Annotated in this window: 54 protein-coding genes (2 of these 54 cut by a window edge); 30 read left to right on the top strand and 24 right to left on the bottom strand. The window is 59.3% G+C overall.

The genetic code is table 11. From position 1 onward, the window contains the following. Positions 1-483 carry the 3' end of a ribosome biogenesis GTPase Der gene (gene der / locus ACFVTJ_RS01410; protein ID WP_386903986.1) on the top strand. 948 nt of this gene lie to the left of the window's left edge, so only the last 483 of its 1431 coding nucleotides appear in the window; its start codon lies beyond the left edge, outside the window; its stop codon occupies positions 481-483. Between the two features lie 214 nt (positions 484-697). Beyond that, complete coding sequence (locus ACFVTJ_RS01415; RefSeq protein WP_386903988.1) at positions 698-1306, top strand: DUF2026 family protein; 609 nt, start codon at positions 698-700, stop codon at positions 1304-1306. Between the two features lie 173 nt (positions 1307-1479). On the opposite strand, the gene ACFVTJ_RS01420 is transcribed toward ACFVTJ_RS01415, so the two are convergent. Both ACFVTJ_RS01420 and ACFVTJ_RS01425 read right to left on the bottom strand, forming a co-directional pair. Next, on the bottom strand, positions 1480-2529 hold the full coding sequence (locus tag ACFVTJ_RS01420; protein ID WP_386903990.1) for a bifunctional monoglucosyl/glucuronosyl diacylglycerol synthase: 1050 nt from the start codon (positions 2527-2529) through the stop codon (positions 1480-1482). 139 nt (positions 2530-2668) lie between these two features. After that, entirely contained in the window at positions 2669-3589 is a 921-nt protein-coding gene (locus ACFVTJ_RS01425) for a sugar kinase (RefSeq protein ID WP_386903992.1), read from the bottom strand. Between the two features lie 155 nt (positions 3590-3744). Between ACFVTJ_RS01425 and ACFVTJ_RS01430 the strand changes: the two genes are divergently transcribed. The 3 genes from ACFVTJ_RS01430 to ACFVTJ_RS01440 all read left to right on the top strand — a co-directional run bounded on the left by ACFVTJ_RS01430 (position 3745) and on the right by ACFVTJ_RS01440 (position 6649). Then, entirely contained in the window at positions 3745-5409 is a 1665-nt protein-coding gene (locus tag ACFVTJ_RS01430; protein WP_386903994.1) for an alpha-glucosidase family protein, read from the top strand. Further along, positions 5406-5858, top strand: coding sequence for an aminoglycoside 6'-N-acetyltransferase (gene aac(6'), locus ACFVTJ_RS01435; RefSeq protein WP_386903996.1), 453 nt, complete (start codon positions 5406-5408; stop codon positions 5856-5858). Before ACFVTJ_RS01430 ends, aac(6') begins: the two co-directional genes overlap by 4 nt. Positions 5859-6037: 179 nt before the next feature. Then, positions 6038-6649 carry a hypothetical protein gene (locus tag ACFVTJ_RS01440; RefSeq protein ID WP_386903998.1) on the top strand — a complete coding sequence of 204 codons (612 nt, stop codon included), beginning with the start codon at positions 6038-6040 and terminating at the stop codon, positions 6647-6649. A gap of 53 nt (positions 6650-6702) precedes the next feature. Here ACFVTJ_RS01440 and ade read toward each other — a convergent pair whose 3' ends face one another. Next, positions 6703-8397 carry an adenine deaminase gene (gene ade, locus ACFVTJ_RS01445; protein ID WP_386904000.1) on the bottom strand — a complete coding sequence of 565 codons (1695 nt, stop codon included), beginning with the start codon at positions 8395-8397 and terminating at the stop codon, positions 6703-6705. A gap of 276 nt (positions 8398-8673) precedes the next feature. Here ade and ACFVTJ_RS01450 point away from each other — a divergent pair, with 276 nt between their 5' ends. Further along, a complete protein-coding gene (locus ACFVTJ_RS01450) occupies positions 8674-9612 on the top strand; it encodes an HD-GYP domain-containing protein (protein WP_386904001.1) in 939 nt (312 codons plus the stop codon). Here the strand turns inward: ACFVTJ_RS01450 and ACFVTJ_RS01455 are convergent, their stop codons facing one another. Further along, on the bottom strand, positions 9613-10122 hold the full coding sequence (locus ACFVTJ_RS01455; RefSeq protein ID WP_386904003.1) for a GNAT family N-acetyltransferase: 510 nt from the start codon (positions 10120-10122) through the stop codon (positions 9613-9615). It abuts the gene before it with no gap. Beyond that, positions 10119-12308 (bottom strand): anthranilate synthase, encoded by a 2190-nt coding sequence (locus ACFVTJ_RS01460; protein WP_386904005.1) that lies wholly within the window; start codon positions 12306-12308, stop codon positions 10119-10121. The genes ACFVTJ_RS01455 and ACFVTJ_RS01460 overlap by 4 nt, the downstream gene beginning before the upstream one ends. A 282-nt stretch (positions 12309-12590) precedes the next feature. On the opposite strand from ACFVTJ_RS01460, the gene ACFVTJ_RS01465 reads away from it, so the two are divergent. After that, complete coding sequence (locus tag ACFVTJ_RS01465) at positions 12591-13529, top strand: extensin family protein (protein WP_386904007.1); 939 nt, start codon at positions 12591-12593, stop codon at positions 13527-13529. Between the two features lie 55 nt (positions 13530-13584). On the opposite strand, the gene ACFVTJ_RS01470 is transcribed toward ACFVTJ_RS01465, so the two are convergent. Continuing rightward, positions 13585-15825, bottom strand: coding sequence for a TonB-dependent hemoglobin/transferrin/lactoferrin family receptor (locus ACFVTJ_RS01470; protein ID WP_386904009.1), 2241 nt, complete (start codon positions 15823-15825; stop codon positions 13585-13587). A gap of 355 nt (positions 15826-16180) precedes the next feature. Here ACFVTJ_RS01470 and ACFVTJ_RS01475 point away from each other — a divergent pair, with 355 nt between their 5' ends. Together ACFVTJ_RS01475 and ACFVTJ_RS01480 are read left to right on the top strand one after the other, a co-directional pair. After that, positions 16181-16702, top strand: a complete 522-nt coding sequence (locus ACFVTJ_RS01475; RefSeq protein ID WP_386904011.1) for a TIGR00645 family protein — start codon at positions 16181-16183, stop codon at positions 16700-16702. 93 nt (positions 16703-16795) lie between these two features. After that, complete coding sequence (locus ACFVTJ_RS01480) at positions 16796-17512, top strand: helix-turn-helix transcriptional regulator (protein ID WP_386904013.1); 717 nt, start codon at positions 16796-16798, stop codon at positions 17510-17512. Positions 17513-17538: 26 nt separating this feature from the next. On the opposite strand, the gene ACFVTJ_RS01485 is transcribed toward ACFVTJ_RS01480, so the two are convergent. The 3 genes from ACFVTJ_RS01485 to ACFVTJ_RS01495 form a co-directional block, all read right to left on the bottom strand. Further along, on the bottom strand, positions 17539-18696 hold the full coding sequence (locus ACFVTJ_RS01485; protein ID WP_386904015.1) for a DUF2333 family protein: 1158 nt from the start codon (positions 18694-18696) through the stop codon (positions 17539-17541). 237 nt (positions 18697-18933) lie between these two features. Beyond that, positions 18934-19386: a pseudoazurin gene (locus ACFVTJ_RS01490; RefSeq protein ID WP_386904017.1), complete on the bottom strand. Its 453-nt coding sequence runs from the start codon at positions 19384-19386 to the stop codon at positions 18934-18936. 112 nt (positions 19387-19498) lie between these two features. Next, positions 19499-20080, bottom strand: a complete 582-nt coding sequence (locus tag ACFVTJ_RS01495) for a thymidine kinase (protein WP_386904018.1) — start codon at positions 20078-20080, stop codon at positions 19499-19501. 377 nt (positions 20081-20457) lie between these two features. Here ACFVTJ_RS01495 and ACFVTJ_RS01500 point away from each other — a divergent pair, with 377 nt between their 5' ends. The 4 genes from ACFVTJ_RS01500 to ACFVTJ_RS01515 all read left to right on the top strand — a co-directional run bounded on the left by ACFVTJ_RS01500 (position 20458) and on the right by ACFVTJ_RS01515 (position 24407). Beyond that, a complete protein-coding gene (locus ACFVTJ_RS01500) occupies positions 20458-21360 on the top strand; it encodes a choline ABC transporter substrate-binding protein (RefSeq protein WP_386905235.1) in 903 nt (300 codons plus the stop codon). A 288-nt stretch (positions 21361-21648) separates the two neighbouring features. After that, positions 21649-22500: a choline ABC transporter permease subunit gene (choW, locus tag ACFVTJ_RS01505; RefSeq protein ID WP_035240066.1), complete on the top strand. Its 852-nt coding sequence runs from the start codon at positions 21649-21651 to the stop codon at positions 22498-22500. After that, positions 22497-23543: a choline ABC transporter ATP-binding protein gene (choV, locus tag ACFVTJ_RS01510; protein WP_386904020.1), complete on the top strand. Its 1047-nt coding sequence runs from the start codon at positions 22497-22499 to the stop codon at positions 23541-23543. Before choW ends, choV begins: the two co-directional genes overlap by 4 nt. A gap of 543 nt (positions 23544-24086) precedes the next feature. After that, on the top strand, positions 24087-24407 hold the full coding sequence (locus tag ACFVTJ_RS01515; protein ID WP_006314636.1) for a helix-turn-helix transcriptional regulator: 321 nt from the start codon (positions 24087-24089) through the stop codon (positions 24405-24407). A gap of 119 nt (positions 24408-24526) precedes the next feature. On the opposite strand, the gene ACFVTJ_RS01520 is transcribed toward ACFVTJ_RS01515, so the two are convergent. After that, entirely contained in the window at positions 24527-25702 is a 1176-nt protein-coding gene (locus tag ACFVTJ_RS01520) for a DUF3095 domain-containing protein (RefSeq protein ID WP_386904023.1), read from the bottom strand. Between the two features lie 285 nt (positions 25703-25987). Between ACFVTJ_RS01520 and ACFVTJ_RS01525 the strand changes: the two genes are divergently transcribed. From ACFVTJ_RS01525 to queF, 4 genes are all read left to right on the top strand, one after another. Then, positions 25988-27094, top strand: coding sequence for a branched-chain amino acid ABC transporter substrate-binding protein (locus ACFVTJ_RS01525; protein ID WP_386904024.1), 1107 nt, complete (start codon positions 25988-25990; stop codon positions 27092-27094). Positions 27095-27161: 67 nt separating this feature from the next. Next, complete coding sequence (locus tag ACFVTJ_RS01530; protein ID WP_386904026.1) at positions 27162-27563, top strand: glyoxalase superfamily protein; 402 nt, start codon at positions 27162-27164, stop codon at positions 27561-27563. A gap of 153 nt (positions 27564-27716) precedes the next feature. Then, the gene (locus ACFVTJ_RS01535) at positions 27717-28619 is read left to right on the top strand and encodes a cation diffusion facilitator family transporter (RefSeq protein ID WP_386904028.1); all 903 of its coding nucleotides are present in this window, start codon (positions 27717-27719) and stop codon (positions 28617-28619) included. Positions 28620-28636: 17 nt separating this feature from the next. Further along, on the top strand, positions 28637-29101 hold the full coding sequence (gene queF, locus ACFVTJ_RS01540) for a preQ(1) synthase (protein WP_004430149.1): 465 nt from the start codon (positions 28637-28639) through the stop codon (positions 29099-29101). Between the two features lie 25 nt (positions 29102-29126). On the opposite strand, the gene ACFVTJ_RS01545 is transcribed toward queF, so the two are convergent. Together ACFVTJ_RS01545 and ACFVTJ_RS01550 are read right to left on the bottom strand one after the other, a co-directional pair. Next, on the bottom strand, positions 29127-29879 hold the full coding sequence (locus ACFVTJ_RS01545; RefSeq protein WP_386904031.1) for a DUF2076 domain-containing protein: 753 nt from the start codon (positions 29877-29879) through the stop codon (positions 29127-29129). A 100-nt stretch (positions 29880-29979) separates the two neighbouring features. Next, the gene (locus tag ACFVTJ_RS01550; protein ID WP_386904033.1) at positions 29980-30570 is read right to left on the bottom strand and encodes a HupE/UreJ family protein; all 591 of its coding nucleotides are present in this window, start codon (positions 30568-30570) and stop codon (positions 29980-29982) included. 234 nt (positions 30571-30804) lie between these two features. Here ACFVTJ_RS01550 and ACFVTJ_RS01555 point away from each other — a divergent pair, with 234 nt between their 5' ends. After that, positions 30805-31386 (top strand): ATP-dependent Clp protease proteolytic subunit, encoded by a 582-nt coding sequence (locus ACFVTJ_RS01555; RefSeq protein WP_142840408.1) that lies wholly within the window; start codon positions 30805-30807, stop codon positions 31384-31386. 71 nt (positions 31387-31457) lie between these two features. Here the strand turns inward: ACFVTJ_RS01555 and ACFVTJ_RS01560 are convergent, their stop codons facing one another. Then, positions 31458-31715, bottom strand: coding sequence for a pentapeptide MXKDX repeat protein (locus ACFVTJ_RS01560; RefSeq protein WP_386904036.1), 258 nt, complete (start codon positions 31713-31715; stop codon positions 31458-31460). A gap of 218 nt (positions 31716-31933) precedes the next feature. Here ACFVTJ_RS01560 and ACFVTJ_RS01565 point away from each other — a divergent pair, with 218 nt between their 5' ends. The 4 genes from ACFVTJ_RS01565 to leuA all read left to right on the top strand — a co-directional run bounded on the left by ACFVTJ_RS01565 (position 31934) and on the right by leuA (position 36425). Beyond that, the gene (locus ACFVTJ_RS01565; protein WP_386904038.1) at positions 31934-32449 is read left to right on the top strand and encodes a sigma-70 family RNA polymerase sigma factor; all 516 of its coding nucleotides are present in this window, start codon (positions 31934-31936) and stop codon (positions 32447-32449) included. Further along, a complete protein-coding gene (locus ACFVTJ_RS01570) occupies positions 32446-33090 on the top strand; it encodes an NrsF family protein (protein WP_386904040.1) in 645 nt (214 codons plus the stop codon). Before ACFVTJ_RS01565 ends, ACFVTJ_RS01570 begins: the two co-directional genes overlap by 4 nt. Before the next feature lie 81 nt (positions 33091-33171). Continuing rightward, positions 33172-34350: a benzoate/H(+) symporter BenE family transporter gene (locus ACFVTJ_RS01575; protein WP_386904042.1), complete on the top strand. Its 1179-nt coding sequence runs from the start codon at positions 33172-33174 to the stop codon at positions 34348-34350. Positions 34351-34715: 365 nt separating this feature from the next. Next, positions 34716-36425 carry a 2-isopropylmalate synthase gene (gene leuA / locus ACFVTJ_RS01580; RefSeq protein WP_386904044.1) on the top strand — a complete coding sequence of 570 codons (1710 nt, stop codon included), beginning with the start codon at positions 34716-34718 and terminating at the stop codon, positions 36423-36425. A gap of 194 nt (positions 36426-36619) precedes the next feature. Here leuA and ACFVTJ_RS01585 read toward each other — a convergent pair whose 3' ends face one another. Further along, positions 36620-37585 carry a metallophosphoesterase family protein gene (locus ACFVTJ_RS01585; RefSeq protein WP_386904046.1) on the bottom strand — a complete coding sequence of 322 codons (966 nt, stop codon included), beginning with the start codon at positions 37583-37585 and terminating at the stop codon, positions 36620-36622. A gap of 66 nt (positions 37586-37651) precedes the next feature. Here ACFVTJ_RS01585 and ACFVTJ_RS01590 point away from each other — a divergent pair, with 66 nt between their 5' ends. Continuing rightward, positions 37652-38143, top strand: coding sequence for an NUDIX domain-containing protein (locus ACFVTJ_RS01590; RefSeq protein ID WP_386904048.1), 492 nt, complete (start codon positions 37652-37654; stop codon positions 38141-38143). A gap of 17 nt (positions 38144-38160) precedes the next feature. On the opposite strand, the gene ACFVTJ_RS01595 is transcribed toward ACFVTJ_RS01590, so the two are convergent. Then, positions 38161-39153, bottom strand: a complete 993-nt coding sequence (locus tag ACFVTJ_RS01595; RefSeq protein ID WP_386904049.1) for a glutathione S-transferase family protein — start codon at positions 39151-39153, stop codon at positions 38161-38163. A 295-nt stretch (positions 39154-39448) separates the two neighbouring features. Here ACFVTJ_RS01595 and ACFVTJ_RS01600 point away from each other — a divergent pair, with 295 nt between their 5' ends. Both ACFVTJ_RS01600 and ACFVTJ_RS01605 read left to right on the top strand, forming a co-directional pair. Beyond that, the gene (locus tag ACFVTJ_RS01600; RefSeq protein WP_386904051.1) at positions 39449-40018 is read left to right on the top strand and encodes a GNAT family N-acetyltransferase; all 570 of its coding nucleotides are present in this window, start codon (positions 39449-39451) and stop codon (positions 40016-40018) included. A 306-nt stretch (positions 40019-40324) separates the two neighbouring features. Beyond that, the gene (locus ACFVTJ_RS01605; protein ID WP_386904053.1) at positions 40325-41638 is read left to right on the top strand and encodes an MFS transporter; all 1314 of its coding nucleotides are present in this window, start codon (positions 40325-40327) and stop codon (positions 41636-41638) included. A gap of 49 nt (positions 41639-41687) precedes the next feature. Here the strand turns inward: ACFVTJ_RS01605 and ACFVTJ_RS01610 are convergent, their stop codons facing one another. Next, entirely contained in the window at positions 41688-42653 is a 966-nt protein-coding gene (locus ACFVTJ_RS01610) for an MBL fold metallo-hydrolase (protein WP_386904055.1), read from the bottom strand. 86 nt (positions 42654-42739) lie between these two features. Between ACFVTJ_RS01610 and ACFVTJ_RS01615 the strand changes: the two genes are divergently transcribed. Continuing rightward, positions 42740-43693 (top strand): LysR substrate-binding domain-containing protein, encoded by a 954-nt coding sequence (locus tag ACFVTJ_RS01615; RefSeq protein WP_386904057.1) that lies wholly within the window; start codon positions 42740-42742, stop codon positions 43691-43693. Positions 43694-43696: 3 nt separating this feature from the next. Here the strand turns inward: ACFVTJ_RS01615 and ACFVTJ_RS01620 are convergent, their stop codons facing one another. The 5 genes from ACFVTJ_RS01620 to ACFVTJ_RS01640 form a co-directional block, all read right to left on the bottom strand. Then, positions 43697-44110 carry a GNAT family N-acetyltransferase gene (locus ACFVTJ_RS01620; protein WP_386904059.1) on the bottom strand — a complete coding sequence of 138 codons (414 nt, stop codon included), beginning with the start codon at positions 44108-44110 and terminating at the stop codon, positions 43697-43699. 85 nt (positions 44111-44195) lie between these two features. After that, positions 44196-46280, bottom strand: coding sequence for a hypothetical protein (locus ACFVTJ_RS01625; RefSeq protein ID WP_386904061.1), 2085 nt, complete (start codon positions 46278-46280; stop codon positions 44196-44198). A 1-nt stretch (position 46281) separates the two neighbouring features. Then, positions 46282-49092 carry a DUF4159 domain-containing protein gene (locus tag ACFVTJ_RS01630; protein ID WP_386904063.1) on the bottom strand — a complete coding sequence of 937 codons (2811 nt, stop codon included), beginning with the start codon at positions 49090-49092 and terminating at the stop codon, positions 46282-46284. Then, positions 49089-50003, bottom strand: a complete 915-nt coding sequence (locus ACFVTJ_RS01635) for a DUF58 domain-containing protein (protein ID WP_386904065.1) — start codon at positions 50001-50003, stop codon at positions 49089-49091. Before ACFVTJ_RS01635 ends, ACFVTJ_RS01630 begins: the two co-directional genes overlap by 4 nt. Positions 50004-50041: 38 nt before the next feature. Beyond that, positions 50042-51052 carry an AAA family ATPase gene (locus tag ACFVTJ_RS01640; RefSeq protein ID WP_386904067.1) on the bottom strand — a complete coding sequence of 337 codons (1011 nt, stop codon included), beginning with the start codon at positions 51050-51052 and terminating at the stop codon, positions 50042-50044. A gap of 174 nt (positions 51053-51226) precedes the next feature. Here ACFVTJ_RS01640 and ACFVTJ_RS01645 point away from each other — a divergent pair, with 174 nt between their 5' ends. The 3 genes from ACFVTJ_RS01645 to ACFVTJ_RS01655 are packed head-to-tail and all read left to right on the top strand — an operon-like array spanning position 51227 to position 53738. After that, on the top strand, positions 51227-51856 hold the full coding sequence (locus ACFVTJ_RS01645; protein ID WP_386904068.1) for a DUF1285 domain-containing protein: 630 nt from the start codon (positions 51227-51229) through the stop codon (positions 51854-51856). Beyond that, on the top strand, positions 51853-52485 hold the full coding sequence (locus ACFVTJ_RS01650; RefSeq protein WP_386904070.1) for an NUDIX hydrolase: 633 nt from the start codon (positions 51853-51855) through the stop codon (positions 52483-52485). The genes ACFVTJ_RS01645 and ACFVTJ_RS01650 overlap by 4 nt, the downstream gene beginning before the upstream one ends. Next, positions 52482-53738, top strand: coding sequence for a CCA tRNA nucleotidyltransferase (locus ACFVTJ_RS01655; protein WP_386904071.1), 1257 nt, complete (start codon positions 52482-52484; stop codon positions 53736-53738). The genes ACFVTJ_RS01650 and ACFVTJ_RS01655 overlap by 4 nt, the downstream gene beginning before the upstream one ends. Before the next feature lie 26 nt (positions 53739-53764). Here the strand turns inward: ACFVTJ_RS01655 and ACFVTJ_RS01660 are convergent, their stop codons facing one another. The 3 genes from ACFVTJ_RS01660 to hemF form a co-directional block, all read right to left on the bottom strand. After that, positions 53765-53950 carry a DUF1059 domain-containing protein gene (locus ACFVTJ_RS01660; protein ID WP_386904073.1) on the bottom strand — a complete coding sequence of 62 codons (186 nt, stop codon included), beginning with the start codon at positions 53948-53950 and terminating at the stop codon, positions 53765-53767. A 117-nt stretch (positions 53951-54067) separates the two neighbouring features. Next, a complete protein-coding gene (locus ACFVTJ_RS01665; RefSeq protein ID WP_386904075.1) occupies positions 54068-54334 on the bottom strand; it encodes a hypothetical protein in 267 nt (88 codons plus the stop codon). A gap of 121 nt (positions 54335-54455) precedes the next feature. Beyond that, entirely contained in the window at positions 54456-55367 is a 912-nt protein-coding gene (gene hemF, locus ACFVTJ_RS01670; protein ID WP_386904077.1) for an oxygen-dependent coproporphyrinogen oxidase, read from the bottom strand. 129 nt (positions 55368-55496) lie between these two features. Here hemF and ACFVTJ_RS01675 point away from each other — a divergent pair, with 129 nt between their 5' ends. Continuing rightward, positions 55497-55584 carry the start of a hypothetical protein gene (locus ACFVTJ_RS01675; protein ID WP_080790104.1) on the top strand. Its footprint extends 188 nt past the window's final position, so 88 of the gene's 276 nt are visible here — the first part of the coding sequence; it begins with the start codon at positions 55497-55499; its stop codon lies off the right edge, out of view.

The raw sequence follows: 55584 nt of genomic DNA on the forward strand, positions 1-55584 counted from the left end.
GCTGCCGTGCTCGCCTTCAACAAATGGGATCTGGTCGAAGACCCGCAGGCCTATCTGGCCGATCTGCGCGAAAAGACCGAGCGGCTTCTGCCGCAGGCGCGCGGCATTCGTGCCGTGCCGATCTCCGGCCAGACGGGTTATGGTCTCGACCGGCTGATGCAAAACATCATCGATACCGACAAGATCTGGAACCGCCGTATCTCGACCGCCAAGCTCAACCGCTGGCTGGATGGGCAGACCACGCAACATCCGCCGCCGGCCGTTTCCGGCCGCCGCCTGAAGCTGAAATATATGACGCAGGTCAAGGCCCGCCCGCCGGCCTTCATGATTTCCTGCACCCGCCCGGAAGCCATTCCGGAGAGCTATACGCGTTATCTGGTGAACGGCCTGCGCAAGGATTTCGACATGCCGGGCGTGCCGATCCGCGTCCATTATCGTGGCTCGGACAATCCGTTCGAAAGCAAGGCGAAGAAGCGACGTTGATCGGCCTTCGATTGTCGGGCGCAACGATGCGGCATATTTCTTCTCCCCGCCGGGGAGAAGGTGGCCCGAAGGGTCGGATGAGGGGGCAACGTTGCCGTATCTCACGACCCTTGCCCCCTCATCCCGCTGGCGCGGACTTCTCCCCCTCAGGGAGAAGAAACAGGTGGCACCCGCTCGTTCCAATTCGACGAGACTTCATTGAAGAGTAAAAATCATGCTGATCAAGCAGACCGACTATCAGCGGATCTACCGCGTCATCAACAGCCTGCTCATCGCCCAGAACGCCGATCCCGCTTCGGCCTCGATGTATTTCAGCACTTTCGGCGCCTTCATCCTTCAGCAGCATTACAAGGTGAAGGCCGTGCCGAAGGGCGGGCTTGCGGCCTATAATCTTGGCGGAAAGGTGCTCCTGTTCGCGGATCATCGCGACGACGGTTATGTGACGGGTGCGGGCGAAAATTTCCACTGCTGGATCGAGGCGGACGGCTGGGCGATCGATTTCATGGCGCCGGCCTTTTCGCAGGGTGGGGACGCGCTTTCCGTGCCGGCAAAAATGTTCCAGCGGCCGCTCTCCACCATGGCGGCATCCATTAACGATCTCGGCCAATCCGGCGATTTCTTTTATCGTTCGGAGCCTGAAGCAACAGCCAGGCGCTTTGCCGAATGGCACAAACAGGCGGCGATCGGAGATATGGCAAGTGTCGCCGCGAGCTGGTTCCGCAAGTCGCCGAAACAGATGGCCGCATCTCTCTCGGTGAAGGACCGGGACGGAAAGGAACGGGCCGTGCCGCTGACGGGCCAGTCTCTGGTCGGTGCCTGGTAAACACCATTTATCGAAATAAGGACGGCCAGCGTAATCTCGCGGCAGCCGCCTGACGTCAATCAGCAGCCCGACCCCGTTCTAAAGATAACGGCAGTCGCGTCCTGATCGCCTTGTGACATTCCCGTCATGTTTCGTCCACTGGTCCCGCGGAAAAAAACGGGGATGCCTTGCCTTCAGGCAAGCTGCGAACGGGACAGAAGCGGTAGAGATTTTCCGGCGGCATGGATGACATTGTCGAGGAATTGTTTGGAGGCCTTTTCCCAGCTGTAGCTTTTGGAAAGGGCAAGCGCTGCCTGTGGTGAGCAATGAAGCGCCGCCAGACAGGCATCGCGCAGATTATTGTCCAGAGCGCCAGCAGCCGGGTTGCCGCCGAGAATGTCGATCGGCCCGGTAACGGGGAAGGCGGCGACGGGCACGCCGCTGGCCAGTGCTTCCAGAATGGTGTTGCCGAAGGTGTCCGTCTTGGACGGGAAAACGAAGACATCGGCCTGGGCATAGGCATCGGCCAGCTCCTCACCGGTCTTGATGCCGGTGAAGAGAACATCGGGATATTTTTCCTGCAAGTCGTGGCGGGCAGGGCCATCGCCAATCACGACCTTGGAACCCGGCAAGTCGAGGTCGAGAAATTCCGGCAGGTTCTTCTCCACCGCCACACGTCCCACCGTCATGAAAATCGGCCTCGGCAGATCGAAAGGTAGCTTGGTTTTCGGGCGGGGATGGAACAGCTCGGCGTCGATGCCGCGGCTCCAGCGCTTGAGGTTTCGAACGCCGCGGGCTTCCAGTTCGGTCTCAAGGCTTGGGGTGGCCACCATGCAGGTGTTGCCGCCATTGTGGAACCAGCGCACGAAAGCATAAAGCCAGCTTTCCGGGACAGGAAAACGTGCCGCCACATATTCGGGAAAGCGGGTATGGTAGCTGGTGGAAAATCGCATGCGGTTCTTCACGCACCAGCGCCGCGCCATGAAGCCCAGCGGTCCTTCCGTGGCAATATGCACGAAGGAGGGCTGGCTTTTTTCGATCTCCGCCGCGACGCGGCGATAACCGGCGACCGAGAGGCGGATTTCCGGATAGGTGGGGCAGGGGATGCTGTAAAAGCTCTGCGGCGTGATCATGCGGACATCGACGCCCAGCCGCGCCAGTTCGGTATTGGTGTTCTCGATCGAGCGAACCACGCCGTTGACCTGCGGGTGCCAGGCATCTGTGACAATCGTGATTCTCGTCATGAAACACTGATCCTGCTCATCTGCGCACGGGCGAATCCCCATTGCCCGGCTTCCGCCCGTATATGCGGCGCGCGTGTTACAGGATCATGTCAGGGTCTGTGACGGCTGCAAAACCTTGTTTTTTGGCCGGGCGTGGCGGCTATCCGACGAGCGGGAGCAATTCGGGGCTGATCAGCGCACCGTGGTGGCCGATGACGGTTGCCGCCGCCCTTGCGGCGAAGGTGGCCGCCTCTTCCGGAGAGCTTCCAGTCACACAACGGGCGAGGAAAGCGCCGTTGAAACTGTCACCGGCGCTCGTCGTGTCCACCACATCCACGGCTTTCTCCGCCGGGGCGTGGCTGCGGCTGCCGCCGAAATCGAGTGTTGCGCCCTTGGCGCCGTCCTTCACAACGATGTTTTCAACACCGAGCGAACGATAACGGGCAATGGTCGCTTCCACGGAGGTATCGCCGAAATGGCTGGCTTCGTCATCGAAGCTCGGCATGACAAGCGTTGCGGCGCGGGCGCCATTGGAGATCGTCTCCAGCATGACGTCCTTGTCAGCCCAGAGGCGCGGGCGGATGTTGGGATCGAAGACCACCAGCTTGCCCGCCGCCTTGGCGCGGCGCAGTTCGGCAAGGAATGTATCGACATCATGGGCGGAGGCGAGGATGGCGAGCGTGATACCGGAGAAATAGACCACGTCGGCGCTTTCGACCGTCTTGCGCAGGTGGTCCGCGTCGGCCGCGAGCTGTCTTGCAGCGGCGGCATTGCGCCAGTAGCTGAAGGTGCGTTCGCCATCCTTCAGATTGATGAGGTAGAGGCCGGGCGTGCCGCCCTTGATACGGCGGATTTTTTCCGTGCCGATGCCGGCTTCCGCAATGAAGGCCAGCATGTCTTCCGACAGCGGATCATCGCCAAGAGCGGTGAAATAATCGACAGACCAGTCTTGCGGCATGCAGGCGCGCGCATACCAGGCGGTATTGAACGTGTCGCCGGCAAAACCCTTGCGCAGCAGCCCGTTGCCGGCCTGCGACAATTCCACCATGCATTCGCCAATCGACAGAAACCGTCCGCCCACGCCGTTATCCTCCCGTTTTTTCCAGCCATGCGGCTTACGACGAGTGCGCGCCGCTGACAAGGGCGGTTTTGGCCGTTTGTGCATGTGCGAAGTTCCGGTTTACGCGGAGGCAACGGCTTTATATTCTCTGGCAAGACGCCCACAGGAGATCGCCGATGACGCTGCCCTATGCCCCGGTCCACAAACCTCAAGCACAATCGGACTGGTGGAAGGGAGCGGTGATCTATCAGGTCTATCCGCGCTCGTTTCAGGATACGACCGGCGACGGCTATGGCGATCTTGCCGGGGTGACGAAACGTCTGCCCTATATCGCCTCGCTTGGCGTTGACGGCATCTGGCTCTCGCCCTTTTTCACCTCGCCCATGGCTGATATGGGCTATGATGTTTCCGATTATTGCAATGTCGATCCGATGTTCGGCACGCTTGCCGATTTCGACGCCCTGATGGCCGAGGCGCATCGGCTGGGGCTGAAAGTCATCATCGATCAGGTGATTTCGCACACGTCCGACAAGCATCCCTGGTTCGTTGACAGTCGCGCAAGCCGCATCAACAGCAAGGCGGACTGGTATGTCTGGGCCAATCCCAAGCCGGACGGCACGGCACCGACGAACTGGCTTTCCGTTTTTGGCGGGCCGGCATGGGAGTGGGATGGCGTGCGCAAGCAATATTACATGCACAGCTTCCTCGCCTCACAGCCGGACCTCAATTTCCACAATCCCGAGGTTCAGGATGCGCTTCTCGAAACCGTGCGCTTCTGGCTGGATCGCGGTGTTGACGGTTTCCGGCTCGATACCGTGAACCACTATTTCCACGACAAGCTTCTGCGTGACAACCCGCCGCTTTTCGATGATGACAGTTTTGGTCTGGATGCATCTGACGTCAATCCCTACGGCATGCAGGACCACCTTTACGACAAGACGCGGCCGGAAAACGTGGCTTTCCTCAAACGCTTCCGTGCGCTGCTGGACGAGTATGAAGGCCGCGCCACGGTGGGTGAGGTGGGGGACGGAGCGCGGTCACTGAAGACGGTGGCGGCCTATACATCCGGCAACGACAAGCTCAACATGTGCTACACCTTCGATCTTCTGGGGCCGGATTTCAGCGCAAAACACCTGCGCGGCTCGGTCGAGACCTTCGGAAAGGTGGTGAGGGATGGCTGGGTGTGCTGGGCCTTTTCCAACCATGATGTGGTGCGCCATCTCAGCCGTTTTTCCGAAAGCGTGGAGGAGCAGACACGGGTGGCAAAGCTCGCCATCTGCGTTCTTGCCAGTCTGCGTGGCTCCATATGCCTTTATCAGGGCGAGGAACTGGGGCTGACCGAGGCCGAACTTGCCTTCGAGGATCTGCGCGACCCCTATGGCATCCGTTTCTGGCCTGCCTTCAAGGGGCGCGACGGATGCCGCACGCCGATGGTGTGGGAGACGGGCAAACCGAACTCCGGTTTCTCAAACGCTGAAAAGCCCTGGCTGCCGGTGCCCTATGTCCACGCCATGCAGGCGGCGGATGCCCAGGAGCGCAGGCCGGATTCCATACTGAACCATTACCGGGCGGTTTTGTCCTTCCGCCAAAGCCATGGCGCGCTGCGCGACGGCGATATGCACTTCATCAAGACCAATCTCGATGTGCTGGCCTTCACGCGCCAAAAGGGAGATGAAAAATTGCTGTTCGTTTTCAACCTGACCCGCGAGGCGGTGGAGTTTCCTGTGCCGAAGACCATGCACGTCACGGATATACTGCCGATGCCGGGTTTTGCGCCGCTCTATGATGCTGACATTGTGAAGCTTGAGGGGCTGGATGCGTTTTGCGGGATCGTGGCGTGAGCGGGCGATTTTCCATCGGCAACGCCGCTGACTACCCTGATGCCTGGTGCCTTTTGCGGCACCGCCTCTGGCCGGATACCACACCCTCGGTCCATAGGGCGGAGTTGCAGGGCGTCTGTGAATCCGGTGCTGGATTTGTTGTCCACGATCCGGCTGGACTGGCCATTGGCTTTGCCGAGGTCAGCCTGCGGCGGGATTACGTCAACGGCTGCGATACCTCACCCGTGGCCTTTCTCGAGGGAATTTATGTCGAGGAGGCGTTTCGCGGCCAAGGTGTGGCCGCAGCGCTTGTGGCGGAGGTTACCCGCTGGGCGATCACACAGGGTGTCAGCGAACTTGCCTCCGATGCTGATATTACCAATATTGGCTCCCACCGCATGCATGCGGCGCTGGGATTTGAGGAAACGGAGCGGGTGGTTTATTTCCGCAGAGTATTACGTCCTCGATAGTTGTTGCATAGGCAGCGATTAAAACTTTTCATATTATTTAATATTCGAAATTTTGAATAATATAAAGGATTTAATATTTCAGAATCTCGAATTGAATCAAGTTTAGCGCAAGCTTCTCGCACTAATAGTTTGGTCGTCAATTATTTCATCCGACGCCTTTTGTTGTGCAGGAGTATCTAATGGCTATTTCGTTCAAGGGTCTTGGTCGGTCTGCCAGCGGCAGCTCCCGCTCCCCGCTCACCAAAGCGCAACAATCGGGCCTTCCATCCATCAGAAACACCTTTTCTGCTGGCCAGTCATCTGTTCGGGCTTCCTCTGCGTCCGCCAAATCTGCCCAGGTGTCTAGGTCTTCCCAATCGGCAAGCAGCCCTCAAAGCTCGTTTATCCCGCAAACGTCTTCAACTGACGACATGACGTCGTCTGTTTTTATGCAGACTCTGAAAGCCAAGCTTTCCACATCGGGTGATGACCCTGCGCAATATCTGCGTTCGCGGTCAATGATGGATGCTCTTGGGGGCGGACGCATGAAAGTGTCAGAGCCTACGAAGGGCAAGGCAGTCAATGCGTGGGATCCAAGCCAGAAAAGTGCCAAGCCGGCAGCTGCTACCGATATCGCCAAGACCGATTGGGTCGATTTCCTGAATTCTCACCTCAAACGCAGCGACGACGGAACTTTTTCCAAGTCCAACAATGGAAACTATGTCGATAAAACGACGGGAGCCAATGCTTACTTCGGGAAGGTCGCAGACAGGTATTATTACGTTACCTGGCCGTCGGAAACGAAGACCTGAGAATGTCGTCCGCGCCTCTAAAACGCGGATAACGTTCCGATTCTTTAAGTCGATCAGATCAGCGCAAACCGATCCACATCCACCATGCCCATATCCGAAATCTTCAAATGCGGGATGACGGGCAATGGCAGGAAGGCGACCTGCAGGAAGGGTTCTTCCAGCGTGGTGCCGAGCGCATAGGCTGCTTTTCTGAGTGTATGCAATGTGTCGCGAACGGTTTCATAGGGTTCCAGGCTCATCAGTCCTGCCACGGGCAAAGCGATCTCGCCGGTCACCCTGCCGTCTTCCACAACCACGAAACCACCCTTGATTTCGCCGAGCCGGTTGGCGGCCAGTGCCATGTCGTCCTCATTCACGCCGACGACGCAGATATTGTGGCTGTCATGGCCGACAGTGGAGGCGATCGCGCCCTTCTTCAGGCCGAAGCCCTGAACGAAGCCGTTGGCGTGATTGCCGTTTTTGCCATGGCGTTCGATGACGGCGACCTTGATGATGTCGTTTTCGAGATCGACGGTCGTCTGATTGCCATCCGTCGGCAGCTTGTAGCGCCGATGCTCGGTGATGATCTTGCCGGGAAGCACGCCCATGACGGGGCTTTCACCTTCCGTGACCGGTACGCCGAAATGGGCCGCCAGCACCGGCCTTGCCTTGACGCTGTCGAGGCCGACAGGGGCGACCGGCTTGCGGGTGGCAAACAGGGCGTCATCGACGATACGGCCGCCGGAAAACACCATGCTGGCCTTGCAGTTCTGCAGGCTGTCGATGACCACGAGATCGGCGCGCCAGCCGGGCGCGACAAGACCGCGATCGCGCAGGCCAAAGGCTTTCGCGGCGGAAATCGAGGCAGCGCGATAGATGGCAATTGGTTCCACGCCGCTGGCGATCGCCGTGCGGATCATATAGTCGAGATGGCCCTGTTCGGCGATATCGAGCGGGTTGCGGTCATCCGTGCACAGCGCCAGATAGGGCGAGAGGCGCTCGGTTATGATCGGCATCAGGGCGTACAGGTCTTTCGAGACCGAGCCTTCGCGCACCAGGATATGCATGCCCTTGCGGATTTTCTCCAGCGCCTCCCGCGCGCTCGTGCACTCGTGCTCCGTGCGGATGCCGGCGGCAAGATAACCGTTGAGCGCCGCTCCCGACAGAAGCGGTGCGTGGCCATCGATATGCTGGCCCTTAAAGGCCTCCAGCTTTGCCATGCACACCGGGTCCTTGTGGATGACGCCAGGGAAATTCATGAATTCGGCAAGCCCGATGACTTTCGGGTGATTTCGGAACGGCAGCAGCTTTTCTATCGGCAGATCGGCGCCTGATGTTTCCAGATGGGTAGCGGGCACGCAGGAGGACAGTTGCACGCGGATGTCCATAATGGTTTCCATGGCGCTGTCGAGGAAGAACTGAAGCCCTTCCGTGCCCAGCACATTGGCGATCTCATGGGGGTCACAGATGGCGGTGGTGACGCCATACGGCAGAACGCAGCGGTCGAATTCATGCGGCGTGACCAGTGAGGATTCGATATGGAGATGTGTATCGATGAAGCCGGGAACGACGATTTTTCCGGAAATATCGATTTCCTGCCGACCCTTATAGTCGCCACATGTGCCAACGACAGTATCGCCGCAAATAGCAATGTCCGAAGCAACAAGTTCCCCAGTCACAAGGTCGAAAAATCGACCGCCTTTGAGAACCATATCTGCCGGTTCGCGGCCCGTACCCTGATCGATGCGCGATTCAAGCTGTGACTTCATGGCGTTTTCTCGCCTCCTGGTATTATTCGCATGCGATATTTTCTTTCATTTACATTCTCAGGTTGTTTTTAGGCTTTTTTAGGCATTTTTCCTCCGGTTTTAAATATAGTGATAGTAAAAAATTTTCATATTCGTGCTATCTTATTTAACATGTCGTATATTTAAGCAACGCCTGGAGGGCGTATTGGTGTTTCGAGGGGGAAATCAGTCGTGCCGATGGTCTCACGGGTTGCGGGCCGAGGCTATCATTCCCGGGAAGGAAAACAAAAGAATCTGATGTTAAAACGAATTTCAACGCAGCAGCTGGCTGTTGGCATGTTTATCGAAGCGGTCGAAGGGACGCTGTCGAACCAAAAAATTTCACAGAAGCACCGGTTCCTTTTGCAGCGCGAAGAGGCGGTGCAACAACTGAAGCGATCGGGCGCGGAAAGTATTGTCATCAATACTGCCAAGGGAACGGATGTCGGCTTTTCCATGCACGCCGCCCTGTCAAAACCCGACACATCGCCGGTCGCGGTTGCGGCCGTTACCCAGTCTGTGCGTTCGGCCGCCGATGCAATCGCGGAGACGTTTTCCATTGCCGAGAACGGCGGACCTGTCTCATTCGAGGGGATGACCGAGGCGGCGGACAAGATTGCCGATGCGGTTCAAAACAATCCTGCTGTTTTTATCGGCGTTACCCGTCTGAAATCGAAGGATGAGACGACCTTTGTTCATTCCGTCTCCGTCAGCGGCCTGATGGTCCTGTTCGGCAACTATCTCGGGCTTAACAGGGAGACGGTTAAGCTTCTCGGTGTCAGTGGCCTGCTTCACGATATAGGCAAAGTGGAAATACCGTCTTCGATTCTCAACAAGACGGAGAGCCTTGACGCCCGGGAGCGGGAAATCATCAACATGCACCCTGTCTTCGGCCGCGATATTCTCTCGCGCGACGAGGAGATGCCTGAGATGGTTCTCGATGTGTGTTTCAATCACCATGAGCGGGTCGATGGCGGGGGGTATCCCAGCGGTCGTGTCGGCAGCGAATTGAGCCTTTACGCGCGCCTCGCCGCGATTTGTGACGTTTATGACGCGGTCACGTCGGTCAGGCCCTACAAGAAGCCATGGACGGCGAATGAAGCGCTGACGTGGATGCTGCGCCGGGAAGGGCACTTCGACATGCAACTGCTGAAGAAATTCGCGCTGTGTATCTCCGCCTCGCTGCCGAGGGCTTAACTATCCGAAGATGATCGCCATGTTGAGGCTGTCGATGTGACGCCCATCGATCAGGACGGCGTCGCGTGCGCGGCCTTCATGCACAAAGCCGATCTTTTCGTAAAGCGCAATGGCTCTGGCGTTGTCCGCATGTACGCTTAACTCGACCCGGTGAAGCCCGCACTGACGGGCGGTATCGAGTGTCCGCCGCATCAACCGCGCGCCAAGCCCTTTGTCGCGATAGAAAGGCATAATGCCCATGCCGAGGGTGCCGCAATGGACGCGGGTGTCTCTGCTCTGGCGGCGGATATCGCACCAGCCGACAACGGTGTCATCGGCAATCGCCACGAATTGCGGATGGCCGTTCTCGATCATGTCGAGAACGAAGGCGCGCACCGCTTCGAGCGGCGGCGCCTCCAGAAAGCTCAGATATTTCCGCTCGCGCGACACCGCATCGAGGGCACGGTGAAAGCTTTCAACGTGCTCCGTCCGGATCGGCTCGATGCTGATGGCGTCGGTTGCCGCTATCATGCCGCCTTGGTCTTCGCCTTGCGGGTCAGATGCACCACCACGTTCTCGATCATCCGCATGCCGGCGTCATGGCCGAGCGTCATGATCGATTCCGGATGGAACTGAACGGCAGCAACGGGCTCCTTGGCGTGTTCGATGCCCATGATCGTGCCGTCCTCGCTTTCTGCGGTGATAATGAAATCACGCGGCAGCGTGGTGGGATCGGCGAAGATCGAGTGGTAACGGCCAACGGTCACTTCCTTGCCGAGGCCGGAGAAGACCAGGCCGGGCTCCAGTACGCGAATGCGCGACGGCTTGCCATGCATCGGCACCGCAAGCTGGCGCAACTCGCCGCCGTAGGCTTCCGCCAGAGCCTGGAGGCCAAGGCAGACGCCGAAGATCGGCAGTTCACGCGCGCGGGCGGCCTTGATTGTCGCCTTGCAGTCGAAGTCCGTCGGGTTGCCCGGTCCGGGGGAGAGGACGACGAGATCCGGCTGGAAGCGATCGAAGACTTCGGCCGCGACAGGTGTTCTAACGGTCGAGACCGTTGCACCCGTCTGGCGGAAATAATTCGCCAGCGTGTGCACGAAGCTGTCTTCGTGGTCGACGAGCAGGATTTTGACGCCGGTGCCGACCTTGGCGGCATCACGCTTGGTGGCGGCGGCGTTGGTGCCTTTTGCATCGCGAATGGCAGCGATCATGGCGGAGGCCTTCAGTTCGGTTTCGGCTTCTTCTTCCTGCGGATTGGAATCGTTGAGCAGGGTCGCGCCGGCGCGCACTTCGGCGATGCCGTCCTTGATGCGAATGGTGCGCAGGGTCAGACCGGTATTCATGTCGCCATTGAAGCCGACCATGCCGATCGCGCCACCATACCAGGCGCGCGGGCTCTTTTCATGGCCTTCAATGAAACGCATGGCCCAGAGCTTCGGTGCACCGGTTACCGTGACGGCCCAGGCGTGGCTGAGGAAGCCGTCAAAGGCGTCCATATCGTCTCGCAGGCGGCCTTCGATATGGTCGACCGTGTGGATGAGGCGCGAATACATCTCGATCTGGCGGCGGCCGATGACCTTGACCGAACCGGGTTCGCAGACGCGGCTCTTGTCGTTACGGTCTACATCCGAACACATGGTCAGTTCGGACTCATCCTTCTTCGAGTTGAGCAGCTTCAGAATCTGTTCGCTGTCGGCAATCGGATCGTCGCCGCGCTTGATGGTGCCTGAGATCGGGCAGGTCTCGATGCGGCGGCCGGAGACGCGCACGAACATTTCCGGCGAAGCGCCGACCAGATATTCCTGATGGCCGAGATTGATGAAGAAGGAGTAGGGGGACGGGTTGATCGCCTTCAGGCGGCGGGAAATCGCCGACGGATTGCTTTCGCAGCGTTCCATGAACTTCTGACCGGGAACGACCTCGAACAGATCGCCGCGACGGAAGCTTTCCTTGGCCTTCACGACAAGTTCGGAATATTCGCCGGGACGATGATCGCCCTTGGGCGGGATCGTGTCGGTGGTCTTGAAGGGCTCGGGAGCAATGTCGGAGGACTTGCCGTCTGTCGTCACGCCGTCCTTTTCGAAATCGTAGCGGTCGATCCAGGCCTTGGCGGAATAGTGGTCAACGACGAGAATTTCGTCGGGCAGGTAGAGCACCATGTCGCGCTGATCTTCCGGCCGCGCCAGCGACAGCTTGATGGCGTCGAACTGGAAGGCGAGATCGTAACCGAAGGCGCCGAACAGCCCGATTGCCGAATCCGCGCTCGAATAGAAGAGATCGACGATCGCTCTGAGAGCGGTAAAGACCGTCGGGATTTTCGAGCGTTCTTCTTCAGTGAAGACGCGGTCCGGTTCGTTGACGGTGAGATCAAGACGGCGGCTCGATGAGGCGCCGAGGGTAAGGTCGGGTGTCGCCCTCAGCTTTTCGGTAATGAAATCGAGCAGCACTTCGCCACGGCCATTATAGGCCTCGATCCACATTTTGCGGCCAAAACAGGAAATGCCCAGCGGCGGATCGATGATGGCCGTATCCCAACGGGTGTAACGGCCCGGATATTCATAGTTGGACGAAAAAACCGCGCCGCGATGGGAATCGAGCTTTTCGACATAATTGTCGATGGCGTTGGCATAATCGGCGGGCCGGCGCTTTCGGCTGACCTTTATGCCGCCTTTCGTCTCGTAGGTTTCCGCTCCGTCATCCTGAATGATCGTTACCATTTCTTTCGTACTTCCTGTTGTTCAGGCCCGATGACAGGCGGCAAAATAACAAAAAAGCCGCCTGAAAATTCGGGCGGCTTGGACTTTGTCTGAAGACATGACTGGTCAAGGCCGCAAAAAGCTGCTCCACCACCAGTTAGCAATGTTCATAGACACGATGTTCATGGGAAAATTGTTAGCCTGCGCAATCCGCCTTGGCAAGGGGATTTCGCCGGATGAATGAACCTTAAGGGCCGCCGCCGCGTTGCTTCCCTGCCGAAATGGTCAGGAGTGCCTCGTAAAATGCTTCATCGCCTGTGTCTTCTGGCTGTCAGCCTTGCCTTGATTTCCGCTTCCGAACCGCCTGCGCAGGTGCCGGTGCCACAGCCCAAACCGGGTGAGGGGCAGCCCTCCATCCCCTCGGAAAAGCCATCGGACGAGACGCCGCAAAGCCCGGCGGAAGCGCCGAAACCCGTTCCCAAGCCGCAGCCTGAGGAGAAGCCAGCCGCGAAACCGGATGCGTCTGGAAACCAGCAATCGGATGGCGAAAAGGCACCCGCTGACAAGGGTTCCGATGCCGCCAAGAAGGAAGGCGAAGGCAAGGATGGCGTGGAGCAGCAGAAACCGGCTGTCGAAACAGCGAAACCCGAGGAGAAGCCACCGGAGCCGCCGAAACCGGAAGACCCCGCCGCACTCCAGGCATGTCTTGGCGACTTGAAGGAGATTGGTGCCGAGTTCAAGCAGCTTGAGCCGATCCGCGATACGGAGCAGGGTTGCGGTATCGAGGCGCCTGTCGAGCTTTCCGTGGTCCTGCCTGGCATCAAGCTGGAGCCATCTGGGACCATGCGCTGCGAAACCGCGCTTGCCCTTTCACGCTGGACCAAGGAGATGATGTTGCCGGCTGCCGCTCTGGCTTTGCCGGACAGAAAGGTGACGGCGATCGCCAATGCCTCGACCTATATCTGCCGCAACCGCAACAGTGCGGAAAACGGCAAGATTTCCGAACATGCCAGGGGCAATGCCGTTGATATTTCCACGATCGCTTTCGACAAAGGCGAACCGCTGGTGATGAAACCGCGTGGCGAAGACGGGACGCCAGAAGGTGCCTTCCAGCGCACCATCACCGCCGCCGCCTGCCTGTTCTTCCGCACGGTTCTGTCGCCCGGCAGCGATGCCACCCATCAGGATCATCTGCATCTCGACGTACTGGAACGCAAAGGCGGCTATCTCTATTGTCGCTGAAAAAAAGGGGCGACCCGAAGGCCGCCCCGACTGGGGATGATGATCCCGCCCTGTTTTAGAATTTCTGGGTCAGGGAGATTTTGAAGGTGCGGCCTGCTTCCGTATAGAAATCGACTGGCTGATTGACGGTGCTGACCGAATTCGGGTTCACGTCACGGACGCCAACACCATTCCAATATTTCCTGTCGAACAGGTTGTAGACACCCGCCTGAATGCGCAGGCCCTTGGTCTGTTCCGGCTCCCACCAGCCGCTCAGGTTGAAGACGCCGTAGCCGGGGGCATCGAAGGTGCTGGCCACCCTGTCGTCACGCATGCCGGAGGAGAAGACGCCGGTCAGTTCCGTGCCCCAGACCTCCTGCGCGTAGCCCACGCCGAGGATCGACTTGAAAGGCGCAACCGTGCGGATGAACTCGTTGGTGTCGGTGTCCTTGCCATAGGCGTAGGCAAGCGAAGCATGTGCGAAGAAGCCATTTGCGAGTTCCTTGCGGACCTTGGCTTCGACACCGGAGATTTCAACATTGTTGCGGTTGCGATAGGTGAAGAGCGATCCGTTGCCCCTGCCACCGAAACCGGGGAAGAGCGTGGTCGACGTCGTATATTGCTCGATGAAGTCTTTGTACTTGTTGTGGAACAGCGTCAGGCTTCCGGTGAGGTCGCCGGAGGCGTAGTTCGCGCCGATCTCGAAACCGTTGCTGGTCTCGGGATTGAGGGCGGAGTTACCGACAACAGCGTAACCGGAGCTGACGTTGGAGAAGTTCAGATACAGTTCGTTGATCGTCGGGGCGCGATAGGCCATCGACCATTGGGCGAAGAGCTGAAGCTCCGGCGTCACGTCATAGGTTGCCAGCAGTTTCGGCGAGAAGCGCGAGCCGCTGTTGCCGGTCGGCAGGCCGAAAGTTCTGTAGCCGCTGTTGCTGGAAACCGAACCATCCGGATCGTAATCATAGGAATCGAAGCGCAGGCCGGGTGTCAGGCGGAAGCCGTTGCCGAAAGCGATTTCGTCATCGAGATAGAGGCCAAGGCTCTTGCCGCTGACGTCCGGCATATCGGACTGCGACGAGGAGGTTACTCCGGCCGTGTTGGCGTAGAGTTCCTGGCTGAAATCGGTGGTCATGGCGTTGCCGCCGAAGCGGACGGTGTGCTGCACGCCGCCAAGCTCGAAACCGGATTCAAGGCCGCCGACGATGCCGAATGCGCTGTTGCGCATGCTGTCTTCGCGGATATAGAGCGAATTGTTGGTCAGGCGGTCGCCGGCACCGGATTCCTTGGAAAGACGCGTCCAGTAGAGCGAAAGATTGGCGGCATCAATCACGCCGTCGGTCGAAGGTGCCTCGTATTCGTAGTCGAGCGATACACGATCACGCTCGGTATCCTCATAGCCCCGGTAATCGCCGATGCGGTAGGTGGAACCCGATACGCTGACGCCTTGCAGCGTCTTCATGTCGCTACGGTTTCGCAGCGAATAACGCTCGGCCGTCAGCCCGATGCGGTGGCCACCCTCCAGATCCTGCCGGATCTTGAACATCAGGTTGCTTTCATAGGTGTCGGCAGGGTTGGGCTTCGTGCGGCGTGTGCCGTAAATATCGGCCGTTCCCTTGTTGTCGGTCTCATTACCGCGCTTGTAGGAACCCTGGAACAGGACCGAGGTGTTCTCTATCCTCTTTGCAACGGCGAGCGAACCGCCGACGCTTCTGTCTTCGCTGTCATAGCTGGTTTTGGCAACGCCGCCCCAATCCTTGCCTTCGCTGATTAGGTCTTCCGGCTCAAGCGTGCGCAGCACCAGTGCGCCGCCGAGTGCGCCGGAGCCGATGCGGCTGGAATCGGCACCGCGCACCACGTCGACAGTCGAAAGCGAGGAGAAATCGAAGCTCGAACTCGTATTGCTGAGAGTGGTGGTCGCCTGACTCTGGCGGGCGAAGTTTTCGAAAAAGGGAACGGGGATATTGTCGATCAAGGTCACGACGCGGGCGCCGCCGAGGCCTCGAATGAACAACCCGCCTGGCTTGCCGGGCTTGGAATCCACATAATCGACGCCCGGTTCGGTTGTGTTTCCGAGATCCTTGATGCTGCCAATGTCTTTCTTGCGAATGTCTTCCGCGGTCGTCTGGCTTGCCAGCGGCGTGTCGGCAACGGCATTGGCGCTTTTGACACGCTTGCCCTTCACCACGATCTTTTCGAGCGTGGTCGTGCCGTTTTCCTGCGGAGCGGCATCCTGCGCCTGCGCATGCCCGGTCAGGGGCAGAAGAGACATGGCGGTGCACAGAAGCAGCGCGGAGTGCGAGCGTGAAATGGACATTAAATACCCCCGGTATGCGCGCGAAGAAGCCACGGCGCGCAAAAACGCGCCGCGCTCAAGCGCGGCTGGACATGTTCTGGTGTGTTACGGGCAAGCCGATACGCGAGGACTAAAAAACATGAGGCTAACTGTCAACATAGAATATATGACTTTTTACATCATGTTTTAGGCGCGGAGGGTGTGTTGCAAAAATATGACGTTTGTCGGGCCGTGGCCAAAATGGCGGATCGGCGCCGAAAACGCCGCAGTATGGTCAAAGTCCCGACATTGGCGCTTGCTAGGATATTCGCGGCCAGTTTACATGGTGGAAGAAAAACATGCCCCATACAAAACAGATCATTAATCGGATACGGAAATGAAGTCTCTTGAACTGCTCGTTGAGCGGATCATTCTCTCCAGCCGCTGGCTGCTTGTGGTTTTTTATCTCGGGCTCGTCGCGGCGCTTGCGGTTTATGCCTTCTCCTTCGCGCTGAAATTCCTCAAAGTCGCGAAGAATGTTTTCATCTACGATGAATCGGACATGATCCTTGCCATGCTGGGCCTGATCGATGCGGCGCTGGTGGCCAGCCTGATCGTGATGGTCATGATCTCCGGCTACGAGAATTTCGTCAGCCGTTTCGATGATACGGATGCCGAAGTTTCGTTTCTGGGCAAGCTCGATGCGGGCAGTCTCAAGATCAAGGTTGCGTCTTCGATCGTGGCGATCTCGTCGATCCACCTGCTGCAGATCTTCCTGAACGCCAATCAGTACACGGATAGCAAGCTGATGTGGTTCACCATCATTCATCTGGCTTTTGTCGTCTCGGCGGTCATGCTCGGTTTTCTCGAAAAGCTGATGGCCAAGCCGAAGGACAAATCCGAAAAACCGGCGCTTTAATGCAGTTGGTCCGCTCGTTATGAAGGTCGCCCTCCGTCTGATCCGCTTACGTGTTCCTCGCTCCGGCCAGCCCGGTATGACGACGGTGCGTGAATGGTGAAGACGGAGCGCCAGGCCAGATTATGCCGGGATCTGTCGGGCGCCACCGACAAATCCCAGTGGCTGGAGGCGCTGCAGGAGGTGATGCATGCGTTTGGTTATGCCCATGTGACCCTCTTGAGGTTACCGGGCGGACCGAACGCCTTTGCCTTGCCGGTGGTCGTTGAAAGCACCCTGCCGGTCTGGGTCGTGAATGCGATGAGCAAGGATAGTGCGCTCGGGGACTGCCCCGTCATAAAGCGTGGCGCCTCATCGATGATGCCGCAATATTGGTCGCTGGAAGACCCGGACATCGCCTGTGGGTCGCTGGTGGATGCGATAGAATCGGTGGGCAGCATGGGCATCACCTCCGGTCTCATGGTGCCGGTGAATGGCATGTCCGGAAACCGGCATCTGATGAATTTCGCAGGCGACCGCGATGCCCTGCCGCAGGCATCGCTGAATGAACTATGCATGATCGCGGTACACGCGCTGGAAGCCTATGACCGCCTTTGCCACGTCGGTTCAAGAGGGCCGTCGCCTTTGACGAAACGGGAGCTTGATGTGGTGCGTTGGACGGCGCAGGGGAAAACCTCGGTGGAGATTGCCGAGCTCCTCTCCATCTCGGAGCACACCGTCAATACCTACATGAACAACGCCATGCGCAAGCTCGACTGTGTCAACCGCACGCAGCTGGTGGCCAAAACCATACGTCTGCGGCTGATAGAGTAAGCCGGCCGCAACGGGCCGGCTTACTTTTACCGGTCGAGAACCGAGCGAAGCTCGACGAGGTTAGAGCGCACCCGCAGAACGTAGAATCCCATGGTGGCAAGGTGGGAAGGCATGATCCAGCCACTTTCCTCGCCGTTGGAGATGATGGCCGGCTGGATGCGTAGCGCGGCGCGTGTCTGCGACAGCGTGTCGTTCCACAGATTGGTCAGGTTACGCTCGCGGATGACCTGCGAGAAGTCTGATCCGGCGGCCGAAAGCACGCCGTAATAACCGTAAAGCTGGCCATAGGCAAACCAGAAACGGTCGTCGGCGCGGGTGTCGAACCAGCCGCCATTATAATTTTCCGAACGTTCGCGCAGAATTGCAGACGTGGAGCCGATATCGCCGGCAATACGGTCGATGAACTGGATCAGGTTGTCGGCGCGGGTATCGAAGACGGCCTTGCAGGCGGTAAGCTCGCCGTTGAAGGCCTGGAAGCTGCGGATAGCGGCGCGGTAATAGCTGGGTGTCGGTGTCTTCGGGCCGAAGGGATCGAGGCCGAAATACCAGGAATATTCGCTGAACTGCATGTTGCCACGCGCTTCCTGGAGATTGTTGTTGATGCCGGAGGTTCCGCGCACGCGTCCGAGCGTATCCACCAGCTCCACCGAGGTGCGGCGCACCGCCTGGTTTACGCCGCGCTGAAACGACGCCTTGTTGTCGAGAAACGGCGTGCTGTCCCAATCCATGCCAAAGAGGCCGAGGCGATAGAGCAGCATGGAGGAAATCCATGCGTTCTGGTTAACGTTGAAGTCGGTAAGGTCAACGGCGGCATCCACGATGGCCGAGCGCTGGCACACGGGTGCGGAAGTGTTTGCGGCAACGCCGGTCGCGCCGGCGGCGGCGGCCGGGGTTGCGGTCGGCAATTCCTGTCCGGGCGGCACGGTGCGTTCTGCAAGTTTGTAGCGGGAAATGTAATCCGGATCGAAATTCGTCCAGACCTGCGTTTGCCAGACGAAATATCCGTAGAAACCGGCCAGCAGGATGAGAACGAGAGCGATCGGACCCTTGATGAGCCAGTTACGGCCGCTGTACCAGCCATGGGCGGCCATGAAGGGCCACAAAAGCCAGGCGACGAGAAGACCGGCGGCCCTGCCGATGGCGCTGAAGGCTGCCTGAATCCAAGCGGTTATCCGGTCGATCATGTCGTCATCGTCTCCTCTGCCCTTGGGGCTGGATGCCGGAAGAAGAAACTTCGGTCCGGCCGCACCCTTCGGCGCTTCGTGTAAACCGCGGCCATTTGCTGTCTTCCAGATATGTCCCGGCCAATCGGGATACAACATGATTGCGAAACTTTTCTCAACCTGCGGTCCGCGCCGGCCGTTGCGGCATTTCCATGATGCCTAAGCAACGGGACGGCGCGGGACAGAGGCAATATGAGCTTAGAGGCCGAGCTTTGCGATCTCCTCGTTCAGCCGGTCGCGTGCCTTTTTCGGCAGCTTGCCATTTTTGACGGCGTCCAGATTGGCCGGTGTCGTATCGCCGACGACCACGAGCGCGATCATGCCCATGCCGAGATGCGGGGTGCATTTGACGACGTAAGCGCCTTCCTTCTCGACTGTCACTTTGACCGCTTCGTTCATTTTGCCTTTGAACTCGGCAACGCCCTCGGGGATCATGTCCTTCACGGCCGCCGCATCATGGCCCTTGTCGACCGGCACGAAAGTGATGACGTCGCCGACGGCGGCCTTGACGGTTGCAGGCTCAAAGACCATCGCCTGACCATCGCTGCCCTTGTTGAGCATCTTCACTTCGATTTCGGCGGAAAAGGCGGGAAAAGCGCAAAGAGCTGCGACGATGGCGAGGCCGGCGAATTTGGCAGTTCTGTTCTGCATATTTTGCTCCTGAGAGAAAGCACATCCACGCGAATGTGTCGCCGTCGTCTTAGAGCAGGAGCGGGCAAGCCATCTTTGCGAAAAATCAAATGCGGCAACCGGACGCAGCGGATCAGCTGCAGTTAAACGTCTCCACCCAGTGGCGGCGGCAGAAGGAAACGTATTTTCCGTTGCCGCCGACCTCGATCTGGGCGCCTTCCGTCACGACCTTTCCGTCGCTGTCGAAGCGGGCCACCATCGTCGCCTTGCGGCCGCAATGGCAGATGGTGCGGATTTCGCGAAGCTCGTCGGCAATGGCGAGCAGTTCCTTCGAAGCGGGAAAAAGCTTGCCCTGAAAATCCGTCCGCAAGCCATAGGTCATGACCGGAATGTTCAGCCGGTCGGCAATATTGGCAAGCTGCCAGACATGATGCTCGGAGAGGAAATTAGCCTCATCGATGAAAACGCAGGCGACAGGCGCCTCTGCGTGCAATGCCGCCACCTCGGCAAACAGGTCAGTATTTTCATCAAAGGTCCGGGCTTCGGAGGACAGGCCGATACGCGAGGCAACACGGCCGACGCCGGCCCGGTCGTCAAAGGCGGCCGTAAAGATCAGCGTGCGCATGCCGCGTTCCTGATAGTTATAGGACGCCTGCAAGAGCATTGTCGATTTACCGGCATTCATCGTCGAATAATTGAAATAGAGTTTTGCCATATCCACTCCCGGAGCGCCTCGTGTCTGTGGACGCTTCGCAATGCTTCAACCTATTAAACGGCACATCGCGCCCCACAAAAGCGATTCTCGTTTTGCGTCGATGCCACATGCCGCGTCTTTTGACGGCGGAAAGGCGGGTTGAAAAGTGCCATCAAGGGAAAAACACAGATTTCGGCAACCTACCTTTTTAACGGATCGCGTCGGTGAAAAGGCGTTATTCTCACGATTTGTCGCAAACGAGGGGCCAAAGCACGCAAATGCACGCGAGTTGATTGTGACCGGAAGATATTGATAATGGCAAGGGAACGAAAAAAAGGGAGCAAACAATGTTTGCAAATAGAAGTCGCTGTCTGGCGCTTGCCGCAGCAATCTCCTCCATGACGTTCAGCGTGGCCAGTGCCGCCGAACCGGCAAGCTGCGGCACGGTGCGCTTTTCTGATGTCGGCTGGACCGACATCACCGCCACGACGGCGACCGCCACCGTGCTTCTGAAAAGCCTTGGCTATGAAACCGACGTCAAGCTTCTTTCCGTGCCTGTTACCTATACATCGTTGAAAAACAACAATATCGACGTCTTCCTCGGCAACTGGATGCCGACCATGGAGGGCGATCTTGCGCCTTACCGCGCCGACAAATCGGTCGAAGTGCTGCGTGAAAATCTGACCGGCGCCAAGTACACGCTGGCGACCAATGCCAAGGGTGCCGAACTCGGCATCAAAGATTTCAAGGATATCGCCGCCCACAGCGCTGACCTTGGTGGCAAGATCTACGGCATCGAACCCGGCAATGACGGCAACCGCCTGATCCTCGACATGGTGTCCAAGGATACTTTCGGCCTCAAGGATTTCCAGGTCGTGGAATCATCCGAGCAGGGCATGCTGGCGCAGGTCGCGCGTGCCGATAAGGCCGGCGAGCCGATCGTTTTCCTCGGCTGGGAACCGCACCCGATGAACACGAATTTCAAGCTGACCTATCTCACGGGCGGTGACGACGTGTTCGGTCCGAATTTCGGTGGTGCGACGATCTACACAAATGTTCGCAAGGGTTACGTCGGAGAATGTGCCAATGTCGGCACCCTGCTCAAGAACCTGCAATTTTCCCTGCCCATGGAAAACGAGATCATGGGCAAGATCCTGAATGACGGCCTTGAAGGCGAGGCGGCGGCAACCGCCTGGCTGAAGGCCAATCCGGCGGCGATCGAGCCTTGGCTCGCCAACGTCAAGACCAAGGACGGCAGCGCCGACGCCCTGCCGACCGTCAAGAAGGCTCTCGGCCTTTAAGCCGCAAGATGATGCATGACTGCACCCGGCCTGCGCGTCAGGCCGGATGCAGTGGGAAATACGATGCCCATGCATGACCTTGTCCGCGAATTTCCTCGCATCGAAGGCCATGTATCTGCGCCGCGCCCGGCAGGTATGCTGCCGGCCGTCGTTTCTGTATTGGATCAATTTCGGTGATACGTGATCACCGGAATTCTCCGCTTCTTTGTTGTCTGCGCAATTCCGGACGCAAAACCGCTCTGCAATTTTGCTGGAATTGTTCTAGTTCACGAAAGGTCTTTTCTTACCGTGGAATGGCTCAGCGCTCCTGAAAACCGCCTGCCTGTCGGTCGATATGCCAAGGAGGCCATTGACTGGCTAACCGGCAATCTCGCTTTTTTCTTCGATTGGCTTTCTTTCATTTTCCAAAGCGTCATCAACGCCCTGCTTTATGTCTTGCAGGCGCCGCATCCGCTGGTCATCGTCGCCATCTTGACGGCGCTTTCGGCCTGGACGCGCCGCTCGGTCGGCATGCCGGTCTTCACCGCACTCGGCCTGTTGCTCATCATCAATCTCGGTTACTGGAAAGCGACGACGGAAACGTTGGCCCTGGTGATCGCTGCGAGCGCCGTGTGTATGATCATCGGCATACCGCTCGGCATATTGGCGGCGCGGCGCAAGTGGATCTATGCCGGCATGCGCCCGGTGCTCGATCTGATGCAGACCATTCCCACCTTCGTCTATCTCATTCCGGCGCTGGTGCTGTTCGGCCTCGGCATGGTTCCGGGGCTCATCGCCACAGTCATCTTTGCCATTCCCGCCCCGGTGCGGCTCACACGTCTCGGTATTGTCTCGACGCCGCCGGCACTGGTGGAGGCGGCTGTCGCCTTCGGTGCGACGCCATCGCAGGTGCTGCGCAAGGTGGAGCTCCCGTTCGCAGCGCCGCAGATCATGGCCGGCCTGACCCAGACGATCATGCTATCGCTGTCGATGGTGGTCATTTCCGCACTCGTCGGCGCCAATGGTCTCGGCGTGCCCGTTGTGCGCGCCCTGAACACCGTCAATATCGCCATGGGCTTCGAGGCAGGACTTTGCATCGTCGTGTTGGCGATCGTTCTCGACCGGCTTTTCCGGCTTCCCGGCGCGGAGGATGACCTATGAGCGACGCCATCATCTTTGGAAATGTCGATATTGTTTTCGGCGACAGGCCCGACGCGGCGCTGCCGCTGATCGACAAGGGCAGCACGCGTGATGAAATCAATACCGAAACCGGACTGGTTCTGGGTGTCGCCAACGCATCGCTGACCGTGAGCGAGGGCGAGATACTCGTGCTGATGGGGCTTTCCGGCTCGGGCAAGTCGACCCTGCTCAGGGCTGTCAACGGGCTTGCGCCCGTCGTGCGCGGCAGTGTCAGCGTGAAGACCAAGTCCGGCTACGTCGATTCCTATCGTTCGACGGCGAAAGCGCTGCGTGACCTGCGCATGCACACGGTGTCCATGGTCTTCCAGCAATTCGGCCTTCTGCCCTGGCGCAACGTTGCAGACAATGTTGGCTTCGGGCTCGAACTGTCCGGTGTGCCGGAAGCCGAGCGCAAGCGCATGGTGGCCGAGCAGCTCGAGCTGGTAAACCTTTCCGCCTGGGCAGACCGCAAGGTGGGAGAGCTTTCCGGCGGCATGCAGCAGCGCGTGGGGCTGGCCCGGGCGTTCGCTACCGGCGCGCCTATTCTTTTGATGGACGAGCCGTTCTCGGCGCTTGATCCCCTCATCAGAAGCCGCCTGCAGGACGAACTCCTGGAATTCCAGAGCCGGCTGAAGAAAACCATTCTCTTCGTCAGTCATGATCTCGACGAGGCCTTCCGCATCGGCAACCGCATCGCGATGATGGAGGGCGGGCGCATCATCCAGTGCGGTACCCCGCAGCAGATCGTCAAACAGCCGGCGACGCCCTATGTCGCGGATTTCGTGCAGAACATGAACCCGATCTCCATGCTGACTGCCGCGGATGTGATGAAACGGGGCGTGGATGAACAGAGCGGCCGCCTGGCCGTTGCCGCCACAGCCCTTCCTTCGTCGCCATTGATCGATATTCTCGACGCGCTATCAAAACACGCCGGCGCGATCGGCGTTGTCGATAATGGCGCGATCGTCGGTACGATTTCGGCGGATGAAGTCGTGGCGGGGCTGACGCGTCACCGGAAGAAATAGTGATTCGCCCATTTTGAACAAAAGCAGAGGGCTTCCATCTTGGAAGCCCTTTTTCTTTTGTGGCAAAATCCTTGCAACACAAGCTGAGGCTTCCCACGGTGGCAAAGAATATTTTTAAATATCACAAGTTATGCATTAAAATAATTACGAATAAAAATCATATTGCAAACTTGGCAAAAATTGCGCAATGTTAAAACAGATTCTTTGGTTCGTTATTAAATTTAAGGTGGTAATAGATTGTTGAGCCGGAACCCGGCGTCAGGCGTTAAGATTGGGGTGCTTTAGTTTTAATCTCCAATTTCTTATAAATACTATTTCTAATACATGTTTTTATTATTTTTTTCATAAAATCAGGCAGAACGCCGAAAAATTAATCACAATTTATTAAGTAAATAAGCGGTCAAGAATAGTCTTTGGAAGGGACGCGATATAAGCAAGATTTAGGTATATACAACGTATCGTCCGAATTATAAAAACACCTTTAGAACACCTATAATAGCCACCATGACCGTCTCTTCGACTGTCATCAGGAGACTTGAGCGTATGGATAATCAATCTCTGTCGGAACATAGCATCGCAGCTGCAGACTTGCTCTCAGCTATGGCGAACCCTAAGCGCCTGATGATCTTGTGCACGCTGGTGGATACGGAAGTGCCTGTTGGTGTTCTCGCTTCACAGGTTGGTCTTAGTCAGTCCGCTCTTTCGCAGCATTTGTCGAAATTGCGTGCCCAGCGACTGGTAAAGACACGACGGGATGCGCAGACCATCTATTATTCGAGCAACTCCGAATCCGTGAAGAAAATCCTCGCTTCACTCGAGGACATCTACTGCCAGGCGCAGAAGAGCAGCAAGACAGCGGCTTAACGTGGGCCCATCTAGCCCGGGCAATGAGACTGAAGTAAAAACCGGCGCGTGACGCCGGTTTTTTTTATTGAAGCGGCCTTTTGCGCTCGTGAGCTTCCTGATGGGGCGTTGAGGTGTTTTCAGTTCGCCGCAGTGGCCTGCACTTGCGCCTTCAGGCGGCTTGCCGCAGCGGCGTATCCCCCATCCGCACCGTCTACAAAATGCATGTGATCCCGCGAAAGTGGAGAGGGCACGATACAGGTCATCAAGGCGGCATCCTGCTCGTGCAGGCCGTAATAGCAGCTGCCCGCGAGACGATCCCTTTCCAGCCTTGCGCGAATTTTTTCGAGCCGCGCGGTGTCGATATCCACCGTCATCTTGAGGCCGTCATCGAATTTTCTGAAATCGGTGTTGCTCGCGACCGAGCGCCGGTAATGCGCGGCGCTGAAACGTCCGAGCGATAGTCCCGTGGCGCCAAGAAAGTTGACGAGTAGGCTTTCGCCGAGAATGCGTAGCGAACGGCGTGTCTTGCCCCAGACATCGTGATAGGCAGCGCCGGCCCGGGCCTCGAGGCCAAGACCCTCGCGCACGAAACCGAGTTTCGGCCCATCTTCGGGCACGGGGTGGCCGTGCCTTGCATCCTGCTCGGCGAGATCGACGAGATCGATCACCAGTTGGCGGAATGCCGGCATGTCCCGCGACGGCCCCGGCACGGCGATGATCGACACCACCTTGCCATGGGACGCCGGAATGGGATTCCAGCGACAGGACAGTCCTGTCAGGTCGGGGCGCTCACCCGCTTCCGCTGTGGGCAGGGCATATTGCCCCTCCTTCATCCGGGCTTCTGCCCAGCTGTTGCCGCCGCCCGAAAACATGGCGTAGGAAACATTCTCACTTGCCTGAAAGCGGGCGACGCGAATATCGAAACCATTCTGGCGAATATCCTCGACGGGAACCAGCGCCACGCGCATCGCAAGGTCGAGGTCGTCCTTCACCCAGCGCTGTACATTCGAAAGGGCGGTGCGCGCCACAGACAGGCCGTAGGGCGGTACGGCAACGGCGGCACCATCGCCACCGAAGACGAATGGCAGGTCGTGACGGCCGAGGCTGTTTGATAAGCCTGATATGACCGCGGCACCCGCCATGTTGACGGCCTTGTAGCGGCCGGTGCCGATTGCTGCGGTCGAATCAACGATATCGGCAATGGCCAACCCCCAACCCGGCGGCAGGGCGCGGTAAAGCGCCGGGTCGGCCACGTCTTCAAAATGCCGGAAGACGGGCAGGCCCGTCAGAAACTCTTCGTCTGCTGCGATCATGGCGTATTATCCCCCAGCAGCAGCCAAACGCCAAGCATTTAGGCGAGGCGAATTTGTCCGTTTCGAACGGGCAATCCAAGCCGGTCTGACGATTGATTTACTGCGAATAGACCTAATCCAGCAAAGGTGACTTGCATAAATCATCAAACCTTCCGTATGAGTTGAGTGGAAGGCTCGGAATTCAAATATGGAACGAGTTTTCGCCGGGAGGCGTCCGATAGTTTCATTCGGTTTACGCCCATGGCGCTCATCGGGGCAAGGCCCCATTTCCAAGGAGACACCAGGATGAAACTGAAGACATTGACCAGCGTGACGCTCGCCGCGTCCTTCGCATTTGCACCTCTTGCTCATGCCGAAATCGTCATCGGTCTGATTGCGCCGCTCACCGGCCCAGTTGCCGCTTATGGCGACCAGGTCAAGAATGGCGCCCAGACGGCAGTCAATGAAATCAACAAAAAGGGCGGCATACTCGGCGAACAGGTCGTGTTGAAGCTTGCCGATGATGGCGGCGAACCCAAGCAGGGCGTTTCAGCAGCCAACCAGCTCGTTGCCGAAGGCATTCATTTCGTCGTCGGTCCCGTTACCTCGGGCGTTGCCATTCCGGCCTCGGACGTCTTTGCCGAAAACGGTGTCCTGATGGTGACGCCGACGGCAACCGCACCCGGCCTCACCAACCGTGGCCTGTCTAACGTCTTCCGCACCTGCGGTCGTGACGACCAGCAGGCCGAGGTTGCGGCGAAATACGTTCTTGCCAACCTCAAGGACAAGAAGATCGCCATCATCCATGACAAGGGTGCTTACGGCAAGGGTCTGGCAGATGCCTTCAAGACCACGCTGAATGCCGGCGGCGTCACCGAGGTACTCTACGATGCGCTGACGCCTGGCGAAAAGGACCTGGGTGCGCTGACCACCCGCCTGAAGTCGGAGAATGTCGATATCGTCTACTTCGGCGGTTACCATCCGGAAGCAGGTCTTCTGGTGCGTCAGTTGAAGGATGTCGGCGCCAAGACTGCCGTTATCGGTGGTGATGGCCTTTCCAACAGCGAGTTCTGGAACATTGGTTCGCAGGCTGGGGAAGGCACGATCTTCACCAACGCTTCCGACGCGCTGAAGAACGACGATTCCAAGGCTGCTGCCGAGGCGCTGAAGGCTGCCAACATTCCGGCGGAAGCCTTCACGCTCAATGCATACGCTGCGGTTGAAGTTCTGAAGGCCGGTATCGAAAAGGCCGGAAGCGCCAAGGATTCCGAAGCGGTCGCCACTGCACTGAAGAGCGGCGACGCTTTCCCGACGGCAATCGGCAAGGTTACCTATGGCGAAAGCGGCGACCTGACTTCGCAGGCCTTCTCGCTGTTCAAGTGGCAGGACGGCAAGATCGTCGCAGCCGAATAAGCTGATGGTACCGGCCGCACCCGTTGCGGCCGGTTTCATTTTCAGGCCCGAAAAGGATCGATGCAGCATGACCGATGCCGGGGAGCGCGTGGACGGGAATTTTGGCTTCGAGAAGATATTTCCTATCGTCAGAACGTTTGACGAGGGCAAGGCGCGCGAGTTCTATATCGATTTTCTAGGCTTCACTGTGGATTGGGAACATCGCTTCGGTGAAAATTTCCCGCTCTATATGCAAGTTTCCCGGGCGGGATTAGGCCTTCATCTCAGCGGCCATCATGGCGATGCGACACCGGGCTCTAATATCTTCGTCACCATGCACGGCGTTCGCGCCTTTCAGCATGAACTGGCGGCGAAGGACTATCGTTATATGAAGCCGGGTGTCGAGGAACTGCCCTGGGGTGACGTGATGGAAGTGACCGACCCCTTCGGCAATCGCATCCGTTTCTGCGAACAGAAAATCCGGTCGTAAGTCCTATCGGGCGCTGCGGCTCTTGACCTTTCCCTTCCTTTGAACGATAGAACGCGCGAATAGCGAACCGCGCGCACGGGAACCCCGTGCGCGCGGTTCGTGCGTTTTGGCACTTGATGATGCAATTCGTTCGCATCCGCACGGGGGCAGAAAATGAACACTGAAGGCAACGCGCTGGTCAGGAAGCTTGCGTTCTGGGGCATCCCGCTTTCTTTCGGCGTACTGGGTCTTAAACTTGTCGCCTGGTGGGTCACAGGCTCCGTCGCGCTGCTATCGGACGGTCTGGAATCGACCGTCAACGTGGTCGCGGCATTTATCGCCTATTTCGTCATTCGTTATGCGCAGAAGCCCGCAGATGACGACCACCAGTTCGGCCATCACAAGGCGGAGTATATTTCCGCTGTCGTGGAAGGCGTGCTGATTGTCGTTGCCGCTCTCCTGATCGTGCAGGAGGCATGGGGGGCCTTGTTTAGTCCGAGATTGCCGGAAGCACCGGCGCTAGGTCTTGCGATCAATGCCGCGGCTGGTGTCATCAATGCGGTGTGGGCGACAATCCTCATCCGCGTCGGCAAACAACATTCTTCACCGGCACTTGCGGCAGATGGCCATCACATCATGTCAGATGTCGTCACCTCGGCGGGTGTTCTTGTCGGTCTAGTTCTGGCGCTTCTGACGGGTTACGCCATTCTCGATCCGCTGCTCGCCGTATTGGTTGCCATCAACATCCTGTTTCAGGGATCGAAGGTCATCCTGCATTCGCTTGGTGGGCTGATGGACCGGGCGGTGGAGCCGGAGGAAGACGAGGCGATCAAGAAGGCAATTGCCGAACATTCCGGTGGCGTCATCGGCGTGCATGATCTTAGAACCCGCCGTGCCGGTTCGGCCGCCTTCATCGATTTTCACGTCGTCGTTCCTGCCATCATGACGGTACGCGAGGCGCATGATATTTGCGACCGCCTTGAAGATGCCATAAGGGACGTCATACCGGGTGCCAGCCTTGCCATTCACGTCGAGCCTGAGGGCGAAATGGCGCATGGCGTCAAAGTCATTGTATAAATAGTCAGGAGTTTTCCATGTCCGTGACGGATGTTTCCGGCCTGTCGCAGCTGGGCACGAAGGTCGATACGCCAGAGAGCCCGGAAAAGGCCGTTCTTGAAAAAGTGCCGAACGGCAATGCCGGCACCGATTATGTCGTGCGCTTTACCGCGCCCGAGTTCACCTCTCTTTGCCCGATGACCGGCCAGCCGGATTTCGCCCATATCGTCATCGATTATATTCCCGGCGATTTTCTGGTGGAATCGAAGTCGCTGAAGCTGTTCCTGCAGTCCTTCCGCAACCATGGCGCATTCCACGAGGATTGCTCGGTCTATATCGCCAAGCGGCTGGTGGAATTGCTGCAGCCGAAGTGGCTGCGTATCGGCGCCTACTGGTATCCGCGCGGTGGCATTCCGATCGATGTCTTCTGGCAGACTGGACCGGCGCCCGAGGGCGTATGGCTGCCGGATCAGGGCGTTGCCACTTATCGCGGCCGCGGCTGATCCGGCTCTTTAGGTGATAAAAAGCTCAGGCGAACGAGCTATCGTCGCCTGAATCGAAATCAGCGTCGTCGGCGCTGTCGTCGTAATCGGCCTGCTGGATATCGTCGTCATTGTTATCCTGCGAGTTTGAGCTGTCACCATAATAGTTGTTGATGACCGTTTCTTCGACCGGCGCATTGCCAGTGCCGCTATTGCCGCCGAAAGGCGAGCCGAGGCCGAGCGACGACATGTGGCTGCCGAAGATGCCGCTCAGCGAATTCGCAAGCAGCATACCGCCTGCAACGCCTGCCGCGGTGCCAAGCGCACCTTGCAGGAAACCGCCGCCAGACCGGCCGACTGCTGCCGGCTGCTGACCCCACGGTCCACCGGGCTGCTGCTGGGCTGCCTGCGATCCCCACGGACCGGCCGTCTGGCCAGCGGTATCGTTGCGCCACGAGGCTGGCGCAGCAGCAGCGGGTGCAGGTGTCGGGGCTGGTGGCTGCGGCTGGCCGGTTCCGAAGATGGAACTGAGAAAGCCGCCCTGCGCTGCGGCCTGAGGGGCCGGGTTGGCGCTTTCCAATGCGTGGATGCGCTCTTCGAGCTGCTTTATATGAGCTGCCGCCGCTTCCAGACCCTTCTCCTGTACGATCACCGCCTGAGCGAGATAATAGGGAGCTGCTGGCTGATCGCGCACGGCGTCTGCGATCAAAGTTTCCGCCTCGCGGTCACGCGGGGTAGAGGATGCGGCCTTGGTTCTTTCGAACAGGCCTTTGAGAAGCTGGCTTTCTTCCGGTGACATATGCTGCCTCCTTACCGTGAAGCGTAAATCCACGATAAGGAGGTAGGCTACAATTCTGGCTTTTCAAAGCGGTCCGAATTTTAAATTTCGGTAATGATACTCAACCGCCAAAAGCAAGAGAGAGGCCCGCAATCGCCGTGAGGGCACCGACCGTGCGGCTGGCGACCGAGCCGAAGCGGGCGATGCCAAGACCAAGCGCGATGCCGGCGGCATGCAGGATGGCGGTGGCGATCAGGAAGCCAACGCCGAATTGCAGGGCGCCGGCGCTGCCGAGTTCACCGCCATGGGCGTGGCCGTGAAAAAGGGCGAAGGCGCCAACGACGGCTGCCGCCGCTGCCGTGGGGAGCCTTGCCGCCATCGCGACCAGCAGCCCAAGGCCAATGACGGAGGCGAGAATGGCGGGTTCGACGAAGGGAAGGTCGATGCCGTAAACCGCCATCAAGAAGCCGACCGCCATGGTGCCGACAAAGGCGGCGGGGACGATCCACAGCGCCGTGCGGTCGTTGCGGGCAAAGGCGATCTGTGAGGCCCAGATGCCGACGGCCACCATCGCCAGAATATGGTCTGCGCCGAAGAAGGGGTGGGATACGCCGGCCATGAAGGAGCCGTGTTCTTCCGGGTTCAAATGCGCAAAAGCGGGCAGAGTGGTAAGGCCGAGTGCCGCAGCGGCAAGGCTTAGTCTTTTCAGCATGGGTCCCTCTTAAGATTATCGCCGCCTACCGGGTATCTTGGGGTTCCCGCAGCGTGCGGTACTGCAATGAGACGCTGACGATATCGCGAAGACGAACGAGCTGTCCATGCGTCATCTGCCGGGGGTGCTGTTTATTGTTCGGGCGCGAACCTTGTCTTTTTTGCTCATTGCCTTACGTAACAAGTCGCACTATGTCCGAAGGGCATGCAAGAATTACGCTGGAGAGAGCCGTTGATGAACGAAGACGAAGACGACAAGAGCAAGGAACTGCCGATCGGCAAGGAAACGGAAGCGAATCTTTTCAAGTCGCGTTCGATCTTCATCTATGGTGGCATTACGCAGGAACTGGCGCAGAAGGTCTGCACGCAGCTCGTGGCCCTTGCCGCCGCCAGCGACGACGACATTCGCGTTTACGTCAATTCGCCGGGCGGCCATGTCGAGTCGGGTGATTCCATTCATGACATGATCAAGTTCATCAAGCCGAAGGTTTACATCATCGGCACGGGCTGGGTCGCCTCCGCCGGCGCGTTGATTTATGTTTCGGTGCCAAAGGAACGTCGCCTTTGCCTGCCGAACACCCGCTTCCTGCTGCATCAACCCTCCGGCGGTACACGCGGCATGGCATCCGACATCGAAATCCAGGCCCGCGAAATCATCAAGATGAACCAGCGCCTGATCAAGATCTTCTCAAAGGCCACCGGCCAGAGCGAAGAAAAGATCGCCAAGGACATCGATCGCGACTACTGGCTGAGCGCCGATGATGCGAAAGACTACGGCCTCGTCGGTAAGATCGTCGAGAGCCAGTCGGAACTCTGAGTTTCTGACTTTCTGTTGAAAAAGCCCGTGCCAGTCAAAACTGGCGCGGGCTTTTTCCGTTCAGGCTGGTGTCATTTCATGGTGTCACAGGCCTTCATCATGTCGGCCTTTTTCATCTTGTCCTTCTGCATTCCGGCCTTGTGCATGCAGTCCTTTTTGCCGGTCATGGACATGCCGCCTTTTTTCATCGTCTCTGCCTTCATGGTGTCGCTATGCATGGTATCCTTCGTCATCATATCGGTCTTCATGCTGTCGGCATGGGCGATGCCTGCAAAGGACAGAGCGGAAAAGAGGGAGGCGGTAGCAATGGCTGTGAAGATGCGGGTCATGAAGGTCTCCTCTGGATGTCGTTGCGTGTCCGCCGGCATCGTGCCGAGGGTTCACGATTGTCCATTCGAGTGCGACCAGCCGACCGTTACATCTTCACGCGCTTGTGACTTTAACTTCGGGCGAGATTTTTTTTGAGCCACTATGTAACAATACCCTGCCGATTGCGAATAACCCGATAGTGAAGATGACTGGCAGCCCTTCGGAAGAAACATTAAAAATGTTGATGCTGCGTTCCCTGGATGGGGACGAAGCTTCCTACAGGCATTTGCTCCATGCCTTGAGGCGGCTGCTAGTCGCCTATTACGGCCGGCGCATGGCCAGCGCCGCGCGCGCCGATATGGAAGACCTTGTGCAGGAAACCCTGTTGTCGCTGCATGCCAAGCGGGAGACCTATGATCGTGCGCGACCGTTTACGGCATGGTTCTTCTCGATAGCGCGCTACAAGCTCATCGATCACTATCGGGGCAGAGGCAGGCGCATGTTCTCGGAAGTTGAACTTGATGAAACACTGGAGGCGGAGCCTTCCGTCGATGCGGTCATGGCCCGTATAGACGTCGAGCGACTGCTCGATGAATTGCCCGAGCGGCAGCGCGACCTCATCAGAAGGGTGAAGCTTGAGGGCCAGTCGATCGCCGAAGCGGCGGAAAAATCCGGACAGACCGAGCTTGCGGCGAGGGTCGGCATTCACAGAACGCTGAAAGTCCTGGCGGCAAAGTTGCGGGGGGACACATGAGGAAGACGGAAGACATCATCGAAAAATTGGCGGGTGACCTGAAGCCCGTGGCCGCGTTTGCGCTTGAGCGCAGGCTGGCCCGCGCGGCCTTGCCGGCGCTCGGCTTTTCACTCCTCATGATGTTCCTGATTCTGGGGCTGCGCGGGGATATGAGCGAAGCGATGACCGAACCGGGTTTCTGGGTCAAATCCGCTTATAATGCCCTGCTGGCCCTGACTGCATTTCTTGCCGTCATGCGTCTTGCGCGGCCGGACGGCGACAGAGGCGGCCTGTTCGCCTGGCTTGCCGTGATCTTTGTCGCCATGGCGGTGATAGCGCTGGTCCAGCTTGGATTTGCTCTACCGGGCACCTATCGCACCCTCATTATCGGATCATCGGCGCTGCATTGCCCGTTCCTGATCGTTGGTTTTGCACTGCCCCTGTTTCTGGCGAATTTCTCGGTTCTCAGGCGTTCGGCCCCCACCGACCCCACGCTTGCGGGTTTCGCCGCTGGCCTTGCGGCCGGCGCGGCGGGGGCCTGGGTCTATTCGTGGTTCTGCACCGAAAACGGCATGGCTTTCGTGCTGATCTGGTACTCGCTCGGCATTCTCATAACCGGCGTGATCGGCGCTTTTACCGGTTCGCGGCTGCTGCGTTGGTGAGGCGTACCCGTTAGCGCGTAGTATGTCTTGCCATCAGGCAGGTTTTTTGATCTTCAAGACGGTGAAAATCAGGAAACCGCCATGCTGAAAGATCTTTCCTTCCAGAGCCTGTTCATGGGGTGCCTCACCGCCTTTGTCGGCTTCGCCAGCTCCTTCGCCGTCATATTGCAGGGCCTTAAGGCTGTCGGTGCCACGGATTTCCAGGCTGCATCAGGGCTGATGGCGCTTTCGGTGGCGATGGGTCTCTGTGCCATTATTTTGTCCGTTGCCACGCGGATGCCCATCAGCATGGCCTGGTCGACGCCCGGAGGCGCCCTGCTGGCGACCACGGGGGTGATCGAGGGTGGTTTTCCGGCTGCCGTCGGTGGCTTCGTCGTCTGCGCGATCCTGATCATCATTGCCGGCCTGTTCAGGCCGCTCGGAAGGGCGGTCGCCTCTATTCCAGCACCGCTGGCCAATGCCATGCTTTCCGGGGTCATCATCGGCCTGTGTTACGCGCCGATCAAGGCAATCGGTTTCAACGCGGCGCTCGGCTTGCCAATCATTCTTGCCTGGATCGTGGTGGGCGCTTTCCGGCGGCTTTTCGCCGTGCCTGCGGCGCTTGCGGCCTTCGTGCTTGTCATGATCTTCGGTGTCGATATTCCCGCGGGCGCTCTCGACAGCGTGGCGCAATCGCTGACGCCGCCGATGGAATGGGTGACGCCCACCTTCAGCCTGCACGCCGTCGTCTCCATCGCGCTGCCGCTCTTCATCGTTACCATGGCCTCGCAGAATATTCCCGGTATCGCGGTGCTGAAGGTTAATCATTACGATCCGCAGCCCGGACCGCTTTTCGCCGCGAGCGGTTTCTTCTCGCTGCTTTCAACGCCCTTCGGCGGCCATGCGGTCAATCTTGCGGCAATCACTGCCGCAATGTGCGCGGGCGAGGATGCCCATCCTGACCCGAAACGACGCTACTGGTCGGCCATCATCGCCGGTATCGGTTATATCATCTTCGGCCTGCTGGCCGGTGGGGTGACCGCCTTTGTGGCGCTCGCGCCGCCCATCCTCATTCAGGCGGTGGCGGGACTGGCGCTGGTCGGCGCCTTTGCCGGCTCGGCGGTCGCGGCTTTCAAAGAGCCGGAAACCCGCGAGGCAGCGGCGATCACCTTTCTCATCACGGCGTCCGGGCTCTCGTTCGGCGGTGTTTCCGGAGCCTTCTGGGGGTTGATCGGCGGCGGGTTGATGATGGCGTTGCAGCGGGTGGTGAAGCGTGGTTAGGCAGAATGGACCACCGAAAGGCTGGAGACTGGCAGGGTCGGAAAATAAGGCCGCGCCGCACAACATCACTTGTCAGACCGCCAGCTGCTGTTTATACACGTCACCATGAGCAACCGCATCGCAACCATTTTCGGCATGAGCGCGCAGATTTCTGCGAAGGCCTCGCCGTGCGGTGCACTCTCGCTTCTTAGCCTCGACCTTACACGCGGTTGCCGGGTCCAGTGAGGAGCGCCCGGCGGCCGAAAGCCCGCTGGTGCAAACGCTCCTCAACTCGAAATCTCATTTTATACTGGATTTAGGCTCTCAAGGGCCGCGCATCCGCCGATGGCTTCAGACGCCCGCGGACCGCGCAAGGAGGAAGCGATATGGACGGCAAGATCACTAACATTTCCAAGGGCATGAGCGACGCGAGCGTGAAGTATCGCCCTTACCCGACCATCAATATCCCCGACCGCACCTGGCCGGGCAAGACCATCGACAAGGCGCCGATCTGGTGTTCGGTAGACCTGCGCGACGGCAATCAGTCGCTGGTCAACCCTATGGGTCATGACCGCAAGGCCCGCATGTTCAAGCTGCTGCTGGAAATGGGTTTCAAGGAAATCGAGATCGGTTTCCCGTCGGCCTCGCAGACGGATTTCGATTTTGCCCGCTGGTGTGTGGAAGAGGGCAATGTGCCTGACGATGTGTCGTTGCAGGTCCTGGTGCAGTGCCGCCCGGAACTGATCACCCGCACGTTCGAAGCGCTGGAAGGCGCCAACAAGCCGATCATCCATTTCTACAATTCCACCTCGGAACTGCAGCGCCGTGTGGTGTTTGGCAAGGATGTAAACGGGATCAAGCAGATTGCGGTTGATGCGGCCAAGATGATTACCGACATGGCGGCGAAGGCCGGCGGCGGTTACCGCTTCGAATATTCGCCTGAGAGCTTCACCGGCACAGAGCTGGAAGTGGCGCTGGAAATCTGCAACGCCGTAGTCGAGGTTGTGAAGCCGACGGCCGACAACAAGCTGATCCTGAACCTGCCGTCGACGGTGGAAATGGCGACGCCGAACATCTATGCCGACCAGATCGAATGGATGTGCCGCAATATCGACAATCGCGAAAACGTCATCATCTCCCTGCATCCGCATAATGACCGCGGCACGGGCATCGCTGCGACGGAACTGGGCCTGATGGCGGGTGCCGACCGCGTCGAAGGCACGCTGTTCGGCAATGGCGAGCGTACGGGTAACGTCGACGTCGTGACGCTGGCGCTGAACATGTATACGCAGGGCGTCGACCCTGAACTGGATTGCCGCGATATCGAGCGTATCAAGGCGGTGTATGAATATTCCAACGAAATGACGATCCCCGAGCGCCACCCTTATGTCGGCGAACTGGTCTATACGGCCTTTTCCGGCTCGCATCAGGATGCCATCAACAAGGGTATGAAGGCGATCAAGGTCGCCAACCATCCGGTGTGGGAAGTGCCCTATCTGCCGATCGACCCGAAGGATGTCGGCCGTTCCTACGAGGCGATCATTCGCATCAACTCGCAATCGGGCAAGGGCGGGATCGCTTATATTCTCCAGCAGGATTACGGCATCAACCTGCCGCGCAATTTGCAGGTGGAGTTCCGCGAGGATATCCAGCGCATCACCGACGAAGAGGGTGTCGAGCTGCCGGCCAAGCGCATCTATGAGCGCTTTATCGAGCGTTATGTGACGCAGCCGAATGCGCGCATCAAGTTCGTTGATCACCACACCTATCCGGCCGGTGATTTCAAGGGCGTGCGCATCGTTGCCGCCGAGATTACCGATAATGGTGAGGTGAAGCGTATCGAGGGCAAGGGCACCGGGCCCATCGATGGTTTCATCAATGCGCTGTCGGTTTATCTCGGCATCGATCTCTCAGTGAATGATTATTCCGAGCATTCGTTGCAGCACGGCTCGAATGCTTCGGCTATTGCTTATGTCGAGATGGAGCATCCGGGCGGTAAGCTGTTCGGGGCAGGGGTCAATACGAATATTGTTGGGGCGTCGCTGGAGGCGATCGTTTCGGCGGCCAATCGGGTGCTGGAAGAGCGGGCGAAATAAGTCGGCTTGAGGGTGGGCTTACCCCCTTCTGCCCTGCCGGGCATCTCCCCCTCAAGGGGGGAGATCGACTCGCGGACAGGTCTCGCCCCTCTCAACGTTTGTGAATGAAATGGCGGTAGTGCTTCCTGCTGATCTCCCCCCTTGAGGGGGAGATGTCCGGCAGGACAGAGGGGGGTAACCCACCCTCCAACGTCTCACTCTTCCGGGCTCTGCTCCGCCGGCCGCGAAAAACCCAACGGCCGCCCGTTTTCATAAAACACCCTCACATCCTCCAGCGCCACGCCGGTCCCCGTCTCATTGAGACTATGCCGTTCGCAGGCGACGCTCCACGTTCCCGGCCCACCGGAAATGTGAAAGAGATTATAGGCCGCGCGCGGTTTTTCCCCGCCCGGCCCCTGGCTCGCAGACGCGATGCCGACGACCGGAATATGGTCTTCCCCGTGATGCGTATTCAGCCAATAAACAGTGTTCAAATGCGTATGACCATGCAGCACGAGTTCCGCGCCGCCGACGCCCAGCGCCGCTGCAAAACGGCGAACGCCGAACATGCGTTTGTGAGCGGCGGTGGCTCCCCGAATCGGCGGGTGATGGATCATCACAACGCGGAAAAGGCCCTGGTCACCGGCTTTTTTCAAAAGCTCGGCCGTGGCACGGGCCTGCCGGTTGCCGAAATAGCCGGTGGCCGAAAAAGGCGGCGTGGCAATCGAGGTGGAACAGCCGATCAGCGCCACGGGGCCACGCACGCGCATATAGGGGAAAATCTTGCGGTCCTCATCCCATTCCGCCGGGTCGCCATCGCCGCGCACATAAGGATACCAGGCTTGCATGGCCTTGTCGTGCGCGCCGGAAACATAAGCATCATGATTGCCGGGAACGACGGAGGTTTTTTCGGGCTCGCCCACTTCCTCCAGCCAGTCGGCGGCGGCGCGAATTTCAATGCCGGTCGCAAGATTGACGAGATCGCCGGTAATAGCCAGATGATCCGGCGACTTCGCCTCCAGATCATCGAGCAGCTTTTCCAGCGTGTCGGTGAAGAGATGTTTGCGACGGTTGCGGTGCCAATTGACGAAACCGGTGATACGCTTGGATGCAAGTTCCCGGAAAGTGAGTTTTGGCAGTGGCCCTAAATGGACGTCTGAAATATGCGCAAGTTTGAACATGGCGGCAGAGATAACCTATGATATGCGGCACGTCCAATAAAAGCCTGCCAGAGTGGAGAAACCGGGGTGAATGACGAAACAACCGAGCGGCAGGCCCGTCCGTTCCATATGCGTGTCTTCATCCGCTTTCTGCATTTCATTTTCCTGCTCACGCGGGGCGCCACGCTTGGGGTGCGTGCTGTCTGTTTCGATGAAAAGGGGAGGATTTTTCTGGTGCGGCATACGTATCTGCCGGGCTGGTATCTGCCGGGAGGTGGAGTGGAACGCGGCGAGACGCTGATCGCGGCGCTGCACAAGGAAATCCGCGAGGAAGGCAATCTCGAAGCGGCCTCAAAGCCGGAGTTTTTCCACGTCTATCTCAATCTGGAAGGCAGCAATCGCGACCACGTCGCGCTTTACCGGCTGGATGTCACCCAGACCCGGCCGAAAGAGCCGGATCACGAAATAGCGGAAAGCGGCTTTTTCGACCTTTCGGACCTGCCGGAAGGGGTGACGCCTGCCACCCGCCGCCGCCTTGCCGAACTCTCCGGCGAAGCGGCGATTGCCGACTACTGGTAGCGGCGACGGCCCTTCCGTCAGGCAAGCGTCTCGCGACCATGGGCCATGGTCAGATCCAGCTCCGGGCCGACAGGCACGATGCCGGTCGGGTTGATGGTGAGGTGACTGCGGTAATAATGTTCCTTGATGTGGCGCATATCCACCGTGTCAGGCACGCCCGGCGTCTGGTAGAGATCGCGCAGGTAACCCGTCAGGTGCGGATAGTCGTGGATGCGGCGGATGTTGCACTTGAAATGGCCAACATAAACGGGGTCGAACCGCACCAGCGTGGTGAACAGGCGCCAGTCCGCTTCCGTCTGCTCCGCACCAAACAGGAAACGTCGATCCTTGAGGCGATCTTCCAGCATATTCAGCGTTTCGAACACCTTCACGGCATTTTGCTGATAGGCATCCTGTGTCGTGGCGAAACCGGCCTTGTAGACGCCGTTGTTAACGGTGTCATAGATGACGTCATTCAGCGCATCGATCTCGGCGCGCAACGCCTCGGGATAATAATCCGCGTCCGATCCGGTGAGGTCGTTGAAGGCGGAGTTGAACATGCGGATGATTTCCGCCGATTCGTTGGAAACGATGGTGCCGCCCTTTTTGTCCCAGAGGACCGGCACGGTGACGCGCCCGGAATATTTAGGGTCAGCCTTGGTATAAACCTGCCACAATCTGGAGAAACCGAAGAGATGGTCCTCGGTCGCGCCCGGTGTGCGCTCACCTTCTGGCCGGAATTCCCAGCCGTTCTCCAGCATCAACGGATCGACGACGGAGACGGAAATCAGGTCTTCCAGTTTCTTCAGCTTGCGAAAAATCAGCGTGCGGTGCGCCCAGGGACAGGCGAGTGAAACATAGAGATGGTAGCGGTCCGTCTCTGCCGCAAAACCGCCTTCTCCTGAAGGGCCAGCCGCGCCGTCCGCTGTTACCCAGTTGCGGAATTGCGAGGCGCTGCGCTTGAAGTGCCCCTTGGTTTCCTTGGTGTCATACCAGACGTCTTTCCATAAGCCTTCCACCAGCATGCCCATGACGATCTCCTTGATTGTTTCCTTGACGCGATCCTACCTGTTTTGCGCGAGGCCGCGAACCCGCAAGGCATTGAACAATGCGTTTCCGGTCCTGCGTGAACTGAATGGGATGGCGGCGAGATTTGTTCTGGACGGGTCGTTATTTTCCTGATAATTGCGATTTTCACAAATCTGAGGAAATTGCTGACTATGATCGAACCACGGATGCTCCGACGACGCTGACGCTCCTGAACGCCCTAACCGGCGCAGCCGTCATCTATTGTCGCATCCGCATTTTGGAAGTTTCGGTCTCTTCATGTCCAAGCACGATCTTGTCTACCTCACCGAGGACGCGTCGCACGACGCCATCATCGAAGTCATCAATGAAGAAGCATTTGGTCCCGGCCGGCACACCCGTGCGGCAGCCCGCATTCGCGAGCAGGGTCCGCATGACCGGTCGCTGTCCTTCGTCTGCGCCGATGATGGCGAGACGATTGCCTCGGTGCGCATGACACCGGTTCTGGCCGGTGGCGTGAAGGGGCATATGCTTGGCCCGCTTGCCGTTCGGCCTTCGCACAAGAACAAGGGCATCGGCCGGGAACTTGTCCGGATCGCCATTGCGGCTGCAAGGCGCAAGGGCTCCGAAGCCGTGATACTGATTGGCGATCCGCCCTATTATATGCCGCTCGGTTTCGAGAAGGTCGCTTATGCGGCGCTCGATTTTCCGGGTCCGGTCGATCCGAACCGGGTGCTGGTGGTGCCAATTGGAGACGATGTTCATCAGCGGCTGAAGGGCAAGATCGGCTGGCGCAAATGCGAGGTCGTGATGCCGGCCGCGACAGCGGAAGATGAGGGTTTTGAGGAGCCTCTTCGGGTTTACGGTTGATGTAACTCTTGAAAAGAGGCTTTACGCTTCTCGCCGCAGCATCTCTTTTCCTCATCCCTGTGCTTGTCACAGGGATCCAGCCAGCCCAAGTCATTGGGGTGAAAGGATACTCTCGCCGCGCAGACGCGCGTCGGCTGGATTCCTGTGACAAGCACAGGAATGGGGGTCGCGGGTGTTTTGTCGCTCGAATACTGGAATGGCCCGCGTGTTTCGCCAGGTCGTGTAAGCGCCCTTCCACAGAATTCAATTCCGTTTCCTTCCCCCATGCGATAGCTAGGAAAAGTCGATTTCTGCAAGGGGGCGGGCATGACGGCAATCACCATGAATGATGCGCTTGAGCGCGCGGGCGCAGGCGCCTATCAACGGCGGCTGATGGGCATTTTCGGCCTCGTCTGGGCGGCTGATGCCATGCAGGTTCTTGCGGTTGGCTTCACCGCTGCCTCGATTGCCGCAACCTTTGGCCTGACGGTGCCGCAAGCGCTACAGACCGGAACGGCGTTCTTCTTCGGCATGCTGCTGGGCGCTGCTGGTTTCGGGCGGCTGGCGGACAGATATGGGCGTCGCCGTGTGCTGATCGTCACCGTCGCCTGTGACGCCCTGTTCGGCGTGCTTTCGATATTCTCGCCGGATTTCACTATCCTGCTCATCCTGCGTTTTCTCACTGGCGCGGCTGTGGGCGGCACGTTGCCGGTGGATTATGCGATGATGGCCGAGTTCCTGCCTGCGAAGAACAGGGGACGCTGGCTGGTGTTTCTTGAAGGCTTCTGGGCTGTCGGGACATTGATCGTGGCGCTGGCGGCCTGGGGTGCCAGCCTTGCCGGCGTGGCCGATGCCTGGCGTTACATTTTTGCCGTGACGGCATTTCCGGCCGTTCTGGGTCTGGGTTTGCGCTTTCTGGTGCCGGAATCGCCGCTTTACCTGCTGCGCACAGGGCGATTGGAGGAAGCCAAGGTCGTCGTTAACCGCATGCTGGTCACGAATGGCCGCGCGCCGCTAGATGTGGGAACCGGGCTTTTCCAGCCCGAGGCCGGAAAGGGACAGGGGATTTTTTCTCCTGCTTTGCGCCAGCGCAGCCTCATGATCCTCGCGATCTGGTTCCTCGTCTCCGTTTCCTATTACGGCGTCTTCACCTGGATGCCGGCGAAACTGGCGGGTGACGGTTTCGGTTTTGTGCGCGGTTATGGTTTTCTGGTGCTGGTGGCGCTGGCGCAGATCCCCGGTTATGCGCTTGCCGCCTATGGCGTTGAAAAATGGGGCCGCAAGCCGACGTTGATCGGCTTTTGCCTGCTGTCTGCGCTCGGCTGCCTGCTGTTCACGCTCGCGGTCGGGGGCGTCATGATTGCGGCTTCGCTGTTGATCATGAGTTTTGCCCTTCTCGGCACCTGGGGGGCGCTCTACGCCTTTACGCCGGAGCTTTATCCGACCGAATCGCGCGCAACCGGCATGGGAGCAGCGGGCGCGATGGCACGGCTTGGCGGCCTGTTGGCGCCGTCTTTGCTCGGTTATGCCATTGCGCAGGGTTTTGGCGTCGCAATCGGAATTTTTGCCGGTTTGCTGGTGTTGGCGGCCATAGCCGCAACGATGATCAATGCGGAAACGCGCCAGGTGGCGCTGACCTGAAGTCCAGGGCAATGGCCCGATCTTTTAGAATCGGGCCACGTCTTTCTTATCATAGCGCCGCGTAATTCACCGGCAGCCAATCATAATTGGTGCTATCGGTGCGCACGTGGCCGATTCCGGGGAAGGCGATGTGGGCGCCTGCCACCAGATACTTGCCTTCTACCGCCTGTTTGAATGCCAGATCGCGAGCAACGACCGCTGCCTTCTGGTCAACGTCGAACTCGATGGCGACATCGGGTTCATCGAACTGGAGGATATCGCCATGGGTGATGTCGCCCCAGAAGACGATTTTCTTTCCATCGCTTTCCAGAACGACGGCACTATGGCCAGGTGTGTGACCGGCGTAAAGGATTGAGCCAAGACCGGGCACCGGCGCGGCGTTATCGGTAAAGGTCTCAAATTTGCTGGCATCGATATAGGGCTGGATGCTCTCTCTCGCTTCGGCATAATATTTTTTCATCGCTTCGGGCGCTGCTTTCGCTTTTGCCTCATCCAGCCAGAAAGCGGCTTCGCGCTTGTTGACGTGCAGGGTCGCGTTGGCAAAAACGCGTTTTCCATTCGCCGACAGTCCGCCGGAATGATCGGTATGGATGTGTGTGAGGATAACGTCGTCGATCTCACTGGCCTTGTAGCCCGAGGCCTCGATATTGGCGACGAGCTTGCCAAGGCTTGCGCCGAGATAGGTGCCGGTGCCCGCATCGATCAGCACCAGCCTGTCGCCGGTATTGACCAGAAACGCATTGACGGAGGTCGGCGTCTCGTCCGGCAGGAAGGCATCCTTCAGTACCTTGGAGGCGTGTTCCGGTGTCGTGTTGGTGTAAAGCTTTGCAAGCGGCAACGCGACGACGCCATCCGACAGGGCGGTGACTTCCACCTTGCCGACCATCAGCCTGTAGAAGCCGGGTGCCTGGGTGGCAGCAAGCGGCGCTTTGGCAAAGGCGAGGGAGGGCGCAATGAAAGGGGCTGCAAAGATGGCGCTGGCGGCGCCTTTGAGAAGTGAGCGACGTGATGGCATTAAAGGCTCCTGAGTTAGGGAACGTCTTGAAACTTTCCGCACTCCAGCTAAGTGTAGGGAGGCCAGCAATCAAATCGATGTGACTTATGCGAACTATCGATCATTTCAATCTCCGTTCCTTCGACCTTAATCTTCTCGTCGCTTTCGATGCGATGATGGAAGAGATGAACGTGACGCGCGCCGCGCGGCGGCTGAAAATCCAGCAGCCGGCGATGAGCCATAATATCTCGACGCTGCGTACCCTGTTTCAGGATGAGCTTTTCATTCGCGTGGGGCAGGAGATGAAGCCAACGGCGCGGGCGCTCAATCTGGCGGGACCGGTGCGGCAGGCGCTGAGACAGGCGCAGGCGGCGGTTATGACCGCTGACGTCTTCGATCCAGCGACGGAGCGCCGGACATTCCGCCTCGGCATGTCGAGCGAGGTCGAGCTGTTGCTTTTGCCGGATCTGACGGCGCGGCTGCGCGAAATCGCACCCGGCATCCGAATCCTCGCCCGCAACGGGCAGGAGCAGGAAATCACGGCGATGCTGGACACGGGCGTGATCGACATGGCTGTTGGATGCACCTATTCGAAGGAGCAGCGGCACCATTGCGAGCCGCTTTATTCCTCCAGCGTGCTTTGCTGTTTTAACCCGGCTTTGCTTGATCTGCCCAATCCCGTTGGACTGGACGACTATCTGTCAGCCAAGCACGCGGTGATATCGCAGACAGACAGCCTGCACGGCTGCATCAAGGACGCGCTGGAACTGAGCGGATTGGAGATCGACGTCGTTGCCGCCGCACCGGATTTTCTCTCCGTGCTGGCCACGGCACGGTCATCAGCCGTGCTTGCGACGGTCTCCTCGCGGATCGCGCAGCGTTACGCTCCGATGCTGGGGCTCGAAACAAGCCCGGTGCCGGTGACGTTGAATTTCCCGCCGGTAGCCATGGTCTGGACCTTGCAGACCGATGCGGATGCCGGCTCCGTGTGGCTGCGCCAGCAGATCCGCGCCGCCATGGGCCGAACGGCTGAGGCTAGTCTGGCGGGAATCGCCGCTTAGAGACTAAAATCGCTTCTCCAGCCAGGTGATCGACTGGCCGCTGGAAAGCGGCCCGAGCGCGCCGATCTTGGTGAAGCCGTAACGCTCATAGGTTCTGAGCGCATCCGGGTTCATTGTGTCGATATAAGCGCCGACGCAGCCGCGCTTTCTTGCCTCATCTTCGGCCATGGACAGAAGTTTCGAGGCAGTGCCTTGTCCGCGCATTGTCTCCGGCACGAAAAGAAGCTGCACATAAAGCCAGCCGCGGGCGGTGTGGCCAACCAGGCCGCCGGTGACGGTATTGTCTTCATCGCGAATAGTGATGGTGAGCTCGCGTTTGTCGCTCTCGCCGAAGCGGGCGATGTTGTAGGCCACCAACGGCTCCCGAATTGCCTTTTCGACTTCCGCGTCGGCAACATCGCTCAAAATGAAATTCATGCCTGTTCTCCAGACGCCGGGTGGCGACCGCTTTCGGTTTCACGCTGGAGACGGAAAACCCGACGCTGGCGCCAGGCCGAGGGCTTTACCGGCCTTCACGCCACCAGAGCGCGGAGAAGGCAAGGAGCAGGGCGCCGAGCCCGGCAAAACCGGCAAAGAGCGGCAGGGTGTTGACGCCTTTCAGTACCGTCTCGTCGGTCATGCGTATCAGCATGCGATCCTCATCGGCAACCCTGATATCGCCGCGAACCGGCAAAATATCCGGCAATGCGATGCGGCCGGAATTATCCGCCACACGATGCACGCTGCCCTTCGTGGCATCGGCCAGCGGTTTCAGCGTTTCGGTCGTTGAAATCATTGCCTTGAATTCGGGTGCGTCCACCGCGCCGACATGCACGAGAGTGGTGAAATCGCCATTTTTGATCTCGAACAGGCCGGTTTCATCCATGCGGCGTTCGATTCTGTAGAGACCGGGCTCGCTGCTGGTGAACGCCATGTTCTCCGTCTTGCCGGAAGGGAAACGCACGCTGGCCTGACCGGGATCGTCGCCGATGGTCTGGCGGGTGATCTGCAGGGTGCGGCCGTTGGCGCGCGCCGTCAGTGCCTCTTCCTCAAGCTCGGGTTCTTTCATCAGCCAGTGGGCGATGCGGCGGTAAAGCGCCACATGCGGGCCGCCGCCCTCATAACCACGCGCCCAGAGCCAGCCCTGATCGGACAACAGCATGGCGACACGGCCTTCACCCTGCCGGTTGAGCACCAGCAGCGGGTCCTGACCATCTCCCAGCATCACGGTTTGGCCCTGCGGCGGGTCGACGCTGATGGTGCGGAACCAGCGGCCCCATTGGGGCGGCTCGTTGCCCGAGCCTTCAAGCCCGCGGGTGACGGGGTGTTTCTTGCCCGCTTCCGAAAGGCGCGGGTAGAAGGCGGCCTGATGCACCTGACCGGTCGGCTGCGCCGGCAGCACGGAGGCGAGCGGTGTCATGGCGATCGAATCCTGACCAGCATGTTCCGGCCCGGCGGCAATCAGCAGCGCGCCGCCTTTTTCGACATATTGGGCGATGTAATCATAATAGAGGATCGGTAGCACGCCGCGATGCTGGTAGCGGTCGAAGATGATGAGATCGAAATCATTGATCTTCTCAACGAACAGCTCGCGGGTAGGGAAGGCGATCAGCGAGAGTTCGTTGATCGGTGTGCCGTCCTGCTTTTCCGGTGGGCGCAGAATGGTGAAATGCACCAGATCGACCGAGGCGTCGGATTTCAGGAGGTTGCGCCACGCCCGTTCGCCGGCGTGCGGTTCGCCGGAGACGAGCAGCACGCGCAGGTTCTGGCGGATGCCTTCGATCAGGTGAACGGCGCGGTTATTGGCAACAGTCACTTCGCCCGGGATCTCGGCGACGGAAAACTCCATGACATTGTTGCCGCCGCGCGGAACCTTGAAATTGAATGGTGTCGGCTGGCCGGGGGTGGCCTGTAGCGTGGCGATTTCCTCACCGTTCATCTTCACGGTCACTTCCGCCGAACCACCGCCGGCGGGGCGACCGTCGTCAAAGACGCGCAGCGTCAGTTGCTGTTCCTCGTTGACGATACCGAAGCGCGGGGCGCGAACGATCTCGATACGGCGATCGAACTCATCCGCCTTGCCAGTGATCAGGCCGTGCACGGGCGCGCGGAAGCCGAGCGCCTGCTCGGCGTTTGGCAGGGCGTTCGGAATATCGTGAATCTGGCCGTCGCTGAGGAAAATCGCGCCACCCACGCGGGAAGGCGAGACATCCGAAACGGCGGAGGACAGCGCCGAAAAAAGCTGGGTCGAGGGCGAATCGCTCTCGCCATTATCGCGCACTTCAACGATACGCGGCTCGATGCGCGGGAAGCGGGACAGCCGGTCTTTCAGCGCGTTCAAGGCGGTGTCCGTCATCTGCGGCCGGTCCTGCACGTCCTGACTCTGCGAGCGGTCCACGATGACGGGCACGATGGTGGAAAGCGGTTCGCGTTCCTCTTGCGTCAGAAGCGGATTGGCTATTGCGGCGAGAAGCGCGGCGAGCGCCAGCCCGCGCAGCCATGCGCCGCGCACGCCGCGCCACAGGCCGATGAAGGAGAGAAGAAGTGCTGCGACAGCCAGAATGGCGATCACGATCCACGGCAGGAAGGGGGCGAAAGTCAATGTCATGTCACTGCCCCAACCGTTCGAGAAGTGCCGGAACATGGACCTGATCGGCCTTATAGTTGCCGGTCAGCATATACATCATGATGTTGACGCCGGAGCGGAAGGCATGTTCGCGCTGCATCTCGTCAGGCGGCACGGTGGGCAGAACCGGTGCGCCCTGCGCATCGACGGCCCATGCGCCGGCGAAATCATTGCCGGTTATCATGATCGGCGTCACTCCGTCACCGGAGGAGGAAAGGCCGGAGGTGGTCTTGGCCGCACCCTGGCGCGATTCCACCCAGAGCGGTGAGCCGTTGTAACGGCCGGGGAAATTGGTGAGCAGGTAGAAGGAGCGCGTCAAAACGTGGTCTTCCGGCACGGGCTCCAGCGGCGGAATATCGATATTGGCGAGAATCGCCTGCAGGCGTTCGCCGTTAGGGCTGGTCGCGCCGGTATCGAGCGAAGAGAACTGGTCACGCGTATCGAACAGAACGGTGCCACCGGCACGCATATACGCATCGATGCGCGAGATAGCGGCGCTGGACGGCATCGGGGCGGAGGCCGAAACAGGCCAGTAGATGATCGGATAGAAGGACAATTCGTCCTTGGAAATATCGAGGCCGACCGGCTGGCCGGGCTCCAGTGTCGTGCGCCAGGTCAGGAATTCGCTCAAACCCTGCAAACCCTGTTCTGAAATGCGGTCGACATCGTCTTCGCCGGTGCGGACATAAGCGAGATGGGTGGTTTCCAGCCGCTCGAATATCTGCTCGTCGCCGGGTTTGGGATCGTCGGCACGGGCGTCGTTTGGCGCCATGGCGGCAAAGGCACCAAGCGCCAGCAGCATTGTGGCCACTGTCGCGCTACGGGCTTTCGGCAGGCGGGCGAAGGCGCCGTTCATGAAGAGCACGATCAGGCTGTCGGCGATCAGCATCAGGAACGCAGCGATGAAGAGGGCAGGGCGCAGCGATTTCGCGGTTTCGCCGATCAAGGCTTCGCTTGACATGCTGACACCGGCGGCAGAGGTATCGAACGGGCGCAGCGTCGCACCTGCGGCTAAAAGATTGAGAGCCACGAAACCATCCTCTGTGCCGTAAAGGCCGGGAGGATTGTCGAAACCGGTGCGCGGAGGCTGGCCCGCGCGCATTTCCAGCGGCCGGGCAGTGCCGATTTCGGCAGATAGCGCTCCTTCTGCCGTCAGCAGCCGGAACGGGGGCAGGGCTGCTGCTGGGGCATTGGCGGAGGCCGAAGCGCCGCCCGCTTTCGACAGTTGCACGATACGGCGCAGCATATCGACGAAATGGCCTGAGATAGGCAGGTCGGACCAGCTCGCCTCAGCGCTGACATGGAACAGCACGATGCGGCCCGCCTGAATAGTGCGGGTGGTGACGAGCGGCGTGCCATCGGCAAGGCTTGCCCAGGTGCGTTCGGCGAGGTCCGGTGTCGGCTCGGCCAGAACCTGGCGTTTGACGAGAATGCCATCGGCTTTCGGCATGCCGGCGAAAGCGCCGAATGCAGGGAAATCGGCAAGCGGCTGTGGTTCTGCCCAGGAGAGCGCGCCGCCGAGTGCGCGTTCACCCTGTCTCAGCGTCACCGGCACCAGCGGGTCGTCGGCGGGTGCTGCGGCAAGGCGCGGCCCGGCGAAGCGGATCAAAGTGCCACCACCCGCAAGCCATTTCTGCATCGGCTCGTAGGTTTCCTGCGGCAGACGGCCGATATCGGCCATGACAATGACGGAGGGGTTGGATTGCAGGATTTCCGGGATTGCCTGCGCCAGATCGGCCTGCCGCTGCGGAATGAGATCGACAAAAGGCTGAAGCGCGCGGCTGATGTAATAAAGCGGTTGCAGCAGCGGCTGGAAATCATTGCCGGTTTCGCCCGCCAGCAGCGCCACACGGCGGCGGCGGAAACCATCATCGAGAAGATGCACGGCACCTGCCGTCGAGACGCCTTCGAGGGAGAGGCGGGCGAAATCGTTGCGCAGTTCGAACGGCGCTTCCACCGTTGCGGTGGTTTCGGCCTCGCCGGGCGCGAAGCTGGCGGCGCCGTTGGCGAGGATGCGGCCCTGGCTGTCCTGCGCATTAACGGTCAGCCGGGCGGCTTCGGTTGTGTCGAGCCGTGAAAGCGTCACGCTCATCGCATCGGCATTGTTGGTGGCGCCGGTAATGGCGGCGATAGCCTTGCCGTCGTCCTTCACCATGCGGAACTCGGTGGGGGAGAGGCTGGCGAGTGTTCGCATCGCGCTTTCATCCTGCGCGGTTTGCACGCCGTCGGTGATATAGGCGAGCGTGCCGGGGGGCGTGCCGTTCAGCGCTTCGGTTATGGCTTCAGCCGTGCGGATACGATCTGGTACGAGCGGCTTCGGCTTTGCCGCGGCCAGCTTTTCCAGTGCAACGGCTGTCGTTCCCGGCACGGCGTCATTTTCGGCGTCGGCGGTGAAACTTATGGAAACGGGGCGATCGGCCCGCTCGGCGTCGCCGATCAGGGCTTGAGCGGTTGCAATGCGTCTTTCCCAGTCGGGCGCGGAGGCCCAGCTGTTATCGACCACGAGCACCAGCGGGCCGCTGCCGGCAATGCTGTTGTTGCGTGGGTTCACCACCGGATCGGCAAGCGCAAAAATCACGGCGGCGGCGAGCGCCATGCGCAGAAGGGTCAGCCACCACGGGCTTTTAGACGGCGTTTCCTCGCGCTTCAGCACCGTTGCCAGAATCTTCAGCGGCGGAAAGACCTCCGCCTTGGGGCGCGGCGGGGTCAGCCGCAGCAGCCACCAGATGGCCGGCAGCGCCAGCAAGCCGAAGAGGATATAGGGGCTGGTGAAGACGAAAGGCAATGCGCTCATCGGTGGCCACCGCCCTGTGCCGGCGCGCCGGAGAGATACATGTGCATGGCGACCAGCGCCTCGGAAGCGAGATGGTCGGTGCGATGGAACACGAAGTTCCAGCCAAGACGGCGCAGCGATGAGGACAGCGCTTCGCGCCTTGCGAGATAGGCGCGGGTATAGTCTTCGCGAATGGTCTCGGCGCGGCCAGACACCAGTTTTTCGCCCGTCTCGGGATCACTGAATTCGGTGCGGCCGGAATAGGGAAAGGTTTCTTCAGCGGGATCGGCGACTTCCACGACATGGCCGCGCAGGCCGCGACGGGCGAGCGGTGAAATCCGTTCCATGACGCTTTTCGCATCATCCAGAAAATCGCCGATGAGAACGATGTCGCTTGCGCCACGGATCATGCCTGTTTCCGGCATGCCTGATGTGAGCGGCGCGTGCATGATGGCGGTGGCCAGACGTTCGGCGGCGTTTCTGGCTGAGACCGGCTCCATGATGCCGGGGCAACCGATGCGTTCGCCCGAGCGCGCGAGGATTTCCGCCAGCGCCAGCATCAGTACGAGCGCCCGGCTTTCCTTGGATACGGAGCCGAGGGTAGATTTGAACATCATCGACGGCGACATGTCAGCCCAGAGCCAGATTGTATGGGCCGCTTCCCATTCGCGATCACGCACATAGGTATGGTCGTCGCGGGCAGAGCGGCGCCAGTCAATACGTGACAGACTTTCGCCTTCGGCATAGGGGCGGAACTGCCAGAAATTTTCGCCGATACCGCGCTTGCGGCGGCCGTGCCAGCCTGCGGTGACGGTGTTGGCGATACGCTTTGCCTCGACCATGCAGTCCGGCACCAGAGCAGCGCGCTGGCGCGCACGCGCCAGAACTTCGCTACCCGGCGTCTTGTCTACGATCTGGCCGATGGATGCCACATGCAGTCCTTTCGCGAAAATTTAGGCCTGGGATGCGTTCAGTTCTTCGCCTGCTCCACAAGCGCTGCGATGACATCGCGCACCGACATGCCTTCGGCGCGGGCCGCAAAAGTCAACGCCATGCGGTGTTCCAGCACCGGTTCGGCCAGTGCATGGACATCGTCCAGCGATGGGGCGAGCCTGCCTTCATAGAGCGCACGGGCGCGGGCCGTCAGCATCAGCGACTGGCCGGCGCGGGGACCCGGACCCCAGACAACGTTTTTATCGGTCAGCTTGTTGCCATGGCCGGGGCGGGCGGAGCGGACGAGCGACAGGATCGCGTCCACTACCTTATCGCTGACGGGCATCTGGCGGATGAGGGCCTGGATTTCCATCAAACGTCCGGCATCGATCACGCCGCGCGCTTCGCCCGAGGCAGTGCCCGTGGTGTCGAGCAGGATCTGGCGTTCGGCGGCGAGTTCGGGATAACCGACATCGACCTGAAGGAGAAAACGGTCGAGCTGGGCTTCGGGCAGCGGATAGGTGCCTTCCTGCTCCAGCGGGTTTTGCGTCGCAAGAACGTGGAACGGTTTCGGCAGCTCATAGGTCTGGCCGGCCATGGTGATGTGATATTCCTGCATGGCCTGCAGCAGCGCTGACTGCGTGCGCGGGCTGGCGCGGTTGATTTCGTCAGCCATCAGCAGCTGGCCGAAAATCGGGCCCTTGATGAAACGAAACGAGCGGCGACCGTTTTCGTCCTGATCCATGACTTCGGAGCCGAGAATATCTGATGGCATCAGGTCCGGCGTGAACTGGATGCGGTTGGCATCAAGGCCAAGCACGGTGCCGAGCGTGGTGACGAGCTTGGTCTTGGCAAGCCCGGGAACGCCGACAAGAAGGGCATGGCCGCCGGAGAGGATGGCGAGAAGGGTGTTCTGCACCACCTTTTCCTGGCCAAAGATGACCTTGGAGACTTCCGTGCGGATGGCTGCAATATCGGAAAGGGCCTTCTCGGCCGAGGCGACGATGGCCTTTTCATCGAGGGTTTCACCGGTATTCATCACGCCCATGTCACTCTCCTCATACCTTCGTCGCTGTCACAATTGCATCCCGGTTTGCTGTCCGCGGGCCGGGGCGGATTTTGCGCTGCATATAGCTTATTGCTCTCTTGGCCGCTGACAAGCGCCATTCGAATGACTATGTCGTGACTTAGTATTTCCTTATCGGCAAAGCGAGACTCGAATATGGCAGCGGAGACGATAAATTCGGCAGGCGATGCGGCAGGGCTGGCGGCGATGATTTCCCGCGCCGCCGAACAGGCCGGCGACGCCAGGCGCGGGCCGGCCCCGGTGGAGCGCTGGAATCCGCCTTTTTGCGGCGATCTCGACATGGAAATCCGGGCCGATGGCACCTGGTTCTACCTCGGCACGCCGATTGGCAGAGCGCCGCTGGTGCGCCTGTTTTCCACGGTTCTGCGCAAGGATGAAGACGGCAAAACCTACCTCGTAACTCCTGTGGAAAAAGTTGGCATCCGGGTGTTGGATGCGCCTTTCGTTGCTGTGGAAATGAAGGTGACGGCGGGTGAGGATGATGGCGAACCGCTGCTCACCTTCCGAACCAATGTCGGCGATGTGGTCGAGGCGGGACCGGAGCATCCGCTGCGGTTCGAGATTTTCGGCGAAAACCGGGAGTTGAAGCCCTATCTTCTGGTGCGTGGCCGGCTGGAGGCGCTGATCTCGCGGGCTGTCATGTATGATCTCGTCGCGCTCGGCGACGTGATCGAAGTGGATGGTATCGACATGTTCGCCGTACGCTCGGGCGGGGTGATCTTTCCGGTGATGCCGGCCAAGGAACTTGAACGGCTTTCGCAATGACAATGACGACACTCAACGGTTTTACCGCCAGCGATTTCCGCCGCCGGGTGCTGCAGGACGGCGAGGGCGTTGCCGAGCGGGAAAACGGCGACCATGTGCTCAATCCGGGCGTGGTACTGTCCGGCAACGGCATCAAGCTGAAGGATGCCGCCGTGCTGGTGCCTGTTATCGACGATGGCGAAGATGCGCGGGTGATCTTCACGCAGCGGACATCGACACTGCGTAAACATTCCGGCCAGATTTCCTTCCCGGGCGGCGGCATCGATGCCGAAGACCGCACGCCGGAAGAGGCGGCGTTGCGCGAGACTGAAGAGGAAATCGGTCTATCTCGCTCCTTCGTGGAGACGGTCGGGCGTCTGCCGGATTATATTTCAGGCACGGGTTTTCGCATCAAGCCGGTGCTGTCGATCGTTCGCCCCGGCTTTGAACTGACGCTTAATCCAACGGAAGTGGATGAGGTTTTCGAGGTGCCGCTGTCCTTTTTGATGGACCCGGCGAACCACAGTCGCGGCAGCCGCATCTTTCAGGGGAAGGAGCGGTTTTTCTACGAAATGCCCTATGGCGAACGCTACATTTGGGGCATTACGGCGGGCATCGTCAGGACGATTTACGAGAGGTTTTATTCATGAGCAGCCTTGCCGGGCGGGACTGGTTCGAAAAACCGGCGCTGAAGCGCATCTTCGCGCTTCTGAACGCCGATGGCGGCGAGGTACGGATCGTTGGCGGCGCGGTGCGCAATGCGCTGATGGACCTGCCGGTCGTCGATGTCGATATGGCAACGACGCTGACCCCTGATGTGGTGGTTGCGCGGGCGAAGGCGGCGGGCATCAAGGTCGTGCCGACCGGCATCGACCATGGCACGGTGACGCTTGTCATCGATGGCGAGGGCTACGAGGTGACGACGCTACGCCGTGATGTCGAGACCAATGGCCGCCACGCCCAGGTGGCTTTCGGCACCGACTGGCAGACCGACGCGGAACGGCGGGACCTCACCATCAACGCTCTCTACGCTGACGAGAAGGGCGAGATTATCGATCTCGTCAACGGTCTGTCGGACATTGAAGCGGGAACAGTGCGTTTCATCGGCGATGCGGCGATGCGTATTTCCGAAGACTACCTGCGGATTCTCAGGTTTTTTCGATTTTTTGCCCATTACGGCTCCGGCCGTCCCGATGCCGATGGTTTGCGGGCGAGCGCGCGTGCCAAGGACAAACTTGGGACACTTTCGGCTGAGCGGGTCTGGAGCGAGACGAAGAAGCTGCTGGCCGCCCGCGATCCCTCCCGTGCGCTTCTGTGGATGCGCCAATCGGGCGTTTTGACGGAGATTCTGCCCGAGACGGAAAAATGGGGCATCGACGCCATTCACGGACTGGTGGCGGCGGAACAGGCTCTTGGCTGGAAAGTGGACCCAATGCTGCGGCTTGCCGCCATCGTGCCGCCGGACAGGGACAGAGTCGCTAAGCTTGCTACGCGGCTGCGGCTATCGAAGGCCGAGGCGGGGTATTTGATCCATTGGGCCTCTGCCCCTGCCGTCGATCCCGAGATGAAGGAAACGGCGTTGGACCGGCTGCTTTACCGGCAGGGTGTCGAGGGTGTGAAGGCGCGGCTGAAACTCGCGCTGGCTTCGGCGCGTGCCGATCTTTCGGCCGGTGATGTGGCCATGCAGAAGGTTGCGCGTCTTTCGACGCTGCTGGCGAGGGCGGAAAAATTCCAGAAGCCAGGATTCCCGCTCAGCGGCGCAGATGTGATGGCGGCAGGTGTGGACGCCGGTCCAAAGGTGGGCGAGGTGCTGAAAAGCCTCGAGGAAAAGTGGATCGACGTCAATTTCTCGCTCGACCGGGCAGCGCTGACCGCCCGGTTAAAGGAAATGCTGGAGAATTGAAGTCGCAGCAGCGAAAGCGTTGCTGCCTAAGCCGCATTCGCCTCGTCGCGGATGCGGGCCTTAATGTTTTCGATCATGTTTTCGCGGATGACAGTTTCGCCATGGGCGGAGCGCATATGGTCCACCGTGCGGCGGACAACTTCAGCGTCGTCATCTGCGCGTGTATGCCAGGCGCAGCCCGGCACAAGCGTTCCACATTCAAACAGTCTCATGGTCTTGCCTCCCTGTTCAAGCGGGGAACAGCATTGACATGAATGCTGTCCCTCCGAAAGAAACGAACGTTCGCCGCTTATGTTCCAGAGCGGCGTCCGCCGGGCCTGTTCAGGCCCTTATTCGGGCATTGCCCAGCACTGGAAAACAGAGGAAGTGCCAGCGGCCGGGATTTTTGTGTGAGGCATTTCGTCATTATCGGCACGCTTCACCGTCTTTCCGGCCAGCGTGCGCTTTACCTGCTCGACATAAAAGGAATGCGGCAGTTCGCGATCGCCCGTAGCACGCATTTCCGCGGCCAGGCGGTCAATCAATTCGGGGGTGTCGATGGATTGCGGTGCTTCCTTAGGGGAAGCAGAAATAGGCATGCTGTTCGAAGTAATCATGACGATAGCTCCTCCAGTACGTCTGCGGGAGGAGACTATCATTGCCTTGATTTTTCCATAAGTCCTAATTTGCGCTATTTGCGACAAAATGGCTGATGAGCGTCAAATTTGCGTGAGGTTTTTAAGGCCAGCGCACCACCGGCGGCAGCGACGAGAGGATCGATTCGACGTTGCCGCCGGTCTTCAGACCGAAGATGGTACCGCGGTCGTAAAGCAGGTTGAATTCCACGTAACGGCCGCGGCGGATAAGCTGCTCGTCGCGGTCCTCTTCCGTCCAGTTCTGGTTGAAATTGGATCGCACGATTTTTGGATAGACCAGATTGAAGGCGCGGCCGACATCCTGCACGAAGGTGAAATTGGCGTCCCAGCCGCCTTTTTCCTCATCAGGGTGCAGCCAATCGAAAAAGATGCCGCCGGTGCCGCGTGGCTCGTTACGGTGCTTCAAGAAGAAATAGTCGTCGCACCAGTTCTTGTATCGCGGATAGTCCGCGACCGGGTGGCGGTTGCAGGTGATTTCGAAGGCGCGGTGGAACAGCTGGGTGTCTGCGTCCTGCTGCGTCCGTCTGCGGCCGAGCACCGGCGTCAGATCCGCACCGCCGCCGAACCAGTGGCTGGTGGTGACGACCATGCGGGTATTCATATGTACGGCCGGGACGTTGGGATTGACCGGATGGGCAATCAGCGAAATGCCTGACGCCCAGAAGCGGGGGTCTTCTTCCGCGCCGGGTATCTGCTTGCGGAATTCCGGCGAGAACTCCCCATAGACGGTGGAGGTGTGCACGCCGACCTTCTCGAAGACGCGGCCTTCCATCATCGACATCTTTCCGCCGCCGCCTTCGCCATTGTCGCGCAGCCAGTCCTTCTGCACGAAGCGGCCGGGCTCCTGATCGGACAAGGGACCGGCGAGCTCGTTTTCGAGCGTTTCAAAGGAGGTGACGATGGTGTCGCGCAGGTGCTGGAACCAGGCTTGGGCAACGGCCTTCTTGTCTTCAATGTCCTCGGGCAAGCCCTTCGGCAAGATTGGCCGTTCCATGTCTTATCTCCTGCGATGAAGTCCGTTCCCTGCCGCGTCTAGCAGGTGTTTGCGCTGCGCACAAATTCGACTCGCCAAGGCGGCGCGCCGCTACTATCTTTATCGATCTAGGTGCCAGAGGTGAATATCATGACGAAATTTGCCGGACCGCCGCCCCTCGACGGGCTGAAGCGCAGGATCGCCAATCACCGCAGGGAACGCGAAAGCGCCGGCGGTG

Source organism: Agrobacterium sp. NPDC058088 (assembly GCF_042885035.1).
Classification (GTDB): Bacteria; Pseudomonadota; Alphaproteobacteria; order Rhizobiales; family Rhizobiaceae; genus Agrobacterium.

Bases quoted from the DNA above. Each gene is read 5' to 3' on its own strand.
- ACFVTJ_RS01415 (WP_386903988.1), top strand. From the start codon at position 698: ATGCTGATCAAGCAGACCGACTATCAGCGGATCTACCGCGTCATCAAC.
- ACFVTJ_RS01420 (WP_386903990.1), bottom strand. From the start codon at position 2,529: ATGACGAGAATCACGATTGTCACAGATGCCTGGCACCCGCAGGTCAAC.
- ACFVTJ_RS01430 (WP_386903994.1), top strand. From the start codon at position 3,745: ATGACGCTGCCCTATGCCCCGGTCCACAAACCTCAAGCACAATCGGAC.
- ACFVTJ_RS01440 (WP_386903998.1), top strand. From the start codon at position 6,038: ATGGCTATTTCGTTCAAGGGTCTTGGTCGGTCTGCCAGCGGCAGCTCC.
- ade (WP_386904000.1), bottom strand. From the start codon at position 8,397: ATGAAGTCACAGCTTGAATCGCGCATCGATCAGGGTACGGGCCGCGAA.
- ACFVTJ_RS01450 (WP_386904001.1), top strand. From the start codon at position 8,674: ATGTTAAAACGAATTTCAACGCAGCAGCTGGCTGTTGGCATGTTTATC.
- ACFVTJ_RS01455 (WP_386904003.1), bottom strand. From the start codon at position 10,122: ATGATAGCGGCAACCGACGCCATCAGCATCGAGCCGATCCGGACGGAG.
- ACFVTJ_RS01460 (WP_386904005.1), bottom strand. From the start codon at position 12,308: ATGGTAACGATCATTCAGGATGACGGAGCGGAAACCTACGAGACGAAA.
- ACFVTJ_RS01465 (WP_386904007.1), top strand. From the start codon at position 12,591: ATGCTTCATCGCCTGTGTCTTCTGGCTGTCAGCCTTGCCTTGATTTCC.
- ACFVTJ_RS01470 (WP_386904009.1), bottom strand. From the start codon at position 15,825: ATGTCCATTTCACGCTCGCACTCCGCGCTGCTTCTGTGCACCGCCATG.
- ACFVTJ_RS01475 (WP_386904011.1), top strand. From the start codon at position 16,181: ATGAAGTCTCTTGAACTGCTCGTTGAGCGGATCATTCTCTCCAGCCGC.
- ACFVTJ_RS01480 (WP_386904013.1), top strand. From the start codon at position 16,796: ATGGTGAAGACGGAGCGCCAGGCCAGATTATGCCGGGATCTGTCGGGC.
- ACFVTJ_RS01485 (WP_386904015.1), bottom strand. From the start codon at position 18,696: ATGATCGACCGGATAACCGCTTGGATTCAGGCAGCCTTCAGCGCCATC.
- ACFVTJ_RS01490 (WP_386904017.1), bottom strand. From the start codon at position 19,386: ATGCAGAACAGAACTGCCAAATTCGCCGGCCTCGCCATCGTCGCAGCT.
- ACFVTJ_RS01495 (WP_386904018.1), bottom strand. From the start codon at position 20,080: ATGGCAAAACTCTATTTCAATTATTCGACGATGAATGCCGGTAAATCG.
- ACFVTJ_RS01500 (WP_386905235.1), top strand. From the start codon at position 20,458: ATGACGTTCAGCGTGGCCAGTGCCGCCGAACCGGCAAGCTGCGGCACG.
- choV (WP_386904020.1), top strand. From the start codon at position 22,497: ATGAGCGACGCCATCATCTTTGGAAATGTCGATATTGTTTTCGGCGAC.
- ACFVTJ_RS01515 (WP_006314636.1), top strand. From the start codon at position 24,087: ATGGATAATCAATCTCTGTCGGAACATAGCATCGCAGCTGCAGACTTG.
- ACFVTJ_RS01520 (WP_386904023.1), bottom strand. From the start codon at position 25,702: ATGATCGCAGCAGACGAAGAGTTTCTGACGGGCCTGCCCGTCTTCCGG.
- ACFVTJ_RS01525 (WP_386904024.1), top strand. From the start codon at position 25,988: ATGAAACTGAAGACATTGACCAGCGTGACGCTCGCCGCGTCCTTCGCA.
- ACFVTJ_RS01530 (WP_386904026.1), top strand. From the start codon at position 27,162: ATGACCGATGCCGGGGAGCGCGTGGACGGGAATTTTGGCTTCGAGAAG.
- ACFVTJ_RS01535 (WP_386904028.1), top strand. From the start codon at position 27,717: ATGAACACTGAAGGCAACGCGCTGGTCAGGAAGCTTGCGTTCTGGGGC.
- queF (WP_004430149.1), top strand. From the start codon at position 28,637: ATGTCCGTGACGGATGTTTCCGGCCTGTCGCAGCTGGGCACGAAGGTC.
- ACFVTJ_RS01545 (WP_386904031.1), bottom strand. From the start codon at position 29,879: ATGTCACCGGAAGAAAGCCAGCTTCTCAAAGGCCTGTTCGAAAGAACC.
- ACFVTJ_RS01550 (WP_386904033.1), bottom strand. From the start codon at position 30,570: ATGCTGAAAAGACTAAGCCTTGCCGCTGCGGCACTCGGCCTTACCACT.
- ACFVTJ_RS01555 (WP_142840408.1), top strand. From the start codon at position 30,805: ATGAACGAAGACGAAGACGACAAGAGCAAGGAACTGCCGATCGGCAAG.
- ACFVTJ_RS01560 (WP_386904036.1), bottom strand. From the start codon at position 31,715: ATGACCCGCATCTTCACAGCCATTGCTACCGCCTCCCTCTTTTCCGCT.
- ACFVTJ_RS01565 (WP_386904038.1), top strand. From the start codon at position 31,934: ATGTTGATGCTGCGTTCCCTGGATGGGGACGAAGCTTCCTACAGGCAT.
- ACFVTJ_RS01570 (WP_386904040.1), top strand. From the start codon at position 32,446: ATGAGGAAGACGGAAGACATCATCGAAAAATTGGCGGGTGACCTGAAG.
- ACFVTJ_RS01575 (WP_386904042.1), top strand. From the start codon at position 33,172: ATGCTGAAAGATCTTTCCTTCCAGAGCCTGTTCATGGGGTGCCTCACC.
- leuA (WP_386904044.1), top strand. From the start codon at position 34,716: ATGGACGGCAAGATCACTAACATTTCCAAGGGCATGAGCGACGCGAGC.
- ACFVTJ_RS01585 (WP_386904046.1), bottom strand. From the start codon at position 37,585: ATGTTCAAACTTGCGCATATTTCAGACGTCCATTTAGGGCCACTGCCA.
- ACFVTJ_RS01595 (WP_386904049.1), bottom strand. From the start codon at position 39,153: ATGGGCATGCTGGTGGAAGGCTTATGGAAAGACGTCTGGTATGACACC.
- ACFVTJ_RS01600 (WP_386904051.1), top strand. From the start codon at position 39,449: ATGTCCAAGCACGATCTTGTCTACCTCACCGAGGACGCGTCGCACGAC.
- ACFVTJ_RS01605 (WP_386904053.1), top strand. From the start codon at position 40,325: ATGACGGCAATCACCATGAATGATGCGCTTGAGCGCGCGGGCGCAGGC.
- ACFVTJ_RS01610 (WP_386904055.1), bottom strand. From the start codon at position 42,653: ATGCCATCACGTCGCTCACTTCTCAAAGGCGCCGCCAGCGCCATCTTT.
- ACFVTJ_RS01615 (WP_386904057.1), top strand. From the start codon at position 42,740: ATGCGAACTATCGATCATTTCAATCTCCGTTCCTTCGACCTTAATCTT.
- ACFVTJ_RS01620 (WP_386904059.1), bottom strand. From the start codon at position 44,110: ATGAATTTCATTTTGAGCGATGTTGCCGACGCGGAAGTCGAAAAGGCA.
- ACFVTJ_RS01625 (WP_386904061.1), bottom strand. From the start codon at position 46,280: ATGACATTGACTTTCGCCCCCTTCCTGCCGTGGATCGTGATCGCCATT.
- ACFVTJ_RS01630 (WP_386904063.1), bottom strand. From the start codon at position 49,092: ATGAGCGCATTGCCTTTCGTCTTCACCAGCCCCTATATCCTCTTCGGC.
- ACFVTJ_RS01640 (WP_386904067.1), bottom strand. From the start codon at position 51,052: ATGGGCGTGATGAATACCGGTGAAACCCTCGATGAAAAGGCCATCGTC.
- ACFVTJ_RS01645 (WP_386904068.1), top strand. From the start codon at position 51,227: ATGGCAGCGGAGACGATAAATTCGGCAGGCGATGCGGCAGGGCTGGCG.
- ACFVTJ_RS01650 (WP_386904070.1), top strand. From the start codon at position 51,853: ATGACAATGACGACACTCAACGGTTTTACCGCCAGCGATTTCCGCCGC.
- ACFVTJ_RS01655 (WP_386904071.1), top strand. From the start codon at position 52,482: ATGAGCAGCCTTGCCGGGCGGGACTGGTTCGAAAAACCGGCGCTGAAG.
- ACFVTJ_RS01660 (WP_386904073.1), bottom strand. From the start codon at position 53,950: ATGAGACTGTTTGAATGTGGAACGCTTGTGCCGGGCTGCGCCTGGCAT.
- ACFVTJ_RS01665 (WP_386904075.1), bottom strand. From the start codon at position 54,334: ATGATTACTTCGAACAGCATGCCTATTTCTGCTTCCCCTAAGGAAGCA.
- hemF (WP_386904077.1), bottom strand. From the start codon at position 55,367: ATGGAACGGCCAATCTTGCCGAAGGGCTTGCCCGAGGACATTGAAGAC.